Below are 57,671 nucleotides of genomic sequence, written 5' to 3' on the forward strand. Positions count from 1 at the left end.
TGGGGGATTGTTATCCATGAACGATGGACATTAACACCAGTAAGCTTTTTAATTTTATTAAGAGGCTTGGTTTCAATCTCACCAAACTGAGTAAAATCAATTGTTGGATTAGGTGGAATACCGAAAGATCCTTGACGAGGTTGCTCACTTAAACGAGCTTTCACATAAGCTTGTACGTCTTCTTTAGTAATACGATCTTTGCGACCTGTACCTTTCACTTCTGTCAAATTTACACCAAACTCTCGAGCCATGCGTCTTACAGCAGGACCTGCAGCAATAACCGTTGAGGACTCAGCAAAATCAGGTTTCGGTGAAATCTCTTCGTCTTTTTTTGTTGGTGCTTCTGAACTTGATATTTCAGGAGCGCTTACAGGCTCTTGCTCTGCAGGAGTTGTTGCGCTTTTTTCAGCTTTTGCCCCACTTTCTGCAGCAGCGAGAAGGATCAAATCTCCTTCAGATACCTTATCACCTACTTTAAGACTCAACTGAGTGATTTTACCTGCAATGGGAGAAGGAATCTCCATGCTGGCCTTGTCTGATTCCAAAGTAATAAGCGGTGTATCAATTTCGATTTGGTCGCCTACCTGAACCATAACTTCAATCACGTCAACTTGCGCTGCACCGCCAATATCAGGAATCTTAACCTCTTTGATACTTTCTGATTTATTTTCTTGCGCAACTTTAGTCTTATTTTCCTGTTTATTTTCAGATTCTTTTTTAGCTGCTTGAGATTTATTTTCTTTTTCGGTGTCTGACTTTTTTTCAACCGTGGCAAAAAGAATCACATCGCCTTCGGATACTTTATCCCCTACTTTAATATTCAGTTTTGTGACCTTCCCTGCAACTGGCGAGGGAATCTCCATACTGGCTTTATCTGACTCCAAAGTAATAAGTGGTGTATCGATTTCGATCTGGTCTCCTACCTTGACCATTATTTCAATCACATCAACCTGAGTCGCTCCACCAATATCAGGAATCTTAACTTCTATTTCGTTTGACATGTCTTTCCTCAAAAGATTACTCAGTATATTCAAGTTATGACTGTAATGGAAACACATTTAAATCCGTGTTGCTTGCTCCACTACAATCACAGCTGGAATTACTCAGCCTACTATATACTTTCTAATGATTAACTGGATTCAGTTTATCGGGATCAATGTTATATCGCTTTATTGCATCCACGACTTTGGACTTATCAATACTGCCTTCTGCAACTAAAGCATTTAATGCCGCCAAAACTATAAATTTAGCATCTACTTCAAAGAAATGGCGTAACCGTTCACGGGTGTCACTTCGTCCATAACCATCAGTACCCAAAGTTACAAAATGATTAGGCACGAAAGGTCTAATTTGATCTGCGTATATTCGTAAATAATCTGTTGCAGCAACTACAGGACCAGGTCTGCCTTCTAGTTGGGTAGCGACATAGCTTTTTTGTTCTTTTTCTTGAGGATGCATTGCATTATAACGTTCTACAGCCAATCCATCCCTTCTTAATTCATTAAAGCTTGTTACACTCCAAATATCTGAGGTCACAGAATAATCATCTTTTAGCATTTGAGCTGCTTTGATTACTTCACGCAGTATGGTTCCACTTCCCATTAACTGGATATGCTGCTTGGATTTTTTCTTACTTTCTTGCAATAAATACATTCCTTTTATGATGCCTTCTTCAACTCCTTTTGGCATATCCGGATGCATGTAGTTTTCATTCATTACGGTAATGTAATAAAAAACATTTTCCTGTTTCTCATACATACGGTACAAACCATTTTGAATGATCACAGCAAGCTCATAAGCATAGGTAGGATCATAAGAGATGCAATTTGGAATTGTTGAAGCATATAAATGGCTATGTCCATCTTGGTGTTGTAATCCTTCTCCAGCAAGGGTTGTGCGCCCAGCAGTTCCGCCTAACAGAAAACCTCTGGCCTGCATATCCCCTGCAGCCCATGCCAAATCACCAATACGCTGAAATCCAAACATCGAATAGTAAATGTAAAATGGGATCATGGCCAATTTATTTGAACTGTATGAGGTCGCTGCTGCAATCCACGAACAAAAAGCCCCTGCTTCATTAATTCCTTCCTCAAGGATTTGCCCATCTTTAGCTTCGCGATAAAACATAATTTGCTCGTGATCTACAGGTGTATAAAGCTGTCCTACTGGAGAATATATACCGATTTGTCTAAATAAGCCTTCCATTCCAAACGTCCTGCACTCATCAGGAACAATTGGAACGATACGTGAACTGATCTCCTTATTTTTCAGTAACACTGAAAGGATACGGACGAAAGCCATTGTAGTTGAAATTTCGCGATCGCCTAGTCCTTTAGTGACAGATGAGAAATCGGCCAAGGCAGGAACATTAAGAGGTTCTGTTTCAGTTGAACGCGCAGGTAAATAGCCACCCAACATTTCCCTTTGCTTTTTAATGTAGTTTATCTCAGGACTATCATCTGCAGGTTTATAAAACGGGACCTCTGCAATTTGCTCGTCACTGATAGGGATACTGAACCGGTCTCTGAATGCCTTTAATTGCTCCACAGTCATTTTCTTTTGCTGGTGTGTAATATTTTGCCCCTCACCCGCAGCCCCCATTCCATAGCCTTTAATTGTTTTTGCCAAAATAACAGTTGGAGAACCCTTATGCTCTACGGCCTTAGCATAAGCTGCATACACTTTTTGAGGGTCATGACCGCCTCTATTCAATCTCCAGATTTCTTCGTCTGTATAGTTTTCAACCATTTTCTTTAACTCTGGATATTGGTTAAAGAAATGTTGTCTCACATAGGCGCCATCGTTTGCTTTATAAGCTTGATAGTCGCCATCAACACACTCTTCCATCCGCTTTTGTAACCAACCATCCTTATCACGCGCAAGCAATGGATCCCAACGACCACCCCAAATAACTTTTATGACATTCCAACCGGCACCACGGAATAAGCCTTCGAGTTCTTGAATAATTTTACCATTACCACGAACAGGACCATCGAGTCTCTGTAAATTACAATTCACAACAAAAATAAGATTATCAAGCTTCTCTCGCGCAGCAATGCTTAAAGCACCGACTGACTCAACCTCATCCATCTCACCATCGCCAAGAAAAGCCCATACTTTTCTATCATCTACTTTGATGAGTTCCCTGTTTTCCAAATATTTTAAAAACCGTGCTTGATAAATAGCTTGTAAGGGTCCCAATCCCATAGATACTGTAGGAAATTGCCAAAACTCACTCATTAACCATGGATGGGGGTATGAAGATAGACCATCCACCTCTACTTCTTGCCGAAATTTATTTAATTGCTCTTCAGTAAGTCGTCCCTCAAGAAAAGCTCGTGCATAAATACCTGGAGAAGAATGGCCTTGAATGTAGATTAAATCCCCACCATGTTCACCATTGGGCCCTTTAAAAAAGTAATTAAATCCTGTTTCGTATAAAGTAGATGAAGAGGCATAAGATGCGATATGACCACCAAGTTCAGGAGCATATTTACCTGCCCGCAACACCATTGCCACCGCATTCCAGCGAATCAAGGCACTAATACGCTTACCAATGCCTTCATCAGGTGGCATTTGCTTTTCTTCGTGAAGCTTAATTGTATTTCTATATGGCGTATTAATTGAACTGGTTAAATTAACTCCCTCTGCATTTGCTTTATTAAGAAGCTGCTTTAAAAGAAAAGCGCCTCGGTTCGGACCATCATTGATTAATACAGCTTGCAGGGCATCCAGCCATTCACGCGTTTCTATAGGATCCAAATCTAAATTAGTTTCATTTGCCATGAAAGTGTTCCCCGAAATCTATTAAACACAGTAAGGTACAGCCTGTAATTTTTTTGGAATTACACCCGTGCAACCTTTCTTACAAATTGCGAAATCTGATAAGCAATCGCATGTTACTTTGCGGCATTGTAGTGGATCGCGGTAAGAATTCAACTCACGCATCACCTTTTTACCCTCAACTCTTTTTCCATGCACATATTTTGCAAAGTTTTTTTCTGCAACCCTTTGTGATATATAAGAACAATTGGGGCAATTATTAACGCAATTTTGTCTACAAAAATCAAAATGCTGCACACACGTCATATTGCATTGCGCCAATGAATGCTCTCTAAACGCATTTTGTTGTAATCCCTGACAACCACAAAGTCCTAGTATTATAGTGCAACAAATCAGCCGCAAAAAAGAATTCATATAGGTCGTATCCGCAATAAATGATTGTGTAGATTAAGTGCTTCAGTTCAAACACCAGGGTCTAGAGACAATTCCAGTATCTTGGAATGGTACGATTTTATGTGCTCCGATACACACATACTTAATGTTAGATGCGTTTCGGCGCTCTAAAATCACACCATTTTGGATAATCTAGCGAATTGACAAAAAGGCCCTAACTCATAAATCAAAACTACAGCCAAGTAATTAATGTAAATAAAGCAATAAAAACCAGCATAACAACAATTGCATGTTCAACCAAACTTTCTGCTTCAGGCATAGGAATTTCTTCCGTTTCATTTGTTCTAACTGCTAACAAGCCACCTATGCGTAACATATCATTATTCATATCAGGTTTTGCAAAAAAGTAACTGGTAAACGAGGAAAAACCGCGTTGAAAATTTCCTACAAGTAAAAAAAGTAACACGGTCAATCGAGCAGGTATCCATTCAAGCAAATCGGCTATTTCATTTGCCTGAACACTAGTGTAATTAAAATCACGGCATAAAGTGATTAAACGATAAGCTAAGGCTCCAATGGGGCCAGCAATGATATACCAAAATACAAGAGAAAATAATTGTCTATTGACTAAAATAAAATAGTCTCCCACAAGTTCCTGATTCGTCTTAATATCTGATTGTACGATAGGATAAAAGACATTTTGAGGGCCTAGGCAATAAAAGAAAATTATGAGGCTTAGAAGAAACCCTATCAAGCCAAATACGAGGTGATCCAACAATAGGTAAATTATCGATACAAGCAATACAATAGGAACTATTATTAAAGTCAACAGGACCCAGGGGTTAGAACCGTGTTTATTGGTGATCATTTTTATTTTTTGGCAGTAATCAGGAAACCAATAAAAACGTTGGTACGAAACAGAGTGAATCAAAAAGCGTTCACTCAATAAACACAATAATATAACTAATAATTTCATTATTTAATCCTTACGCATTTTATCAGAGAGTGCTATCGGGGTTGGGTATTTCAGTACAACAAAATATGATGAAACAATAAATGTTAAAATGGTAGTTGCTTGAATTAAATTAGACGCTTTATCCGAAATAAGCCCAGTACTCAAAGCAATGCTGGCAACAAGTAAGGAAAATTCACTCGCTTGTCCCAAACGAATGCCCACCTCTTTTGCCACATGTTTTTTTTCACCGGATTTACCAAGAAGCAAATAAAATAGAACCGGTTTAAATAGTAAAACTAAAAGAGACAAAATAAGCGCAGGAATAATCACTTGCTGCGCTAGACCAAAATTAAAAGTCGCTCCGATTGAAAAGAAAAACATCACCAGAAAAAAATCTCTTAGGGGTTTTAGGCTCTCAGCAATAAAAAGAGAAATAGGACTTGCTGCCAGAGCTACCCCAGCTAGGAAAGCACCAATATCTTCAGAAAGACCTATTTTTTGTGCAAGAACAGACATCCCCAAACACCAACCAATTGATAAAAGAAATACATATTCCTGAGTTCTATCAAAACGTGCCAGTAATCGGATCAAAACATATTTTTCAACGGTAAAAGCAAAAAGAATTAATGCTGGTAAATCTATACCCACTAAAATGATATCATCTATCGAGAAGCCACCTGTTTGTTGCGCTCCATGAATTAAGATCAGCACGATAATTGCAATAACGTCCTGCATTAATAACACGCTAATCATTACTTCACCAGTATGCTGATGGTGCAAGATAGTCGTTGGTAATAATTTCAAGCCAATAATTGTGCTTGAAAACATCATTGCACAACCCACAATCCATGATTCAGTCACACTTAAACCAAAAAGCCTGCTAATCCAATATGAAGTTACAGCAAAAAGAACTGAACTAACCAAAGCAATCCATGTAACCTTCTTTAACATGTGGACGAGATTTTGGGGTTGTAAGTGCAGTCCGAGTAGAAATAATAAGAAGACTATTCCAATATCACCAATTTGTTTGACAATAGTCACATCAGATACAAGCTTTAATCCCCATGGTCCAAAAACTGCTCCAAGAAGAATATAAGCAACCAACAATGATTGTTTGGTATAAAGAACCAAGGTTGAAAGAAATGCAGCGCCTGCGAAGATTAAGAATATTGTATAAAATACAGAGCTTTCATGCATTGATTAAGTACCTCAAAATTAAATATAACCAACCTTATTTTGAAAATTGTAGCTCTGATAAAGCGCAATAAAATAAGAAAATTGAATTCAAAAAATAGGCATATTGTGCTTCATAAAGCTATATTTTTATAGGATCCAGTTACAACTATTTTCCTAGCCAAAAATAGCGAATTGTAGACAGGCCCTAATAATTCTAATGTTTTGGAAATTTGCCTCGATAATTTTATCCATTAATCCACGAATAAGCTATTAATAATTCCATAACAACCTAAATTAAAACGGAAAAAGAGCCTCTCACTCCATTAAGCGCTAATTTGTGTTTCAAACTATCAGCCATATTTTTTGAACCAAATGGTCCTACTCGCACAATATAATGTTGCTTATAGTGCTCGATATACACCGGGGATGGAGTAATATGAGTTAATTTTTCTTTTAAACGTGTTGCCAGGGCTTCCGTTGTAAAAGCACCGGCCTGAAGATAATAATGTGCTTTTCCAGCGGGTCCCATTAACGTTTCAATTTCAACAGGAGCTGTTCCTTTGGGAAATACTCCGAGTTTTAAAGCTGCGGCATAGGACAAATCGATAATCCTATTAGAATGAAATGGGCCACGATCGTTTACTTTAACGATTGCAACCTTTCCATTATTCAAATTTTTAACTTTTACATAAGTTGGTAAAGGTAACGTTTTATGTGCGGCAGACATTACATACATGTTATAAGGTTCGCCACTGGAAGTTCTTTGTTTGTGAAATTTTGTTCCATACCAGGAAGCAATACCTCTTGCTTTATATCCTGTTGAGCTTTTCATCACTTGATAGGAGCGTCCATCAACAGAATATTCAGATATATTACCATATCGACTTAAAGGTTCTTTGGAAGGAACAGGCTCTTTAAAACTAATGTTTTTCAATTTAGCGGGTGCCCCATCTTGACGTTGGGTATATCTATTTGTTTTATTTTTGTAACGATTATATATTGAATTATTCGTACTTTGAGTTACTTGTCGTGTAGACTTTTTTGTTCCCGATGTTGAAGAATCAACGGGTTGATTTGTAGTTTGGCATCCTGCCAATAAAATTGTCACAGCAATAAGTATCTTTCGCATATTTTCCAATTTTGAATAATTGTTTTCTGGCTAATATACAGAAATATCACATAATTTCGAAGATTTATTTTAACTTGAAAAAAATTTCATTATTTTTCATCTGCTATTTTGTTGCTGGCAAAAGGCTGTGATACTATATTCACATTTTTTGCAATTGGACTAGGTAACAACATGACAAGAATAACGTCTATTTTATTAACTACGCTGTTTCTCATTACTTTATTTGTACAGTCAACTAATTCTATGGCAGATGAAGGTTCGTTACCTAATAAACCTATTGCAGACCTAGGAAGACCTTCCCCAACAGTTACAAATAAGCCTTTAGTTACTCCTTCACCTCCAATTCTTAATGCAAAAGCGTACATATTGATTGATGTGAACAGCGGCAAAATCATTGCAGAAAAGAACAGTGAAGAGCGTCTTCCTCCTGCCAGTTTAACTAAAATGATGACTTTATATGTTATATCGAATGCACTTCATCATGAGCAAATCCATCTTACCGATAATGTACGAGTGAGCCGTGATGCATGGAAAATAGGTGGTTCACGCATGTTCATCAAAGAAGGCCAACAAGTTCTTGTAGAAGACTTGCTTAAGGGGATCATTGTTGACTCAGGGAATGATGCCTGTGTTGCCATGGCAGAACATGTTGGGGGAACTGAAAACTCATTCACTGATCTTATGAATCAACAAGCTCAAAACCTTGGAATGAAAAACAGCCATTTTACTGATAGCACTGGTTTACCCGACCCTAATTTATATACTACAGCGAAAGACTTAGCGATTCTTGGTAGAGCATTAATTATTGACTTCCCACAATACTATGAGTGGTATAAACAAAAATGGTTTACCTACAATGGTATCCGTCAACCTAACAGAAATCGCTTGTTGTGGCGTGATAATCAAGTAGATGGCATAAAAACTGGTCATACAAACGAAGCAGGATTCTGTCTGGTATCTTCTGCAAAACGTGACAATATGCGCTTACTGGCGGTAGTCCTTGGCGAACCAAGTGATTCTTCCCGTGCAGATGATAGTGAAAAATTACTAAATTATGGCTTCAGATTTTTTGAAACGCACCAACTCTACAAGTCAGGCCAGTCAATCTCAGAGCTTCCTCTTTATAAAGGACAAGTTGATAAAGTAAGTGTGGGCTTAAATGAAGACCAATACATCACTATTCCCACTGGTCAATATCAACGCCTTAATATTTCCACTAAAATTCCGTCCTTCCTTGAAGCACCCATTAAGAAAGGTGATAAGATAGGTGATTTAGTGGTTCAATTTGATAATAATATCGTATCAACTCGACCATTATATGCCCTGCAAGGTGTCGAGTCAGGTGGTTTTTATACACGAAGCAAAGACTCTATACGTTTGGCCTTTAAGCGCTGGTTTGGCTCCTAAGACTTGATAGGATTTAAGGATGACAAAAACGACTTTAATCGAATTTCCCTGTTACTTTCCTATAAAAATAATAGGGAATAATTCGCCCGTTTTTCTTGAAGAAATCAGACAAATTGCCGTCACTCACTTTCCTCATATTAAGGAAGATGCACTGACTCATAAAATGAGTAAAGACTCTAATTATTTAGCAATCACAGTCACCGTTTTTGCTGAAAATCAAGACATGCTTGACGTATTTTATAGAGCCATTACTCAGCATCCAGAAGTAAAAATGGTTCTATAATGAAAATACGACAGCTAGGTATTCAAAACTACAATGATGTTTGGCTGCTAATGAAGGAATTTACACAAAAGCGCGAAGAAACTACTCAAGATGAGCTTTGGCTTTTAGAACATTTTCCAGTTTATACTCAAGGACAGGCGGGAAAGCCCGAACATATACTAAATCCTGCGTCCATACCTGTGGTACAATCTGATCGCGGAGGGCAAGTAACCTATCATGGACCAGGCCAGCTCGTTGCCTATGTTTTAATGGATATTAGAAGAAAAAATTTAGGAATAAGATCCTTGGTTGGTAAATTGGAACAGGTATTAATATCCGTTCTTGCACTTTATCAAATAGAAGCTTCTATTCGTTGCGGCGCACCTGGGGTCTACGTAAATGAGCAAAAAATAGCTTCAATAGGCTTAAGAGTAAAAAACGGCTGTACTTATCATGGAATTGCTCTCAATGTCGATATGGACTTAAAACCTTTCTCAGGAATAAATCCTTGTGGATTTGAAAAAATGGAAATGACTCAAATAAGCCATTTTGTTCCTGCGGTACAAATGGATACAGTCAATCGGCATTTTGTGCAATATTTTCTGCAACAATTTTATCCCTGAAAAAATATGAACTTGTTCGTAGACTATGTACAGCCACTGACTAACTGGTTGCAACAAAACCCTCACTGGTCTTTATTCATCACATTTCTTATTTCCTTAACTGAGTCTTTGGCAATTGTAGGTAGTATTGTACCTGGTAGTGTCACAATGACTGCCATAGGAATACTTGCTGGCTCAGGAATTATGCGTATTGATCTTACATTATTAGCAGCGATTTTAGGTGCGGTTGCCGGCGATAGTCTAAGTTACCTACTGGGTTATTATTATAGTGATCGATTGCTTGAAATTTGGCCGTTTAGTAAGTACCCCAAATGGATACAATATGGCAAAGATTTTTTTGAAACCCATGGTGGAAAAAGCGTATTAATTGGTCGTTTTGTTGGCCCCTTACGCTCAATTATTCCAGTTATTGCTGGAATAATGCATATGAAGCAATGGCGTTTTTTTGTAGCAAATGTTATATCTGCAATTGGTTGGTCTATTTTGTATATAATGCCGGGGGTTGTAATAGGAGCAGCCAGTCACGAGTTATCCACAGAAAGTGCGACGCGTTTATTTTTATTAATCCTTATTTTGCTCGCTGGAATTTGGTTATTTAGCATATTTATAAAATGGTTGATTAGGTTAGTAAGCTCTTTTTTAAAAGTCTATTTACATAATTTCTGGCTAAAACTAAAAAATAATTCACTTTTGGTTTATGTATATGATGCGTTTACGCCACAAGATGAAGCGAATCATTATCATACTGCTTCTATTGTACTAATAACTCTGTTGTGCCTGCTTTTGTTCCTTATTCTTTTAGGATTAACCGTTACGACACAGTTCCTTGCTTTTATTAATCTTCCGACTCATTTGCTTTTACAAAGTTTTAATACCCCAATACTAAGAATATTTTTTATCTGTTGCACTCAATTAACATCTACACTAACGCTACTCACTCTTTTTATTATATGTTGTTGCTGGTTTATTTATAATAAAAATAGAGTGGCAGTTATTCATTTATGCAGTTTGATTTTTTTTAGTAGCTTTATAGCTCTAGCACTTACTTACCTTGTTAATAGTCCCAGGCCCCCGGGCCTGTTAGTTGTTATGCCAGGCTCTTCTTTTCCTGCGATTAACCTACTGATTGCTACTGCGTTGTACGGATTTATTTTGTTTTATATAAATAAAACCTATACCTTATTTACGGGTATGCTTAAGTCCATTGTATTTACAATTCTTAGCTTTAGTGGTTTAGGAACTCTTTATTTAGGGGATCATTGGTTCACAGATATTTTAGCCTCCTACCTTCTAGGTACAACAATTTGTTTAATTCATTGCTTAAGTTATAGAAAATCAAATATTTCTTTGAAAAAAATGGCACATTCATCATTAATGATTCTTCCACTTTTTATCAGTATCTTTTTATCTTCATTAATAGCCACATTTATTAATTTTAAAACTTTATCTTATAATCATACCCCCTATTATAAAAAATTTACTTTGACCGAAAGAATATGGTGGGAACAGGAAAAACCTATTCTTCCAATTTATCAATTTAGCAGAATAGGAAAAAGAATCAGTTTTTTAAATCTTCAATTCGCAGGAGATTTGGATATATTACAAAATATCCTGGAAGAAAGTGGATGGCATTCCCACGAAGATTCATTTTTTACCAACTTGCTTATGCGAATGAGTCAACAACCAAACAGTGTTAAGCTTCCATTATTTACCCAATTATATGAAAATAAAGCGCCCATGCTGATTATGACGTATAAAGATCAACAAACTAAGTTAGGACTTGAATTAAGAGTCTGGGAGTCAAATTATAATTTGTCAAACGTAAACAAGCCATTATGGATAGGCAGCATTCATCCATCGAGTCGCGCGAACAAGCTAAAGAATAATTTGGGCTATTTTCCCAATTTAATTAATCCATTGGATTATATGTTTAAAGGGATACATCCTTTTGAAATCAAACAGATCAAACTTCCAGACACTATGATTAAGACAACAATATATCCAACACAGCCTTACCTGACCCTTATCAAAGAAAAATAAGCGTCCCTTGCAACTTTTACCCAGTAATAACCCGCCTTTTATTGAGCCTGTATATATTAAATCAATTATCTACAGATATTTTTAATGCAATTTAAAATCACTTTGCTTTTCAATTTCCTCATATGCTTTTGTCGTTGACTGATAACGCTCCCTAAAGCTACTAAATAATTTAGGTTTATCCTGAAGCGCTTCTTGGGAAATCGTATGTATTTCATCTAACATCCTCAGGGCTGCTTCTGGATGATTTTCTGCATACACGACTTTATCGTATATTTGCTTCATATGACTAGGTATTTGTTTGTCCACTCCATCAACCTTAATCTTTGCTTTGCTTCCCCATATGCCCAGCTCCCATGGAACAGTTTCTATTAATGATTTGATTTCTCCTAATGCAATAGATGCGTGATTTTGAGACTCTTCCTGTTTACATTTTTTATACTCTTCACTAATTCCTGGATTTTTTTCCAATAAGGCTTTGGAACATCTCAAATATTCATTTAAATCCTTTTTTACAGTCTTATCGATAATGTCCGGTGGAATATCATCTTGCGTGACCCCTGCCTCTTTTGATAATCTAGTTAGCACACTTTGTTCAACTCTCTCTTCAAATTTCTTATAAATATTCCGAATCCTTGACATAACAAGATACGTAAACTCTGCTGAGAGTAAATTTTCGGGCGTCTGAGCAAATTTTTTTTCTATATATTTTCCTGCATACCAATGTGCCGATTCTGTTTCTACTGCAGTTGGATTGTGCTTTGGGATAATAGAAACGGTATCCGTTCCATATAATTTGGCGAGCAAAGGTCTCATTTTGGAACTGAGCCCATAGGCTTCTGGTTCTCTCATAACTTCCGTCAAGACACCTCGTGCTGCTTGAATATCTTCATTTTCTGAATTAGCGGTGCTTTTTATCATAGACATTAAGTTTTCAGCTATTTGCTTCTCTTTATTACGTATTATTTTTGTCCTTTCTTTGGACTCAATTGAGGCCTTCTCTTCTTCTGTTAATTCAGATGTGTCACCCGATGCCTGTTTCCTGGCAATTGCATCCGCTGTAGCCGTTGTAACTGCTTTATCTACTTCTGATTGGATTGCTGTGCTCAACTCTTTTTGATAGGTTTCGTTCGATTCTTTTTTTGTGGCTTCATTGAGTTCATAGAGTGCGGACAGTAAAAGATCCATGCGTTTATCTCTATTCATTTGGCTTTTAGGGTCAAATGCGTCCGCAATTCGATTATATAAACCTTCTCTACGCTCTATCATGATTTACCTCTTGGACTACAACCAACTTAAAACGTTACATTCATGAGCACATGTGTTTAAATAACAAGCACGCCTGTTTTAATATTAGCTAATAAAAATTAAGAAATTATTATGTCTTCGTAAAATTGGTATTCTGACCGGAATTATCTGAGGAGTAGCGCTGTTAGAAATAAGACTTTGATTCTGGCCTTTATCAAACCATATTCAGGTTAACCATTATATATACATATATAAAAATACTGTTATAACTACTTAGCTTTAAACTAAAGACCATTTAATTTTGAGAGTATGACTCCAATGTATGCACTGGGAAAATTAATCCAATGTCTTTTTCCATTAATTGCTCTAGTACTCTTTATTATTGGAACTAAAAAAAAGGCTATTGAGCACATCATTTCAGCGCTTTGGCTTAGCCTTATTGCTGCGCTCATTCATTTCCAATTCTCGGGAAATCAAATTTTTGGAACGTATTTTGGCTATCTTAATGCAGGAGTATATTCATTTAATTTACTCATATTGGTCCTATCCTTGATACATGTCATGTCACATTTGAGTATTAACGGTCCAGCTTTCAAATACACCAGCACATTTATTAACTCACTTTTAGTCGTAGGTGCATGTGTGGTTATTAGCAATCTTTGGATTAATGCCTTTTTTATAGAGAATAAGATGGAAGGGACACCCATAATACAAGTAGCTCTCTTTGACAAACCTGAGTATTGTGAGAGTAAGTATATTTTTTATAAAATTGATCAAGACAGTTCAGTAAACTATCTCTGTCCTAATCATTATGGTCTAGTACCGTCTGTAGGACATTTAGCTGCAAGCCCAGATTTCATTACAACACAATTATCCTTACCTGTAAAAAAACAAATTCTATTGAAACAAAAAAATAAAAGTTAAATCATTGATACGGTCCTTAAGACGGAATGTATAAGGATATGTAAGCGCATAATCCGGGTTTATTTTTACTCTTAGGTTAAATTGTTCTTTGAATTAATATTTGATAAGATTTCAACAACCCACCACTTTACTATTTATATGAAACAGTTATTTGCTTTTGTCATAATGATTTTCAGTTTCAATTGCTATGCTATGGCTCCTAAACTGGATTGGGATCAAGCAGTTGATAAAGCAATAAAACGTTATGGCTTACGCGTTGAGCCCCGACTTAAATCATATTTCTCCAAAGCAGGAGTAAGTTATCCTCCACGTGATATCGCGTTGCTCGCATTTAAATCAGAAAGAAAGGTGGAACTCTGGGCTAAAAATTCTAATCAAATCTGGAAACATATCCACGATTATCCTTTAACTGGATTTAGTGGCCGGTTAGGGCCTAAGTTGCGTGAAAATGACAAGCAAATTCCTGAGGGTGTTTATAGACTGGTTAACTTTAATCCTTTTAGCAGCATGCATTTATCAATGATGATTAATTATCCCAACAACTTCGATAGACAAAAAGGTTATCAGGATGGGAGAACCAATCTAGGTAATAATATTTTTATTCATGGAAAGGACTTATCCGTAGGCTGTTTAGCTGTAGGCGATCTTGCTATAGATCAACTTTTTATTTTAGCGCGCCGTGTTGGTCTGAGTCATATTCAGGTAATTATCGCACCCAATGATCTGCGTAAGAGCAAACCGTCTACCTCTACTTTTGCTCAACCTAGATGGCTTCCTGAATTGTATAAGCAGATTGCAGAATCACTGAAACCATTCGGCAAGAAAAAATATACAGCCTAATAATCAGTATTGTAGCCTGAACGCAGCGCATTAGAGCCAGGTTTTTAATCATTCCAAGACCACCGGGTTTATTTCGCTGCACCTTGGCTACGGTTTTTTTAATATCAATTATTCTTTAGGCAACGAAGCTAAAAACTCAGTTACTTCTTTAGGAGTTAATTCGTAACACTGTCCACGTGATAAATATCTTGGCATTGCTAATACGCCATAGCGAATTCGAATTAATCGACTAACCTCTAAACCTTGTGATTCCCATAAGCGTCGTACTTCTCTATTACGGCCCTCATTTAAAGTTACATGATACCAAGAGTTCGCTCCCTCTCCACCACGAAACTCCACACGAGTAAACTTAGCCACTCCATCTTCTAACTCAACACCCTTTTGAAGATTATTTAAAGCATCAGGACTAATTTGGCCGTGAACTCTAACCGCATACTCTCTTTCTAATCCATATTTTGGATGCATTAATTGATTGGCTAAATCACCATTATTGGTAAAGATAAGTAACCCTGATGTATTCAAATCCAGACGCCCTACCTGAACCCAACGCCCCTGTCGTAAATGAGGCAGATGATCAAAAACTGTTTTTTCAAATTTAGGATCATGGCGGCTTGAGATTTCACCTACAGGTTTATGATAAAGCAGAATACGAATATTTTGTCTTATTTTAAGTGGATTAGGGATTAGTTTTCCTTTTACCGTAATTTTATCCTCAGCCCCTGCCGAATCACCTATTTTTGCTGGTTTTCCATTAACTTGAACCCAACCATTTTCTATCCAACGCTCCATTTCACGTCGGGAACCAAGGCCAGCCTGGCTTAATATTTTTTGTAACCTTTCGCTGCTCATTCAGTAATATACTCTTCATTAGGATTATGTAAGTTCAATGTTTCCATAACCTGGGGTAAGGTTGGAAGTTCATTTAAGTATTTTAAATTAAAATAATTTAAAAATTCTCGTGTAGTTGTATATACAGCGGGCTTACCCGCAACATTTTTATAACCAGAAACACGAATCCATTCTCTTTCCAACAATGTCTTTATTATTTGACTGCTTACTGCAACACCACGTATCTCTTCTATATCTGCTCGAGTAACTGGTTGCTTATAAGCAATAATAGCTAAAGTTTCAAGTAAAGCCCGAGAATATTTAGCTGGTTTTTCAATTTGCATGCGTGCAATCCAGTTACTATATTCTTTTTTGGTCTGTATGATAAACCCAGTCGCTACTTGAACAACTTCAAATGATCGAGATAGAAAGTCCTCTTTTAAGTCATTAATAATAATACCCAAATGTTCTTTAGTAGGTCTTTGCCATTCATCAAAAACCTCTAATAGCCCATCCAAAGAGATCGGTTCATTAGCACTTAATAGTATTGCCTCAACTATGTTTTTTAGTTCTTTTTCGTCCATCTTATGCTGCTCGTAAATGTATTGGCGAAAATGCTTCATTTTGGGTAATTACAATGAGCGATTGTCTTGCTAATTCTAAAATAGCTAATAGGGAAACAACTAACCCAACGCGTCCCTCTTTAATAGAAAATAATTGATTAAATTCTAAAACATTGTGTTCCTGGAGTAGTAACAAAATGTTACTCATGCGCTCACGCACAGAGAGCGCCTCCCTCGAGACCTGATGATGGCTTGTGTGCTCTTCTCGTTGTAATAATGATTTCATGGCTTCAACTAAATCCTCAAGAGTCACTTCAGGATGAATTATTATTTGCTCAAATTCAGAGGGATTTACTTGAATAATAAAATGATCTCGTTCTTGTCGCGGAAGAGCATCAAGCAATTCCGCTGCAATTTTAATTTGTTCATACGCTTGAAGTTTCCGTACGAGGCTCATACGAGGATCCTCTTCCTCATCTTCCTCATTTACAGCAGGGGACGGTAATAACAGACGCGATTTGATTTCTGCAAGCATTGCCGCCATCAATAAATAATCAGCAGCTAACTCCAAGCGCCTACATTCCATTAATTGAATGTAGTGCAAATATTGCTTAGTAATACTTACAATCGGAATATCCAATATATCAATATTCTGTTTGCGAATGAGATATAAAAGCAAATCGAGTGGACCGCTAAAGGAGTCTAGCAATACCTCAAGTGCATCGGGGGGAATGAATAAATCATCCGGAAACTCTGTAAGCTCCTTACCATCAACTACTGCTTTTACTTCCGATTGACTTGATAATTCAATATCCATGCTAATAACTCATTCTTATTAGATTCTTCATAGATATACCTTTAAAGATCGAACACGCATTTATAAACCTAATGGGAAATAAACCAAAACCCGGACGATACAATATTTAGTCCAGGCTTGCTTTTAAAAATAATCATAGAACAATCGAGCATTAATAATCGAGTCCCATAACTTCCCGAACTGTACTCAAATTTTTACAAGCCACTTCTCGCGCCGACTCGCTGCCTTCAGAAACAATTCGTTTTACTGAACTTAAATCAGATTCATATTCAGCAATTGATTCCTGAATGGGTTGTAATTCTTTGTTGATCGCGTCCACAACCGGTCTTTTACATTCGATGCAACCAATTCCAGCAGTGCGACATCCTTTTTGTACCCAATCTTTCACTTCATTATTTGAGTAAATTTTATGGAATTGCCAAACTGGACATTTTTCAGGCTCACCAGGATCAGTTCGTTTGACTCGAGCAGGATCAGTTGGCATAGTCAATACCTTTTTCTCAACCTGAGCAGGCGGCTCTCTGAGCATAATTGTATTGTGGTAGGACTTAGACATTTTTTGTCCGTCAAGACCAGGCATTTTTGCAGTTTCTGTAAGTAATGGATAAGGTTCGGGTAGAATAATTTTACCACTACCCTCTAAATAACCTAATAGACGCTCTTTATCACCAATAGACAAGTTAGATTGATCTTCTAAAAGAGCTTGTGCTGTTTTAATCGCTTCATGATTTCCATGCTCCTGAAACTGTCGACGTAACTCACTATAATATTTACTGTTCTTTTTTCCCATTTTTTTAATTGCTTCAGATGCTAATTCTTCAAAATTAGGTTCCTTGCCATAGATATGATTAAACCTTCGCGCAATTTCTCTGGTAAGTTCAATATGAGATACCTGATCTTCACCAACAGGAACGTAATCGGCATGGTAAATCAGAACATCAGCGCTTTGTAACAAGGGATAGCCTAAAAAACCATACGTTGATAAGTCCTTTTCTTTTAGTTTTTCTTGCTGATCTTTGAAACTAGGCACCCTCTCTAACCATCCCAAAGGAGTAATCATAGATAAAAGTAAATGCAGTTCAGCATGCTCAGGGACCCAGGACTGAATAAATATTCGTGATAAGCCGGGATTCACTCCACAAGCCAGCCAATCCACAATCATATCCCATAGATGTTCCTCTATAAAACCAGGCTCATCATATTGTGTTGTTAAACCATGCCAATCCGCTGCAAAAAAAAAGCAATCATATTGATGTTGTAATTTAATCCAATTTTTTATTACACCATGGTAGTGTCCAAGATGTAATCTGCCACTGACTCTCATTCCAGAAACAACTCGTTTATTGGAACTAAATAATGCTGACATCAATATCCTCTTTATAAATAAATTAACTTACCTGAAGGGTTCAGGATCACCTTTACCTTCTCTTACTATCACTGGATAATCACCAGTCAAATCAACTACTGTTGTGGGCTCTTGACCACAATGCCCCCCATCAATAACCAAATCGATTTGCTCTCCCAAAATATCGCGGATCGCTTCAGGTTCACTCAGTGGGGCCTTAGCACCAGGAAGAATTAAAGTAGTACTCATTAAAGGAGCCTCAAGACACTCCAACAATGCAAGGGTAATCGTATTATCTGGAATACGTAATCCTAGAGTTTTTCTTTTTGGATGCAACATTAAACGAGGCACTTCATGGGTTGCATTAAGAATAAAAGTATAAGAACCTGGGGTGAATGCTTTCAATAATCGGAATATTGGATTAGATACTCTGGCATAAGTACCAAGCTGAGATAAATCACGGCAAACAAGAGTCATATTATGATTTTTATCCAATTGGCGCAATCTTCTAATACGTTCAAGTGCTGCTTTATTACCTAATCCACAACCCAAGGCATAACCTGAGTCTGTAGGATAAACAATTAACCCGCCGTCCTCAATAATATTCACCGCCTTCCTCAACAAACGAGCTTGCGGATTATCGGGATGTAATGCAAAAAACTGACTCATAAAGTCCCCTGTTAGATGTTCCATTCATGCCAAATAGGTGTACAGTTAACCGGTAGCTGTTTTTGACTTCCAAGGTTCACGCGCGAAGACGTATCACCATGATAATCTGAACCAGAAGAAGCCAACAAATGGAATCTTAGGCATGTAGCGGCCAATTCATTCACTTCAGTTACTGTCATTTCACCTGAAACCACTTCTATTCCTACTCCACCAGTTGCTTTAAATTCGTTAATTAACTCATGCAATTTGGAACGCGTCAATCCGTATTTAAGCGGATGAGCGATAACTGCCTGGCCATTTGCAGCAATAATACCCTCTATTGCTTCCTGAATGCTAATCCAGGGAGTAGGAACATAGGCTAATTTACCTCTACCTAGAAACCGTTTAAATGCAGTACTAAGATCAGGAGCTTTACCTTCATTAACAAGAAGCCTCGCAAAATGAGGCCTTCCCACTCGATCATGGCCCGCTAATTCGCATGCTTTTAAATAAGCATCTGAAATACCGAGTGACGCTAATACTGCTCCAATTTGTTGGGCCCGTACTACCCTGCTTTGATTTTGTCGTTCGATTAGTTCAAGAAGATCTACAGTATGATCAATGTGATAACCTAAAATGTGTAATTCATGCTTTTTCCATCGGACACTAAGCTCGATACCATTAATTATTTTTATTGATGTTGAAGAGGCAGCCTGCAATAATTCAGAATAGCCTGCGACAGTGTCATGGTCTGTAAGCGACAGACATCTGATTTTTTGATTTTGGGCTTTTTGTATTAATTCTGCGGGACTTAAAGCTCCGTCAGAAAAATTGCTATGGCAGTGAAGATCGATCATGAATTAGTGTTATATCAAAAAAATTGATTGTAGCATAAATCTTGCAGAAGATGAGCTTTCTGCACTATTCTTGTGTGCCTATACATCATTGCACGGTCAAAAGTATAATAAATACTATACTCATAATATATATTACTTTGTTGAGGAAAACCAAAAAATAATGATTCATAATGTTCATCATGTTAAATTATGTCGAAAATCAATTGCGGCGCGAAATAACAAACAAGCTGATTTTCTCGATGCAATTGACCGATCTGACATAACCTTTGCTGTTGGTCCTGCTGGAACTGGAAAAACTTATTTGGCTGTTTCTAAAGCCATACAATGTTTTGAAAAGGGTGAAGTTCAAAGATTGATTTTTGTAAGACCAGCAGTTGAAGCTGGAGAAAAACTAGGGTTTCTTCCAGGAGATTTAGTAGAAAAAGTACTTCCCTATTTGAGACCCATTTATGATGCATTATATGAAATGATAGGTTTTAAAGAAACACAAAAACTGATTCAAACAGATATTATCGAAGTTTTACCATTGGCGTTCATGCGTGGTAGAACTTTAAATGAGTCATTTATTATTCTTGATGAAGCACAAAATACAACCATTATGCAAATGAAAATGTTTTTAACTCGTATAGGTTTTGGCTCAAAAGCTGTAATAACCGGGGATATGACCCAGGTTGATTTGCCAAAAGGTATTGATTCGGGACTCGCCCATGCAGTAGGATTATTCAAAAAAATACCGGAAATTAGTATTCATACTTTCACAAGCCGTGAAGTAGTAAGACATCCGTTAGTATCTAAAATTGTTGATTGCTATGATAACGCATCAACAGGAAAAAAATAATGAGTTATTATATCGATATTCAAAATGCCACTGATGAACCCCTACCTTTCAGTGAAGAAGAATTAACACGTTTGGCATCACTGGCTTTACGGGATTATCAAAAAGAAGCTGAACTCACTGTTCGTTTGGTTACACCAGACGAAATGATCCACTTAAACGGTACATACAGAAAGCAAAATAAAACGACCAATGTGTTGGCATTTCCGAGTGCTTTACCACCTGAAATTCAATTGGAATGCCCTTTATTAGGTGATGTTATTATTTGTCCGCAAGTCTTGTTAGAAGAAAGCAAGCAACTTAAAAAAACGCTGGAATCACATTGGGCATTGATTTTGATTCATGGAATCTTGCATTTATTGGGCTATGATCATATTAAGGATGATGAATCAGTCATAATGCAAGCTATTGAAATTAAATTATTAGCTGAACTTGGATTTTCTAATCCTTATGACGCAGAGGGTAATGAACTTGAATAAAGAGGAAGATAGTAATACGTGGTTCGCTCGGTTTAAGCAGTTTTTGCAAGGAGAACCACAAAATCAAGAGGAGCTTGTAAGTTTATTAAGAGATGCTCAAATTCGTTCGCTTATTAGTGCTGAGACTTTAGCAATGATCGAAGGGGCTATTTCTTTCTCCAAAATGCGTGTCCGAGACATCATGCTGCCAAAAAATCAAATGGTTTGCATTAAACAAGATGATGAATTCGGCGATATTATCAAAACAGTGACCCAAACTGGTCATTCAAGATTCCCCGTGATCGCTGGAGATTCAGATGAAATCATTGGGATATTGCATGCAAAAGATTTATTACGCTATCAATCTACTAACCTTGGCACCTTTGATTTGCTGGATATTTGTCGTCAGGTTACTTTTGTTCCTGAAAGTAGGCGCTTAGACAGCTTACTCAGTGAGTTCCGCAGTAATAAAAATCACATGGCTATTGTTGTAGACGAATATGGCGAAGTTTCAGGCTTTGTAACCATTGAAGACATTATCGAACAGATAATTGGCGATATCGAAGATGAATTTGATATCGATGAAGATGCCTACATTAAAGTACATGAAGACGGACACTATATTGTTAAAGCCCATATGCCTATTGATGAATTTAATGAGCAACTTCAAGCAGATTTTAGTGATGAATTTTATGATACAATAGGTGGCATTGTAATGAATAGTTTTGGTCGTTTACCTTCACGAGGGGAAACCATTACAATTGATTCTTTTGAGTTTAGGATTATCAATGCAGATGCCAGAAGAATCAAGTTGATGGAATGTATTGATAAACGCAAGGCATAATGAATCATGAATGGTAATATTCTCATAATTGATGACGATATAGAGTTGACCGATTTATTAACCCAATATCTGGAACCTGAGGGTTTCCATGCTGTTTGTGTTCATGATGGTGAAAGCGGGGTAAAAAAAGCCTTAAATCAGTCTTTTGATGCAATAATTCTTGATGTTATGTTACCTAAGCTAAACGGCTTTGAGGTATTAAAGGCTATTCGTGAACATTTGGAAACTCCTGTCCTCATGTTAACCGCTCGGGGTGATGATATAGATCGTATTGTAGGTCTGGAAATAGGCGCAGATGATTATTTACCCAAACCATGTAATCCACGGGAACTGGTAGCGCGTTTACGAGCAATTTTAAGACGTACACAAAAAATTCCTACTTCAAGACCTATCATCGAACAACATAATATTGTAGTTGACTGTTCCAAGCGTCATGTAACTATGGCTGGAAATTATCTTGAACTCACAAACGCTGAGTTTAATATTTTAGAGATGCTTATTAAATCACCAGGACAAGCATTTTCAAAAGAAGAACTTACTGAATATGCTCTTGGCAGAAAATACACTGCCTATGATCGTAGCATCGATGTTCACATCAGTAACTTAAGAAATAAATTAGGTGATAACCCACAAGGTGAGCCTATAGTTAAGACCGTTCGTGGATTTGGATATATGTTTAATGCGTAGTTTGTATTGGAAAATTTTTATTTCATTTTGGCTAGCCACAATACTTATTATTTTCACTACCGCCTGGATAATCAGTTACATTGTACACAAATCATCATTACCCGCCCAAGAACAATTATTTATGGATAGCTATGCAAATGCGGCGGTTGCAACCTATGAATCAGGAAGACAAACTGCATTATTAAAATGGTTGAATAAAATTGGTATTTCACGCCATATGTCAATTTATTTGTTAACCAGTACTGGTGAAATTATTGGCACACAAGCTGCACCAGAAAATGTAAAAAAAGTTGCAGAAAATCTACTCCAGGATCAGCTGAGTGAAGGTATTTTAAAATCAGAGAAACTTATTGTTAGTCATGAAATCTTATCAACTTCAGGAAAATTTTACCGGCTTGCTGCAGTAAGTGAAAAACCCATCTATCATTTTGTCAGTGTTCCTTGGGCTGGCCTTGCTATTCGCCTCACCTTAGCAACGTTTATTAGCGGTCTTATTTGTTATTTATTATCACGATATTTAACTCAACCGTTACGATCTTTGGGGCTGGCAGCTAAATCAATTGCTACTGGAAAGTTAAATACACGTGTTGGTCATTTAAGAGGGCATCATAATGATGAAATAGCTCAATTAAGCCATGAATTTGATCGTATGGCAGAGCAACTGGAAACACTAGTTAGCTCAAAAGAAAGATTGTTACAAGATATTTCACATGAATTGCGCTCCCCTCTTGCTCGCCTACAAATTGCTATTGAATTAGGACGAAATAAAACACTCCATTTGGCAGATACTGAATTTAAGCGCATGGAACTTGAATGTTCCAGATTAAATGCTTTAATTACAGAAATACTGGAATTTGCTCGCTTGGAAAAATCAACAACTGATCTCAATTTAAACGAAATTGATCTTTCTACTCTTTTATTTAATGTCATTAACGATGCCAATTATGAAGTTGGAGAAGAAACACATCGCGTCAAAGCAGGAATAATTGAGCCCTGTTGTATATTAATCGATGAACGTCTGATTCACAGAGCAATAGAAAATGTAGTTCGCAATGCACTACATTACTCGCCTGCCAGCGAACAAGTTATTGTTTCATTAAAATACGATAAAACTAAAGAACATGTATATATTGATATTAGTGATAAAGGTCCGGGCGTACCTGAAGACCAGCTAGAGAGAATATTTAATCCATTTTATCGTGTGGACACGTCAAGAACAAAAAAAACAGGTGGATATGGCTTAGGATTAGCCATCGCTTTTCGCGCAATTCAATTACACCAGGGTGAAATTATGGCTTTAAATAATCCTGATGGGGGATTACTCGTACGAATTATTCTTCATTCAACACCCAAAATCAAAAATGAAACATCTGAATTGAATTCAGTTATGGATACGTAAATCATATAATATCTCATATGAACTAGAACTGTTTTTCTCTGTCTAATTAAGGTACAATATGCCGGGTAATAGGAGCATTAGGATTACTTTTATATGACCGTAGCCCAGAAATTAGACAAAGCAAGTGGCATCTTTTTCTTCACTGGCTTTTTGCTTTCAAAGCTCCAGTATATTCCTTTCCCGCTCGCATCAGCTATTTTCAGATTTGTTTCATTGGGAATCTATTCACTTGCTTATCTCGCTTGGCTTACAGCATCTCTTCTCCACCCAGATCATCCAGTGAATTACCGAAAATGGTACGGTTTTGCGCAAATTAAAGAACAATTTCTTTTGTCCTCATTTGTAGGGTTAACCGCAACGGTAATCAGTGTCGCGGCCGTTTTCGTACCTGTCCTATTTCCTCCAGCGGCATGGCTTTTCCTTATTGGTAATGCAATATGGGCAATTGGAGAATATCATAGATTTAAAAATCCACCGAAAAATGATGCCAACTACTCTTCGGACCGACAAAAAAATTATGTGTCTTATGCGGCAACATCAACCGCTATAAGTCTGGTTGCAGCGATTGCTGCTACCCTTATATTTTTCTTTCCACCCATGGCAATACCCATTACTATTTTTTCTCTGATTATTTGTGCAGGACTCGGTGCATTGGCATTTGAATTCTGGTTAAATTGCACTTTTGGAAATCATAAACCAGACCAAATTCCAGAAAGTTACACAGACATAGGCGATAGCTTAGGTCCTTCAATTTCTGAAGAACTTTCTAACTCACCAGAACCAGGTTTCTTCAATTGTTTATTTCCTAAGCCCAAAAAATCTTCTAGTTCTAATACTGTTGAATTGCTTGATATTAAAGAAAATCATGTGGAGCATAGTCTTCAGGGTAAGACTCTTCTATAATTGACTTCTTTCAGTTCTACTTAAGTTTTATTATGGATCAAACAATTGCGAAAATGATTTCAAATGCACATAAGGCGCTTGCTCACTCTTACTCACCCTACTCCAAATTTAGCGTGGCCTGCTGTATTTGTACTGATAAAGATAATTTATATACAGGTGTTAATGTAGAAAATAGCTCTTATGGTTTGGCTGTGTGTGCAGAAACCTCAGCAATTTCTGCTATGGTTTCTGCAGGCGAGCAATGTATCAAAAGTATGGTTGTTTTGGCAGGAACAAATTTATTATGTTCACCTTGTGGGGCGTGTAGGCAAAGAATTTATGAATTTTCAACGCCTGATACCCTGATCCATCTATGTGATAAAAATTCAATATTACATAGCTTAAAGATTGATGAACTCCTGCCATTGGCTTTTAAATTTGATTTTAACCCTTAGGCTCTGCTTACATTTTGCAAGATAGTAGAAATGAAAACAGACTCTAATTAATAGGAAGATTTTTATGACAGATTCAGAACCAAAGCAGAGCTATGCCCATTTAGCGGCAAATTATATTAAAAAATTATATCCTTCATTTAAACCAACTATAGGTGTGGTATTGGGATCGGGTTTAGGTAAATTTGCTGAGGAATTGCACGATTCAATTTGTATCAGTTACGAAGAATTACCTGGATTCCCCAAGATTACTGTACAAGGCCATGGTGGTAATTTAATTTTTGGATATTGGAATAATGTGGGTGTTATATGCTTACAAGGTCGAGCTCATACGTATGAAGGTTTGGAAAACTATGAAACAGTTAAAACCTATATTCGTACCTTAAAGCTCTTAGGGTGTAATTATTTCATAGCCACTAACGCCTCTGGCTCATTAAGAGAGGATGTTGGCCCAGGTGAATTAATGCTTATTTCCGATCATATCAATTTACAGCCTAGTAATCCCTTAATTGGTCCAAATGATGATGAGTTTGGCCCAAGATTTTATCCTTTAGATAATGCTTATGATAAAGAAATGCGTTTTAATTTATTATCCATCGCGGCAAAAAACTCAATCCAGCTTACAGAAGGAGTTTACATTTCTGTACTAGGCCCACACTACGAAACTGCTGCTGAAATCAGAGCATTTAAACTTTGGGGAGCAGATGCTGTAGGAATGTCGACGGTTCCAGAAGTATTGGTAGCAAATCATTGTGGTATGCATGTAGCAGTTATTGCAATGATTACCAACTTTGCAACAGGTCTTTCGAAAACAGCCCACAGCCATGAATCGGTAATTGCGATGGCAGAAAGTGCCGCACAAAAGCTTAATTTCATTCTAAAACAGTATATTGCGAGTTTAAAATGAGTTTAGAAGCCCATTTTAATGAGGTTATGCACACATTGCTTGGCGGTTACACTCAGAGTGCCGTGACTACCAAGCAATTGATCCAGTCCATTGATCTTACCTTATTGGATGAAAATGCGACTATTGAATCACTAAATCAATTAAAATACAGTGCAAATCAAAACCATGTTGCTGCACTATGTGTTTATATACAGCATCTAGGTCAATTCTCTTCGCATAATACCATTGACTTAGCTACAGTAGTTAATTTCCCACAAGGAATTGAAGAGTTGTCTGATTCAATTGCAACTATAGAAAAAGGGTTTCAATTAGGTGCTGCAGAAATTGACTATGTTTTTCCTTATCGTATTTATCTACAGGGTCAAAAGCAAAAGGCTTTAAATCAATGTCAAGCTATTGCGCAATTATGCAAAGAACAAAAACTTGTTTTAAAAATTATTTTAGAAACGGGTTCTTTCCCTGATAGAGAAACCATTTATAACGCAAGTAAAGAGTTAATTGAATTAGAATGTGATTTTATTAAAACCTCAACAGGTAAAAATCAAACAGGAGCATCTTTATCGGCAGTATTTGCAATTTTAAGCGCTATTCGAGATACAAATACAGGTTGTGGGATTAAGATTTCTGGAGGCATTAGAAAACCGCAGCACGCTTACAATTATGCAAGACTCGCAGAGCTAATGCTTGACAAGCAAATTAATAAGAGTTGGTTTCGAATTGGAGCCAGCAGTTTATTGGAAGAACTGTTAAAAATAAATTAATTCTCGGTTATACTGCGCGTGACCGCAAAATTAATGTTAATGTGACCTGGATAATTCCCATTTACTGAAGATAGTCCTATTTAATGGGTATATTATTTCGGTCATGTTCCTAACTGGAGTTTAAGTCCTATGATTCGAAAAAACTTATTTAAGTCCGTTTTAGTATTACTTTTTGGTTTCATTTTACTTAGTTGTAACAAAACATTACCTCCTGGTGAGTATGATTCAGCTGAGGTAGGTAAAGTTAAAAAAGTAATTCCAGGCACGATTATTTCAAAGCGACCTGTAAATTTACGTCGAAATATGAGCAATATTACTAAAAAAACAAGCAATAGTTTTGAAGATAATGGTTACAGTCAATCGCGTGGCGTTGAGTATGTGATTCGATTAAATTCAGGCGGAATTATTTCTGTAGTTCAGGCTGAAGATCTCAAGCTAAAAACGAAACAAAAAATTCTTGTAATCTATGGAAAAAACACACGTGTTGTTGCAGATAATGGTAGCGAAGCTTATTAAAACCTGAGCTCTATAGAGTGTGCTAATAATTCCTCTACTACTCCTCCGTACCGCGACGTGTTCGCGGTATCCAGGAATCCTAGTCATCTAGAGGATTTCTTCATAAAATAACTCCATCCTGAACTTAATTTTTATATATTAGTCTCTTAATCCCAACATAATAGGACCGATTATCCCAGCATTATCAGAACACTTATCTATAGATTTGACCAATTTGGTGTCCGTGGTTTAGGAGGTATTAGTTATATTTTTTAAACATTAAGTTTTTTTTGCTCATAGATAAGGCATTCAACCACATCAAACTCACAAGCTGGGTGCACATTGACTAGTTTTGCAAGGAGTAAACCAATGCGATCGCTTTGCTCGTTTCTGAACGCTGCTCCTTCCCCCAACCCCGTATTTTTCCCGTGATTTCATTTTTTTGAACGCTTAATTGAATTTTAACGTGATTGATTAACTTAAAAGAAGCCCATGCATATATATTTAGCCTGAAATCACTAAGATTCAACTTTGTTGTCTCTTTTTTGCACCATCCCCCACAACCTGTATGAGGACGAAAAAATCGAGATCTATTAGGAATCATATTCGCATTAATATTAATAATGCCTCCACCAATCTGCCCTCTTTTATAATCTACTGTGAATAGTGCATCTGTTGTGTAGCCCATTCCATAATAATATCCAAAATTTCTTAAAACAGAAAATTCATTTTGGACATCATGATCTATTTTGTATCGCTGAAAAGCGTAAGCGTTCATCATTGTAAAGTCACCATAAATATCAAGAACGCTTCTAATTTTGAAATTATTTAGATAAGTGGTCATGTCAATCGTTAATCCCAATAAGTGAAGTGCCGAATAAAAATCATTCAATACATCATCCATTTTAATTTGAACAGCAACGCTTGGCCCGATAAATAAATTATGCCCTTTAAGATAACCTCTCTTATCGTAAGAAAGCTTTTTCGAATAATAAGCACCTAATGTCGTTTTAGCGAAAAAATTTAACGTATTAAATTTTGAATTATAGTAATCTTCAAAAAGCAATTGGCCAAAGACATTGTCAGTTAAGAAATCATTGACCTCACCTACTTGTTCAAACATTGGAATATCAATTAATTGTGTATTTAAACCAAAATAAACTCCTGATAAATTACTTTTACCGTTAGCTGGGGAATGGGAGAATAATTTAGGTAATTCGTATTGGGTAGTGAAGTATCCGGAATAAATATCAAACATGCTCCATGGGGAGTAATTACTATCAAAATAGTTGCGCGGAGCTTCTTTATAAATCTTTACTGAAAACAAATCCAGGAAATATTTGGGTGCTTTGAAAACACATCCTAAAGCATTATTAAGAGGAGTAGAAGGTAAGTACTGAAAGATCTTAATGACTTCATTATATGTCTCTCCAATAACAAAGCCGCCCCAAATTGTATTAATTTGATCATTAATACTGACTACTTCCCTAAATTCAGTTACATACTCCCAAATACTTGAAGCTGCAGCGGTATAAAGTATTGAATAAAATCGATTCAGTCCATTTAATCGGGCAATTGAATAATATCCTGCTCCAGCAAAAAAATGTCCCCTATTAGTGGCAAATAGATTGTCATCAAATCGAACAGCGCTACCGTTCAAACGATTTTTTATTGAAGAATGAAGAGTAAAATCCCAATCAACCGCATTAAATTCGTGATTATTATAATATCTAATAGTATATCCAATCAAAAATGCAACGGTTTCACCTGCAGCAAGCAGATAATTTTTTTGAGTTGTTGTATGGTTTTTTGTGAACATTACCTGAAAAGCAGTTTCCTGAATCGTGTAATTATTTTTTCTTTTACAAAAAGTATTTACTTGTTGATTTTTGGCCTGACAAATGGCAGAGGATGATTTTTTATATTGGGGAAGATGGCATATTTTATTGGGAGCTTCCTTAGCTATTATTGAAGAATTAGGATTTGAAGCATGAGAGTTGTTAGACAAAAAAAATAGGGTAACAAAGGAAGCCATTAGAAATAAATTGAACAACTCCATTTAAAAAAACATCCCTATCGTTTAACAATATACCATTCTATTTTTTTAAAATACTAAAGTAAAATGTATCTTCATAAATAACTCGTTATTTACCGACAACAGCTAGCCACATTAAGGCGCCGTAATACACACTAACAATAAAGGCTTTAAAACATTCTTGCGGGATTCTTTTACTAATCAACTTTTGTTGGTACATCAAAACCATACCTGCTGCAAACCAAAAAATATAAAACCATAAATTTATTTGATTTTCTAATGCCAAGCACAGCCACAAACCATGAAATAATCCTTGCAATAAACCAATAATCATTCGATCGTAACTGGCAAAATAAATTGCAGTAGATTTCACGCCAATTCGCAAGTCGTCTGCTTTATCAGCCATAGCATACATCGTATCATAAACAAGAATCCAGGAAAAATTGATTAAAAATAATAAGAAAAACTCACCATTCAAGGGAAGATCTGAGGCAACATAAGCCATGGGAATTCCCATGGAGAATGCTAAACCCAAAATCAGTTGGGGAGCATCTAGAAAACGTTTGCAAAAAGGATATAAAAAAGAAATGAATAATGCGATCAATCCGAAATAAAAACAATTTCGCGGTAACTGAAGTAGTATAAATAATGCAGCGAAAAGCAAAACTATTAATAAAAAGAAGGCTTCGGGCAAACTCACTTCGCCAGAGGTTAATGGCCTTAATTTAGTACGTGCGACATGTTTATCGATATTTCGATCTGCAATATCATTGATTACACAGCCTGCAGCTCGCATGAATACAGTACCACATAAAAAAAGGATAAAAAGTCTAAGTGGTGGTACTCCTTTATTCGCTAACCATAAAGCCCATGCTGTTGGAAACCAAAGCAATAAAATTCCCACAGGCTTATCAAAACGCATTAACCGCCAATATGCATTCCATTTCATGAGTTAATACTCTCAAGTTCAGGTAACATAATTTCAGCTAAATAAAATGCCTCCTTTTGCTGAAATAAAAATTCTGCAAGCCGCACCCAAAGTACGTCATCGATAGAATCCAAGTTCCTTTTTACCCAATAAAATTCCAAGCATTGCTGATCAATTGGGTAATTGATTGACTGAACACGATGCACCCTATCTTCTTTAAAGATTAAATTTTTTATTGATTCATTTTCCAAACGTCCAAAAAAAGTTGGATCGAGATCATAACATTTTTTAGGAATAATGCTTCGAGCATACCAATAAGCCACATTGTGGCTTTTCATAATGATTTCACGTTGAAAGACCAGCTTATCTTGAATTTGCAGAAAGTTATTATCCCACCAGTCTGTATTCCTCCAATATTGAGAAATCAGTTCAACTTGCGCATCACCTTTAATTTGCTGCAGTTTATCAGTTAATGAATCTTGATAATTGAGCCATTTTGAAAGTTGTTCAGAGCTTTGCGCACTTATTGTAAAAATAGAATGGGTATTAATAGGCATAGATTTTAGTACTATTACAAAATATATTTCAGCAGGATCTTACAAAATTAACGCATCAGGGACAAGTTATTGCTAATTCTTATTCTACCAAGTCGATTTAATATGATAACTACCTGCTCACGGGTATCTTTATTAATTAAAATAAAATGCCCATTACTAATTGCCTGACCTGGATGAGTTGAGAATACAATCTTATTTGTTGTGCTTACTCCTACCCAATTCAAATCCCAATGAGGATGACTCCATTGCCATTGATAAATCAGTTCAATTTTATTTGTTTTTTTATTTAAAAAATTCAAAACCATACCATTTGACCAACTGGATGAAACATCTAGAGGAGCAAGATATACAGAATTGCCAAGGATAATGGCCTGCATCTTGGCATACTGTATTGCAGTTCGCAGTTCATCAATGAATGTTTTCTGTTCATTTTTTTTCATAAAATAAGTGTATGAACCAATTCCTACTATTGATAAACTTAAAAATAAGAACATAGTTATCATTAGTTCAAGCAGCGTAAACCCTTTTACTTTCATATAAAAAACTGATTTCCTATTACTGCCTGTTTGCGAGTTACGAAATACAATATCATAATTTTATGAAAAAACCATGGACTTAAATGCTAAAAGAAAATGACTCATCGGACTCTAAATTATCATAATTGTCTTCAGAAAAAACTCCATCAATAACTATTTGCATAGGTTCACTTCCACGGCTCAAAGAACGAAGCAATCGAGAATGAACTTTAGAGTCCTTATGCAAGAAACCTAATACGCGTAAACTTTGTGCAAAAGATAAATTCCAACGTGCAAAATACTCGTCTTTATATATGTTTTTATTACCGCTATTAAGCAACTCAAGCAATTGAGTAAATGCTTCATAAACTTGCTCAGTGGGGTTTAGTTTCAGTTCTTTTAATAAATTAATTGCAATATGAAAAATTACATGCGTTTCATTGTGAATTTTTGCAAAATGATTCAAACATGCAAAAGGTGCTTTCAACGAAAAGGAATGACGTGCAAAGTCAAAGATTTTTTTATCTGTGGCGTCTTTGAGAAAGTCTTGTGATAATTTTAAAAATACAGGGTAAACAGCAAGTAAAATCTTATGATTATCACTTCCGATGGATGAAGATGAAGTATTTGACATTATTTCATTGCCAAAAAAAGTTAAAGGACTCTCATCTTGTTTAGGACTTTTTTGTGAGGTAGCAGTTGTACTGAAATAAAGGCTCCGCAGCTCTTCAGCTTGTTGCATTAACTCCGTTCGATTAGGTGCAGTAGATTCCTCAATAAGTCGATATACTATTTCAAACCAGTGTTTATCACCTCGATAGCAACAATAAGAGAGCAATTCACCCAAAGAACTAAAAGTCGTATACATAAATTCTTCATTTTCATATTCTTCGGAATCATTTTTTCGATAACGCATGTTCAAATAATTATTTGTCTCCTCAAAACCTGCATCGATCATTTGTTTTCTTGTTTCTTCTCCTACTGTGAATGATGAGCTTGGTACATTGTCGACATTGATCACGATGGATTGACAGGCATATTTCCTCAATTTCAAGCGATCTTTCTCCCAGCCGCTCGCTGGATCACTAACCCCAGTCAGCAATCTATAAATCCAATTTAATACAACATTCTCTCTATAAACCCTATCCATGACCCGATCTATGGCCTTTCGTTCTGGCCCGTCATCAAACTTGACTGCTAACACTTTTAAGTTATTACCATATTCTGATTCAAGTAGGGTTGAATGATCATCAGAAAAAGGCTCAGTAGGAAAATTATTTAATATACCACCATCATTATGTTCCTCCCCGTCAATAAGCGTTGATCTATAGACTATTGGGAAGCTTGCAGATGTTTTAACTGCTTCACTTACTTCAAAATTTGGTGAGTGTAAAAGGGAAAAATATCGAGTTGTACCTTGACGTTTATTTGTCGCTGTAACCACTAACTCTTTGCCAATTCCACAACCGGGACATTTTTGACGAATTGCTTCCAATGTAGCAAAAGTAATTTTCCCTTGTGGGTACGGAATTTGATATTCGGTAACAATTTGGTTCAATTTATAAGCAATTGCATAATCAAGGGCGGTCTTTAATGAGTCTGCTTCAGAAAATCCATTGATATTGATATCAAAATGAACCAAATGTTCATTCTTGAAATGTTTGAATAGTTCTTCAATTTCAGATGCAGAGTAACCCAGGTAACACAATAAAGCCATAATCGCACCTGCTGAACTTCCAGCAAATTTATCAGGGTAAATTTTGGCTTCATTTAACGCTTTCCAGACCCCAACATGTGCAAAAATTTTTGCACCACCACCACAAAACACTATATTTTCAATATTGGGTTTTCTTTCCCTAACCAGAATCTCATGTGATTTTAAAAATCGGAAAATCTCAATTTTTTTTGATTCATAGAGCGATACTACTTGTTTTTCTTTAATTGATTTACTTTTGACTTTTTCATCATTTATCCAAGGGAAAAACCAACTCCAAATTCGAACATACCATGGTTTCAGTGACATAAAACGCTGCATTTTTCGATAATCATGCATTTTATCCAGACGTTCCTGAGGATCAGATACCTCTATAGATTGTGGATGAGGACTTTTGCATACCGATTCAAATTTGATATTTTTTATATTAAGCGCAATGAGCTTATCGACCAATTTATCAGTAATAAAAACTCGTTTGGTATTCCCTAAAGGCTCTTGCTGTGAATCATTAGGATCATTATATTTTGTTCCTATTCCCGGAACTAGAAACTGATTAAAACCAATTAATGTACCATGATTACCATGACACATTTGAATACCAGTCAATTGATAATGAGATATATTTTTAAGAGATAAATCTAAATCAGTTATTCTCCAATGTTCTTGATATAGCCCCTGAAACCAACTGACTATTCTCCCCCACCAGGTTAAGGCGACCTCGGCTGTAAAACCTCGATATTCGTTTACAGTAACGCCACTTAAAAATGCCTTGGTTTTATCTTTTTGATGTGGATCCAAAAACCATTGCTTAAACAGTGCTCTTTTTTCATCACTTACACGGGTAAAATCGAACATTATTTGTTCGTTATCAAATAGATAGTTGCCAAAAGCAATTTTATTATCAGGTGGTAAACCATTAATTTGCAAGCGTCCTAAATAGGCCGTAATAATGATCTTTTTTAATAATTCCAGATTTTGAGGATATTGGTGTGCGTCAGATGCAAGCAACTGACTTATTACGTGTTGTGGTGTCATGACTTATCCTTAAGTTATGATAATCCATTAACATTCAGCAATAATTTAATCACTCCCAGTTGATATATTGCTCAATTGATCTTGCTTTACTTCACTCGATTCTTACTTCCCTCCATGCCACTTGTTCCAATTACACGATGACGATGCTCTTTGTTTTATTATTTTTAACCATCACAAATATAATTAACACAAATTTATCAGAAATTAAATAGAGCCAAAACAATCCAGCTCTTCATTGACTTTGACTCTTTTATTCGACTTTTGATTGGAAACTTTGATATATAAGCCATTATTCAATGAATAATGCACTTCCTACTGCATCATTCGGACAAGCCGCGGGACGTAGTAGGTTGGGTCATTTTGACCCAACAATTTAAATATGCTCACTATATTAAGTTGAGATGTCGATAAATTGGACGTAAGAATGAGATTTTAAAATCATCAATGCAATGAGTTATGTGAGTTGAATTTATTGGGTCGAACGTCCCAACCCACTCGCTTCAGGCTGTTAAGCCAGCATTCATCTCATCTATATTTTCTAATTTTTTGAAGACTCAGTGCTGACTTATGAGGAAATTAAATATTCTGTATACTACTTAAAATTTCATCTACAACGAGTTCTGGGTTAATCGCTTGAGTGATTGGACGCCCTACTACCAGAAAATCGCTGCCTTCTTCAATAGCTTGTCTGGGACTCATAACTCTTGATTGATCATCATTTGAATTACTCGCGAGTCTAATACCCGGAGTAACCGTGATAAATTGGTCGTTACAAGCACTTTTTATTATTTTCACTTCTTGAGCGGAACTGACTACACCGTCCAAACCTGATTCTTTGGTCAAAATTGCCAATTTTTTCACCTGGTCTATTACCGGTGCAGTCACTCCAATAGCAGTAAGTTCATTTTGGTTAAAACTGGTTAAAACAGTTACTGCAATTAATATCGGTCTATTCACGCCATAAGAATCAATTGCTTTTCTTGCGGCCTGCATCATACTCATGCCACCTGAAGCGTGAACGTTCATCATCCAAACGCCTAGATCAGCTCCTGCTTTACACGCTTTTGCAACTGTATTAGGAATATCATGAAATTTTAAATCCAAAAACACATTAAATTGTCTTTTGATCAGTTGTTTCACAAAATTGGTTCCAAGCAGCGTAAAAAGCTCACTGCCTACTTTTAATCCACAGCTTTTCGGATCAAGTTTTTCAACCAGATTTAAAGCGTCGTGCTCATTATCAAAATCCAATGCAACAATTAATTTAGACGTCATTTATGCTACGGCCTCTTCCTCATGAACTTTTAGAGCACTTTTTACTGCAGTGACAATTCTCATTTGTTCTGCTTCTTGCAGATAAGGATGCATGGGTAAGCTAATCACTCGGCTGCTGGCATGCTCTGCATGTGGGAAATCACCCACCTTGTACCCTAAATAGGCCATTGCTATTTGCTGATGTAATGGTACTGGATAATGAACAGCTGTTGGAATCCCGGATTCTTGCATCGCTTTTTGGAACGCATCGCGACTATTTACCTCAATAGTATATTGTGCATAAACACTGGTGTTATAACTATGAACAAACGGTGTTTTCACTAAAGAGGAAAGCATTTGGTCATAAGACTTAGCAACTCGTTGACGCATGATGATTTCATCTGGAAAAAGTTTCAACTTTTCAATTAAAACAGCTGCTTGAATTGTATCCATTCGTCCATTTATCCCTATACGATTATGGCAATAACGTGCATTTTGCCCATGGATTCTTATTTCAATAAGTTTTTGAGCTAACGCATCATCATTAGTAAAACAGGCTCCTGAATCCCCGTAACCACCTAAAGGTTTAGAGGGAAAAAAGCTGGTGCATCCAATCGTTGATAAAGCGCAAGAATACTTACCTTTATAAGTTGCTCCAAAACTTTGTGCTGCATCTTCAATTACAGGGATACCATAGCGAGCGGCAATGGAATTAATTTCATCATGATCAGCACATTGACCATATAATCCAACTGGCATTATTGCCTTGGTTTTACTGGTAATGGCAGCTTCTAACTGGTTAGGATCCATATTATAAGTAAGTGGATCAATATCTACAAAAACAGGCTTGGCTTGACAAAGACTAATCACTTCTGTGGTAGCAAAAAAACTAAAAGGAGTGGTTATTACCTCATCTCCAGGCTGAATTTCCAAAGCCATTAATGCCATTAATAAGGCATCAGTACCACTTGAATTAACAATGGCATGTTTAACCCCTATAAAATCAGCCAATTGCTTTTCAAGTTGCGTAATTTCAGGCCCCATAATGTATTGACCATGATTCAAAACGTTTTTAATACCGGTTAAAATTTCGTTTTCTATTATTGAATATTGTTTTTTTAAATCGATAAATTGCATCATAATCTCTTAAAAATTAGTTAATATCCTTCCAAGCCATGGACAGGTTTCATTCTTCCCCAGTTTTTACAGCCGGGGCAATGCCAATGAAGATGTTTTCCACCAAAACCACAATGAATACATCGATAGACTGGCTTATTGTCTAAAAATTTACTTGTTATATCATAAAGCATTTGTAACTTGTCACGCACTTTTCCGTGAGCAGATTCAAGATGCCAATAGATTAATTGATTTAAACCCCGAATTGATGGATGTTTACTCAAATTATCAGCTACGAAATCTATAGCTGCATCCATATTTTTTTGTTGCCTCAAATATTCTGCGATCACAAAAATTACTGAAGCTCTGGGATTATTCTCCAAGGTCTCTTCCAGATACTTGACACATTCATCCATTGTATTTAATTCTTTATGACATATAACTAAAGGTTCGATAATTTCTGTTAAAAAATCAGCATCTTGTTGAGGTATGCGTTTTAATGAGCGGATTGCTTGTTTGAAGCGCCCTTCTTTCATTTCAAGGCTTGCATTCATTAAACTTGCTCGAACTGATTGATTGTCCACGGATATTGCCTGTTTAATACAATAAGCCGCCTTATCAATTGCATTTGTTTTTAATGCCTGATTGGCCATTTCACAATAGTAATGCGCCGCTTGATTATGAAAACTTGTCCCTGTAGAAATCTCCAGTTTTTTTACTACATCTAAAGCCTTTTCCCACGCTTTTTCTTGTTGATAAATCGCTAATAAGCCATGCAAACTGCTCGTTTCTTTAGAGCCTCCTAGTTCTACAACCTCTAAAAAAATCCGTTCTGCACGATCAAATAAACCAGCGCTCATATAATCCTGGCCTAGGGCCATTAAAGATTCTTTTCTTTGCAAAATGCTTAGCTGAGGTCTTGCGATTAAATTCTGATGTATCCGAATGGCTCTATCTACTTCGCCACGACGTCTGAATAAACTCCCTAACGCAAGATGGGTTTCAACAGTATCGCTGTCAACTTCTAATAATTTAATAAAAATATCAACAGCCTTATCTGGTTGTTCATTTAGGAGATAATTTAATCCGACAACATACTCACGGGATAAGCGATTATAAAAAGTTGGATCTTCCTTGGGTTTACTACGATTAGCCATCCACCAACCAGACCAAGCAGCAGCAGGCAATAGTAATGGCCATAAATCTATCATTATTACCCCTCCTCTGTGCACGTCAAGTTTATAATAATAAAAAAACTAATGCTGATCTTGCAATGGAATTGATCGTAAGTTTTTAATTTCTTTTTCTGTTAATTTTAATTGATTTTTAATTTTGTGACATTCCGCTTTTAAACGCCAATATCGCCAGATAAAAAGTATAAAACCGATTAAAATACCGATGCCCAGCATAATTGTCATAAGAACAGAGATAGGCATTGATATTACTTTAAAATACAAATTAACGTCCACCGAAGTAGCATTTAAAGCTGCAAAACTAACGCCAATAATGATCAAAAATATATAAATAACCAGCATTAATATGCGCATAAATTCTTCCTTTTTTGTTACCCAGGTAGAGCGAAGCTGTCCCGGGCTTTTCCAGGACACATATAACAATAACCTAAGTTATACTTCGCGTCACTCAGGCTATTAAAATATGCAAACAAAAAAAAGCGTAGAAGGATCTACGCTTTCTTAACTAATTGGCAATAAAGAGATTAATCACTCTCTTTGCTTGCCATTTTTTCTTTCAGCAAATCACCTAAGGTTGTTGAAGCACCTTCCGTTCTGGAATATTTCTTAATCGCATCTGCTTCATCTTGAGCATCTTTCGCTTTTACTGAAAGAGTAATTGAGCGATTTTTACGATCAACGTTCATAATTTTTGCTTCAATCTCGTCGCCTTCTTTGACAAGAGTAGTAGCATCATCAACACGTTCATCTGATAGTTCACTCACACGAATAGTGCCAGTAATGTCATCTGCCAATGCTACAGTAACGGTTTTAGGATCTACGGCCACAACAGTACCTTTTACGATAGCGCCTTTGGTGTACTCATCAACAAAACTTGCAAAATTATCACCTTCAAGCTGTTTAATACCCAAAGAAATGCGCTCACGCTCAGGATCTATAGCAAGAATAACAGCTTCCATCTCTTGACCTTTCTTGAACTGTTTTACAGCCTCTTCACCAGGAACAGTCCAGGAAATATCAGACAAATGAACTAAGCCATCAATATCTCCATCCAAGCCGATAAATATTCCAAAATCGGTAATTGAACGAATCTTACCGCTTACTTTTTGACCTTTAGAGTGGCTTGCAGCAAATTGTTGCCATGGGTTACCAACGCATTGCTTCATTCCCAAAGAAATACGGCGTCTTTCTTCGTCAATTTCAAGAACCATCACATCAACCACATCCCCTAGAGATACTACTTTACTTGGATGTACGTTTTTATTGGTCCAATCCATTTCTGACATGTGAACTAAGCCTTCTACGCCCTCTTCTATTTCAACAAAGCAACCATAATCTGTAATGTTCGTTACTTTGCCTTGTAATTTTTTGCCTATAGGATAACGCTCTACTAGATCAACCCAAGGATCGTTACCTAATTGTTTCATACCTAAAGAAACACGATTTCTTTCGCTATCAAAACTTAATACTTTCACTTTTACATCTTGGCCAACGGATAATACTTCGCTTGGATGTTTTACACGTTTCCATGAAATATCAGTTATATGCAATAAGCCATCTATGCCACCCAAGTCAATAAATGCACCATAATCGGTAAGATTTTTAACAATACCATGGAGTTCTTGACCTTCATGCAGGGACTCGAGCAATGCCTGTCTGTCAGCGCTGCTTTCTTCTTCAACGACTGCACGGCGTGATACAACAATGTTATTGCGCTTTAAATCCATTTTAATTACTTTGAATTCAAGCTCTTTGCCTTCCAGATAAGAAGGATCTCTTACAGGTCTGACGTCAACTAATGAACCAGGTAAGAATGCGCGTATAGTACCAATTTCAACAGTAAATCCGCCTTTGACCTTTCCAGAAATAAGACCGGTAACTGTTTCATTGTTTTCATGTGATTTAGATAATTTACGCCAAGCTTCCTGACGTTTCGCTTTTTCTCTCGAAAGGAGCGTTTCACCGTAGCCATCCTCTACAGAATCTAAAGCAACTTCAACGGTATCGCCTAGGTTAACTTCCAACGCACCATCTTTATCATAAAATTCTTCTTTAGGTACAATACCTTCGGATTTTAGACCGGCATTTAAAATGACATAATCATTATCGATACCGATAACCTTGGCATTAATAATGGCACCTGGATAAAATTGAGCACCGGCAATACTTTGCTCAAACAATTCTTTGAAACTTTCAGACATGTTAATAAACTCTTTAGTAAAAAAATGAAAGAATGAGTTCCACTCATCTTTCCCCCAACAAACCATTAAGCATTAAACAAACGTTCATTAATTAATTTTAATACAATATTAAACACTTGTACAATGGATAATCTGGTTGTATCAATTTGCACTGCATCTTCTGCAGGCTTTAATGGCGCATGCGTACGAGCAGTATCCCTTACATCACGTTTAGCCAATTCTTCTACAACCTGCGCGAGGCTAACATTAATTCCTTTTTCTTTCAACTGTAAATAACGTCTATTTGCTCTTTCCTCTTCACTTGCATATAAAAAAACTTTTAAAATTGCCTTAGGAAAGACCACCGTACCCATATCTCGACCATCTGTAACTAAACCCGGAGGTTGGGCAAAATTACGTTGGCGATCGAGTAAAGCTTGTCTTACTTCCTGGATAGCAGCAATCTGAGACGCATCCTGACCACATTGTTCGCTTCGAATTTCTGCACTAATATCTTCATCATCCAAAATTACTTTTGCTCCATTATCATCCGAGGATGCAAAATGTAAATTTAGAGAGCGCGCGAGTACAGTTAATGCATGCACTTCGTTAAAATCGATTTTGTTTTTCCTGACTGCGTACGCAAGAACACGGTAAATTGCACCGCTATCAAGCATATTCCATTTAAGATGTTTTGCAATTAATTGGCAGAGCGTTCCTTTACCAGTTCCGCTCGGTCCGTCTAGGGTTATTACAGGCACAGTGTCATTGTACATTATCAACAGTTTCCTCTATTTGTAATTGAAGTTCCTTTGCAGTTTCTACAAACAAAGGAAACGAGGTAGCTACATTGACACAATTTTTTATAGTAACAGGATCACTAGCTACAGCCCCAGCGATTGCAAAAGACATGGCAATACGATGATCGCCTCTGCTCTCAACAGTACCTCCATGTAACGTTCCTCCTTCAATTATTATTCCATCATCCAATGCTTGCGCATGAATACCTAATTTTTTTAGACCATCAACCATGGCAGCAATGCGATCACTTTCTTTAAAACGCAACTCGCTTGCACCACGCAGCGAAGTTTGTCCTTGGGCACACGCAGCGGCTATAAAAATAACAGGAAACTCATCAATTGCAAGTGGCACCATGTTTGCTTCAATATTAATTCCCTTTAATGGTGCATGTTTAATTCGTAAATCGGCGACCATCTCCTCACCTAACTGTCGCTGCTCTAAAAGAGTAATATTAGCTCCCATTTCTAACAAAATATGAATTATCCCTGTGCGTGTTGGGTTAAGACCTACATTACGAATGAGAATATCGGAACCAGGGATGATAGAAGCTGCAACAATGAAAAATGCCGCAGACGAAATATCTCCAGGAACATATACGTCTGTGCCTAGACATTCATACGCTGAATTAATAATTAATGTATTATTCGAACGATGTACTGGATAAGAAAAGTTTTTAAGCATTAACTCTGTATGATCACGGCTTATACCTATTTCTGTAATTCGCGTTTCACCCTCAGCATAAAGCCCTGCTAATAAAATACAGGACTTTACCTGAGCACTCGCTTCAGGCATTACATAATGGATCCCTGTAAGTTTTTTTCCGCCTTTAATTGTAATCGGAGGCTTACCGTCTACTGTAGTGATATCAGCACCCATTTGTGTTAGTGGCTTACTAACCCGTAGCATGGGTCTCTTCAATAAACTCTCATCCCCGGTTAATTGACTATCAAACGATTGCGCAGCCAATAATCCTGCTAATAAACGCATGCTGGTTCCGGAATTTCCGCAATCTATCATCTTTTCTGGCTTTTTTAATCCATGCTTACCAACACCGTAAATTACCACTTGCTGTTCATCAGGTCCCTCTATTGTAACTCCCATTGCCTGGAACGCTTTTAGGGTCGCAATGCAATCATCGCCATCGAGAAATCCATTGATAATTGTTGTTCCTTTAGCTATAGAACCAAAAATAATGGAACGATGAGAAATTGACTTATCACCAGGCACAGTGATCTCACCTTTTATTGAATGAACAGGTTTACTTATAAAATTATGTATTCTCACCGACTATATTCCTTTGCAAATTCAGACATGAATTCAATAAGTGCATCAACACCAGCCATAGGCATTGCATTATAGAGACTGGCGCGAATTCCACCTACTAATCGATGTCCTTTTAAAGCATATAAACCTCTGAGTTGAGCCAATCGAAGGAATTCATTCTCTAATTTATCATTTTTGAGTGAAAAACAAACATTAACTATAGAGCGTACTTCAGGATTTACATGTGTAGTATAAAAATCTGTATTGTCCAAATATTGATATAATTTGGCAGCTTTTTCACAGTTTAAGCGGTATATTTCTTCAACCCCTCCCTGCGCTTTCATCCAATCAAAAATTTTATCAGCCAAATAGCAATTAAAAACTGGCGAAGTAGCATAAAGCGAGTGATGCTCTGCTTGAATTTTATAACTTAGCATCGTTGGCACAGGGGGAATAGGCATTCTTTCTAATAAATCATCTCTAATAATTACGATGGTTAATCCAGCATTAGCAATATTTTTCTGTGCTCCAGCGAAAATTAAGCCAAAATTTTTGATATCTACTGGCTCGCTAAGCAGGGCTGACGTCATATCAGCGATTAATGTAATTCCCTTAGAGTTAGGAACATAAGGAAAGCGAACCCCATTTACAGTTTCATTTGGCGTATAGTAAATGTAAGATGTATTTTCTTTTATTTTCCAGTTTTTCGGTTCAGGAATCGTTTTATAACCATTTTCTTCATCACTGGCTATACAATATGCTCTTTTCAAGTGCTCTGCTTCAGAGAAAGCCATATGTGACCATACCCCTGTGACCAGATACCCTGCCTGTTCTTCCGGATTTAAAAGATTCATTGGAATCATGGCAAATTGGGTACGGGCTGCTCCTCCCAAAAATAAAACATGATAATTTTGAGGTATAAAAAGCAAATCTCTTAAGGACTGTTCTGCATGATTTAATAGAGCCGAAAATTCCGGACTACGATGTCCCACCTCTAGAATAGAAACACCGAGATTTTGCCAATCAAGAAACTCTTCCTGAGCTTCCTTAAGAACAGCCTCAGGAAGCATGGAAGGGCCTGCCCCAAAATTATAAACTCGAGTTGTCATCGCTGCTTTCTTCAATTTCAATTTCAGTATCTGTTTCATTGTTGGACTCAATGGAGTCCTCACCTAAATCTTCAATCTTTTGCATACCGACTACTTTTTCACCTGGGCTTACATTGATTAAACGAACACCCTGTGTATTTCGACCGATTACAGATAATTCATTGATCTTAAAGCGTACCAATGTACCTTTATCAGTTATTAACATAGCCTCGTCACTATCAGTAACTTGTACTGAGCGAACAACTTTCCCATTACGTTCGGTTACCTGAATGGATATTACACCTTGTCCGCCACGCCCAGAAACCCGATATTCTTCGATTGAAGTACGTTTACCGTATCCATTTTCTGTTGCAGTCAATATGGTTCCATCAGAATGGGCTACTATCAAGGAGATCACTGCTTGTCCCTCTTCGATGCGAATACCTCGGACCCCGCGAGCAGTACGTCCCATAGGCCGCACTTTGCTTTCATCAAAGCGAACTACCTTACCAGCATCAGTAAATAGCATGATATCCTTGCTGCCATCAGTGATATCAACCCCAACTAAACTGTCATCTTCATCCAAGTCAACAGCAATAATTCCATTAGATCTAGGTCTGCTAAACGCATTTAAAGGCACTTTCTTAACTGTTCCCTTTTTCGTGGCCATAAACACATAATAGCCCTCTTGATATTCCCTAACGGGCAACATGGCATTAATTTCCTCACCTTCAGCGAGTGGTAATATGTTAATAATCGGACGGCCACGAGAAATTCGACTGGCTAGGGGAAGTTCATAAGCCTTCAACCAATAAAGCTTTCCATGGTTAGAGAAGCAAAGTAAGGTGTCATGCGTGCTTGCAATAACCAAACGTGAAACAAAGTCCTCATCTTTAACATTTGTTGCGGATTTACCCTTGCCGCCTCGACGTTGCGCTTGATATGCGGTAAGCGGTTGGTATTTTACATACCCTTGATGCGATAGAGTGACCACCACGTTTTCTTCAGTTATGAGGTCTTCCATTGTCAAATCTTCTTGCGATGCTGTGATTTCAGTTCGACGTTCATCACCAAATTGGGTTTTTATTTCAATGAGCTCATCACGAATCACTTGCATGAGTCGCTCTGGAGAAGCTAATATTTCCAACAGTTCGCGAATCAATTTTAATAATTCTTCAAACTCACCTAAAATTTTATCCTGCTCCAAGGCAGTTAAGCGATGAAGTCTTAACTCAAGAATGGCCTGAGCCTGAGCTTCTGATAATTTATATCCATCAACACTTAAACCGAATTCAGGGGCCAAATCATCAGGTCGAGATGCGTTGGAGCCTGCTTTTTCAAGCATCGCCTTAACCATTCCAGGTTGCCACAATTTGGCAAGCAATGCTTCTTTAGCATCCTGAGGTGTTGGTGATTTTTTAATTAAAGCAATCATTTCATCAATATTAGCTAAAGCAATTCCCAACCCTTCTAATAAATGAGCGCGAGCACGGGCTTTTTTCAGTTCAAATAAAGTTCTTCTGGTTACAACTTCACGTCTATGCTTAATAAAATATTCAAGAATTTGTTTTAAATTTAATGTGCGGGGCTGGCCATCAACTAAGGCAACCATATTGATTCCAAATACATTTTGCATTTGAGTATGAGCATACAAATTATTTAAAATAACCTCAGCCACTTCATTACGTTTTAGTTCGATAACGACACGCATACCCTGTTTATCAGACTCATCCCTAAGTCCAGAAATACCTTCAATCTTTTTATCTCGCACCAACTCAGCAATACGCTCAACCAAACGGGCCTTGTTCACCTGGTAAGGAAGCTCCGTGATAATAATGGCTTGTCGCCCTGAATCTTCATCTGTTTCAATTTCTGTTCGCGCTCGAATGATGACACGTCCTTTTCCCGTACGATAGCCTTGAATAATTCCGGCTCGGCCATTAATAATGGACGCTGTGGGAAAATCTGGACCAGGAATAATTTCCATAATGTCATCGAGACTTAATTCAGGATCATCAACCAGAGCAATGCACGCATTGATGACTTCAGTAAGGTTATGCGGTGGGATATTAGTGGCCATACCTACAGCGATACCTGAAGAACCATTAACTAATAAATTAGGTATACGTGATGGCAAAACTACAGGAGCGAATTCTGTTTCGTCGTAGTTAGGGCTAAAATCAACAGTTTCTTTATCAAGATCCGCCAATAAAGCATGGGCCACCTTCGACATTCTTACTTCGGTATATCGCATCGCAGCAGGAGCATCACCATCTACAGAACCGAAGTTACCCTGTCCGTCTACCAAAAGATAGCGCATCGAAAAAGGCTGTGCCATGCGAACTATAGTGTCGTAAACTGCTGTGTCACCATGCGGATGATATTTACCGATTACATCCCCTACCACACGCGCAGATTTTTTATAGGGTTTATTCCAATCATTGCCTAATTCACTCATCGCATAGAGCACGCGTCGATGAACCGGTTTCAATCCATCACGAACATCAGGCAAAGCCCTGCCTACAATGACACTCATCGCATAATCTAAGTAAGATTGCTTTAACTCATCTTCAATATTAACTGGCAAGACTTCTTTAGCTAGATAAACCATAGTTTGGAGGTATCCTTGACGGTAATTTTTTAATAATAAAGGATACCACACAGAGGGATTTAATTAAATCATCTCAACTAAAATGTAGACTTGGAAAATGGCACAATGTCAGGATAAACGATAAAATGCAAGTGAGGTCTTCGCCCTTTCTTGACGCGAGAAATTTATTATATTTTACTGTTATTCTTAGAAATTCTAAACCATAATAAAATTGACTGTAAGTGCTCATTTTGTATATAGTGCCACGCACAATTCAAATGAATCCTTTATCAGGAGAAGCAATGACAAAAAAAACAGCTAAACTTAGCCTAGAAGGCCAAGAGCCGCTTCAATTACCAGTATACACACCTACATTAGGGAATGATGTAATTGATATCACGCAACTGGGTGCGCGTGGCGTCTTTACCTTTGATCAGGGTTTTTTATCGACTGCCTCCTGTGAATCCAAAATCACCTATATCGATGGTGATAAAGGCATATTACTTTACCGTGGTTATCCTATTGAGCAATTGGCTGAGAAAAAGGATTTTCTTGATGTAAGTTATCTTTTACTCAATGGGGAATTGCCCAATGCTGAAGAGAAAAAGAAATTTGTTAATTTAATTAACAACCACACTATGGTACATCAGCAAATGTATCAGTTCTTAAACGGTTTCCGTCGTGATGCTCATCCAATGGCAATTATGGTCGGTATGGTTGGTGCTCTATCTGCATTTTATCATGACACCATGGATTTAAATAATGCTGAAGATCGCTTTATTTCTGCAATTCGTATGGTTGCTAAAATGCCCACTTTTGCAGCAATGAGTTATAAATACTCAATAGGATTACCTTATATATATCCGCAAAATAAAATGTCATACGCCGAAAATTTCTTGCATATGATGTTCAGCGTTCCTACAGAGGAATCCACCCCAGATCCAGTTCTAGTACGTGCTATGGATACGATTTTCATATTGCATGCGGATCATGAGCAAAATGCTTCAACTTCTACTGTTCGCCTTGCTGGATCAACTGGTGCTAATCCTTTTGCATGCATCTCTGCAGGGATCGGTGCATTGTGGGGACCTGCGCATGGTGGGGCAAATGAAGCATGTCTCAATATGCTTAAAGAAATTGGCAGTGTTGATCGCATTCAACATTACATCAAACGAGCAAAAGACAAAGATGATCCATTCCGATTAATGGGATTTGGCCATCGTGTTTATAAAAGCTATGACCCTAGAGCAAAAGTAATGCGCCAAACCTGCTATGATGTTTTGGAAGCTGTGGGAGCAAAAGATGCTCCATTATTCAAACTCGCTATGGAACTTGAACGCATTGCCCTTGAAGATGATTATTTTATTGAGAAAAAACTTTATCCCAATGTTGATTTTTATTCGGGTCTGACTTTAAGTGCTATAGGAATTCCAACCAATATGTTTACGGTAGTTTTTGCTCTAGCCCGTACTGTTGGCTGGATGAGTCATTGGATGGAGATGGTTGCCACCAAATCAAGAATTGGTAGACCTCGTCAGCTTTATACTGGTGAAAAAACCAGAGATGTTCCCTAAAATCAGTGTAGAAACTTTGGAAAAAGTCTGATTTGAGTCCAAGTTGGGTGAAAATGATTCACAAAAACGCCGTATATATGTCTATGTGAGTATTTTGAGAATTATTTTCACCCAATCTGAATAAACTTTATTCTTTTATTTTTTGTAAAGCCTGTCTCCAACCACGATAATCCAGTTCCACTTGTTCTAAAGATCTTTGAGGTATAAACGCTTGCTCTACATCCCAACGTGCATGCAGTTCATCCAAAGAGTTAAAAACGCCACACCCCAAAGCCGCTAATATTGCTGCCCCCTGGGCTGTTGTTTCAATATTTTTGGGTTTTTGGACCTCTAATTGACATTGATCAGCTAAAAATTGTAAAAACCATCCGTTGACAGACATTCCACCATCAACGCGTAATAGTGATAGGTCCAATTGACTATCTTCTCGCATACAAAGGCATACTTCTCGAGTTTGATAGCAAACCCCTTCTAATGCAGCTCTGGCAAAATGCGCCCTATTGCTCGATAAACTTAAACCAACTATGGATGCTCCAGGCGCTGATAGCCAGTGAGGAGCACCTAAACCTGTAAATGCGGAAACGAGATAAACCCCCTCATTTCCACTTAATGAATTCGCCAGTGTCTCAGTTTCATCATCATTGTCAATCAGTTTCATGGAGTCTCTTAACCATTTTACAGCTGTACCAGCATGATAAATGCTTCCTTCCAGTCCATAAGTTGTTTGTCCCTGAATCTTGTAAGCAATAGTTGTTAAAAGTTTATGTTGTGATAATACGGGTTTACCTCCCGTATTGAGTAATAAAAATGCCCCTGTACCAAAAGTTGCTTTTACCATTCCCATTTTGAAGCAACATTGACCAACTAATGCAGCTTGTTGATCACCAGCAACTCCTGTAATTGGTAGTTCAATACCAAGCCACTGTTTATCAATTATTCCAAAATGGCTGTCACTGGCACAAACTTTAGGTAAAACGGATTCAGGGATCTTAAAATAATTAAGTAAATCTAAATCCCATTGTTCTTCGTTAATATTAAATAGCATCGTTCTTGACGCGTTGGTCACATCAGTCAAATGCAAATGTTCTGTGGTTAAACGCCAAATCAGGAAACTATCAATGGTACCAAAAGCTAAGTCACCCTTATCTGCCAATATTTTTGCTTCAGGATTATTTTCTAAAAGCCATTTTAATTTAGTTGCGGAAAAATAAGGATCGGGAATTAAACCAGTTTTCTCTTGAATCATGGATGCATCAGCTACCAAAGTCTGGCAATATTCAGCGGTTCTACGATCCTGCCATACAATAGCTGGGGCAAGACATAAACCAGTTTTTTTATTCCAGATTACCGTAGTTTCTCTTTGATTTGTTAAGCCACAAGATACTATGTGATCTACAGTAACTTGAGATACCACATCCCGCATTGCAGTTAAAGTTTTTTGCCATATTTCTTCCGGATCATGTTCGACCCAACCTGCTTGAGGATAATACTGCATGAGCGGATATTGACTGGAGGCAACTAATTCTCCATGAACAGTGTATATCATGGCACGTGTGCTGCTCGTTCCTTGATCTAGCGCAAGTAAATAATTCATTGTTGCAGAGTTCCTTATCCCATGTGTATATTGTAAGTGTATACTTTTTTTGTGGAGACCAAAATATGAATTCGGTTTTTGATGTTGCAATTATTGGTGGCGGCATCAATGGCTGTGGTTGTGCTGCGGATGCGGCATTAAGAGGATTGTCTGTAGTGCTCCTGGAGCAAGATGATTTAGCCTCTAAAACATCCTCAAGCAGTACAAAGCTCATTCATGGCGGGTTAAGATATTTAGAAAATTATGAATTTGGAATGGTTAAAAAAGCAATAACCGAAAGACAAAGACTCTTAGACCTAGCGCCGCATTTAGTCCATCCTCAAGCCATGGTTCTCCCCTATGAAAAACACATGCGTTCCGCTTGGTTTTTGCGTTTAGGTTTATTTATTTATGATCATTTAAACAGTAAAAATCGCTTGCCTAAATGCAAAGTAATTTATAAAAAAAGTAAAAAGGAATATTTTTCTGCCCTAATCAATAAACTGAATATGGGATTCCTCTTCTATGACGCTGTCACTGATGACGCTCGCCTAACCATTGCTAATGCAATTCAGGCGAAAAATCATGGAGCCAGCATACGAACGTACTCTACAGTAATTCATGCTGAAATTGTAAATAATTTATGGCAATTAACAGTACAACCTAAAACAGGCTCAAACTATATACTCTATGCCAAATCAGTGGTAAACGCAGCGGGACCATGGGTTAAATCAGTCGAACAACTTACTCAAACTCCAGACCGACAAAAAATTAGTTTAATTAAGGGGAGCCATATTATTGTCCCGCAAATTTATGAGGGTAATCACGCATATTTATTACAACATCAGGACAAGCGTATCATCTTCGTTATTCCTTATCACGGATTTAGTATGATAGGTACAACCGATATTCCGTTAACTGATGATAATCCAGGAAATGCAAGTATTAGTAATGAAGAAATTCAGTATTTAATTAAATTAGTTAATTTATATTTTGAATGCAAAATATCCGAAAAAGATATTATCTATACTTGGAGTGGCATTAGGTCTTTACTTGCCGATGAAAACAAGGAAGCAAGCGCTTTAAGTCGTGACTATTCCTACAAAATACATTTTAAACCGACGCCTATTGTTACAATTTATGGTGGTAAAATAACCACTTACCGCCAATTGGCAGAAGATGTCATTAATCAGCTGCTGCAAACATTCCCACAAATGGGCCCCTCGATGACAGCCTCAACTCCCTTGCCGGGGGCTGTTTTTGAAGGAATGAATTTTGAGCAATATACGCAATATGCTAAGGAGAAATACAAATGGATGGATAAAGACCTATTGCAGCGCTATTTATATACTTATGGAAGTCGTATGGAACTATTTCTTGCTCCTTGTAATAGTAGAGAATCCTTAGGGAAAAAGTACTGTACCTACCTTTATCAAGTTGAAGTAGATTATTTGATTTTAGAAGAATGGGCGCAAAGCTGTGATGATATACTCAAGCGACGAACCAAGCTCGATATCATCATTGATGAAGCAGGAAAGAAAGAACTTACAAAATACTTATCGCAAGTTATTTCTCATCCTTTTCTTCAAGCTCCGCTTTTATTGCACTGACATCAACTGCCACTGCTTGCTCAACCAACTCCTTGAGCGTAGAGGCTGGCATACTGCCAGCATTTGAATAAATTACAATCCCTTCTTTGAAAACCATCAGATGAGGAATTGAGCGTATTTCAAAAAAGTCAGATAATTGTTGCTCTGCTTCAATGTTTACTTTTGCAAATTTTATATTAGGAAACTGTTCAGCAACTTGCTCATAAACCTTAGAAAATTGCTTACATGGAGCACACCAGTCAGCCCAAAAATCAATAAACACAATTTCATTTTTATCAATTAAAGATTGGAATTCAGCATTAGTTATATTGAGGCTGGCCATATTTCTTCCTTAGCTTCGATCGAGCTGACAATTTTTTGAAAGACCTCATCTACATCACCCGTACCGCTAATACTATGAAACTCAGGAGCACCATGAGTACCACTCTCAGCCCATGATTTATAGTAATTGACTAAAGGTGCTGTTTGACTGCGATAAACTTCTAAACGTTTTCTTACAGTTTCTTCTTTATCGTCTTCGCGTTGGATTAAAGCTTCACCGGTAATATCATCTACTCCCTCGCGCTTTGGAGGATGGTTATGAATATGGTAAACACGACCAGAAGGTTGATGAATACGTCGCCCACTGATTCGTTTAATGATTTCCTCATCATCGACATCAATTTCAATGACATGATCTAAATAGATTTCTTCCTGCTTCAGAGCATTTGCCTGTACAATTGTTCTAGGGAAGCCATCAAATAGAAAACCATTGGCGCAGTCACTCTTTTTTAATCGTTCTTTAACTAAACCAATAATAATGTCATCGGGTACCAGACCGCCTGTCTCCATAATCTTTTTAGCACTTAGTCCCAAGGGAGTTCCTTGTGCAATAGCCGCACGCAGCATATCACCTGTGGAGATTTGCGGAATTTGATAACGTTCTATCAAACGCAAAGCCTGGGTTCCTTTTCCTGCACCCGGCCCACCCAAAAGCATTAATCGCATTAAAAAAACTCCTTAGTAATCTATATTACTGAATATATTATTACTTATTAAACCATATAAATTCAAATATAACCTAGTTTCCGCCTCGCCACGTCCAGGCTACCACCTTGTTGACCCCCTAAAACCAGGATCGTGATTCAAACCTCTTTTTACACGAATTAAGTTGCGCTGCATAAAGTTGTGAACGCACTTTTACTTTGCGAGCAACAGGGATTAACCATGATTTTCTCAAATAGGTTTTACGCTGATAACCACCTATACCTTCATGGTAGGCTAAATAAAGTGAATAAGCGTCTGTACGCGGAATTCTTGCCTTTTTATAAGCTTCATTTGCATACCAGCCAATGAAATCCACACCATCACTAAAATCACCGCGTGAAGCAAACCATCCTCCACAATTTTGTTTGTAATGATTCCAGGTACCGTCTAATGCTTGGGTATATCCATAAGCTGAAGAAGGTCTTTTCCAGGGAATAAGACAGAAGAGTTTTTTACGTGCAGGTCGTGCTCGGGCATTAAATTTTGATTCCTGATGGATAATAGCCATTTGCACTGGAATTGGAACCCTCCATCGGCGTTCAACATCCTTGGCCTCTTTATACCATTTAGGATATTGTCTAAATATATTGCAAAGGTTATTGACATCCGCAGGAGGATGGCTAACACAAGCAGTAAGAAACAAAGCAAACAACAAAAAGGCTATTCGCAACTTCTTAAAATTTTGTAATAGAGCGTCCATGAGCAGCCAAACAATAAAAACATCATTTTAACAAATTTAAGCACTACAATCCACGAATGATGAACTCAAAATAAGTTGTTATTTTAAAAAATAAATTACTATTTCCCTGAATTACCCCGTGTTAAGATATAGATTCATTCATGATAAATTAAGTTAAGCCAATGACTATTCTTGTATTCGATATAGAGACAATCCCTGATATTGAAACTGGACGTAATTTATATGATCTGCATGGATTGTCTGATAAGGATACTGCAGAGGCGATGTTTGCTTTACGTCGAGCCAAAGTTGGTCATGATTTTTTACCTCATTATTTGCAAAAAATTTGTGCTATTTCTTTAGTTATGAGCCACGGATCTCAAATAAAAGTTTGGTCTTTAGGTGATGAGTCCTCTGATGAAAAAGAACTAATAACTCGTTTTTTTGCTGGAATTGACAAACATACCCCAACTTTAGTCAGTTGGAATGGCAGTGGCTTCGATTTGCCGGTTTTACACTATCGCTCCTTATTCCATGGGATTACAGCACCTACTTATTGGGAAAACGGTGAAAATCAACAAAATTTCCGTTGGAACAATTACTTAAGTCGATTCCATTATCGACATCTTGATCTTATGGATGTTATTGCAGGATATCAAAATAAAGCTTTTGCTCCCTTGGACGAGATATCAAGTATGCTTGGATTCCCTGGAAAAATGGGTATGAGTGGCTCTAAAGTATGGGAACACTATTTATTAGGCCAAATAAAAAGTATTCGCGATTATTGCGAGACAGATGTGCTCAATACCTATTGTGTTTTTCTACGATTTGAGCTGATGCGAGGCATACTTCAATATGATGAATATCATCGTGCATTGGAGTTACTCAAAACATATTTAAGCTCCGAGCAAGAGAAAATACATTTACAAGAATTTTTAAACCATATGGCATAAAACAAATTCTCATCTCTCACCCTGCGGCTTGTCTGCTGGGGCCAGTGGTTTCCGCGAACAAGCCGTGGGGGCGGGATATCGGAGTAAAGCCGAGCTGATCTTTCAACGATGTATATAGATTTAGATGATTCATCCACGCCGCAATTTTAGATTGTAAAAGATCGATGACCAGTAAAAGATGACTCTAATCGATCTGCCTCAATAACTGCAAGGGCATTCTTATACTCTTCGCTTTGTAAAAGATCCAAAGTTTTTGCGAAACGCTCTTTCCCCAAATTTTCATATTCATTCTTCCCCACAGATTTGGCGTCATTTGCCAATTGGGTCCATGACCAAAGAGTTATCCACCACTCCACAACCGGTTTATACGCGTTGAACCATGCCAAGATTGAATCTGTAAGCTTTTCTTTCCCAAAATACGCAGTTAAATAAATTAACTCTTGTTCTTTGCTGAGTTTTGCTTCTCTTGCAAAATAAACAAGATCCCACATAAAGTCGTTATTGCTTGAATATTCCCAATCAATTTGATAAAAAACCTCCTGTTTCTTTAATCCCAAAAGCGACATCAAGTAGTTCAATGGTGTTGAATCATTATGGCATGGACTCATTTCAATTTCATAAGAAGAGAACAAATTCTTCAAATACAACATCTGTTTCACTACAAAATCCATTTCCTTGGGGAAAACAAAATTTTTTATTTTCAAGCGCTCCACTAATCCTTCATTACGTTCAAAAACAGCAGTATCATTATCAAAGCGTTCCGAGGTATGTAACTTTTTTGCCATACCGGCTAGAGTTTGCAATATGTCAACACGTTGTAATGTTTTTTCATCTAAAACTTGAGCATTTTCTATAAACTTAGTTAATAGCAATCCATCTGGAGCAAAATGTCCTATAGGCACATTAAGACCTAAAAGCGATGCCTTACGTGCATTTTCTAATTCGTGTTTACGTGATGCGGAAAATAATGATACTTCTCCAGGGATTCGTAATACCCACCGTTGGGGTTTGCTACGCTCAATAAACTCTGGACTGACAACAGGAGATTTTATGAGCGATTTGGCTATATTGGGCCCCAATTGGACTCGGTATACAGTATTTGTCATTCCTCCCGACATTAATTTTAGTCTTAATACATCAAGGCCTACCTTAGAAAGCAGTGGAATGCGATGAATCGTTGGCAATAAATTTATATATTTTTGGGCTAATTTTACGAGTTCGTTCCATTGATGATTAACAAGGGATGCCTTGAACTGCGAAGCGGGATCAAGTAGACTAAGGATGTAGATCATTAAATGTTCATTAATTCTGGGTTTGCCGCTGTCTTCGCCAAAAAAATACCATTTCATAAGATTGTTTCGCAAAATTGAACATCAACAGAGTATATAAAAATTAGTCATAGAATTACAGAGTAGTACACTTAAAGAAAAAATTAATCAACAAGGGTCTTGTTATGGCTGAACCCCTTATTCCTATATCAAAAAAACAAGCACTTATATTTACCTGCTTTTTTGTCATGTATGAGTTCTTAACTTATATTGCCAACGACATGATTATGCCCGGCATGATTCATGTTGTTCATTCTTTTAACGCGCCTGAATCTGTTGTAGCGACCTCTTTGAGTGTTTATATTCTTGGAGGGGCAAGCCTGCAAATCTTTTTAGGGCCCATATCGGATAGTTATGGGCGCAGGCCTATGATGCTGCTTGGTGCATTCCTATTCTTTATTTTTACTTTATTTATTGCCTGCTCTAATTCAATGAGCCAGTTTTTGATTGCACGCTTTCTTCAAGGTATGGGCTTATGCTTTATTGGGGTAATCGGCTATGCAACAATCCAAGAGATTTTTGAAGAGATGGATGCGATTCGCTTAATAGCGATTATGGCAAATATTGCGATTCTTGCCCCATTATTAGGTCCTCTCATCGGAGCCATAGTCATTCATTATACTTCATGGCGTTACATCTTTGTGACCATTGCGTTTGGAGCTCTTGCTACATTATGGGGATTGTGGCGATACATGCCAGAACCTATAGGACAAATAAAGAAGAATGGAGAACTAATTCCTAAAACCAAATTCTCAGCCCATAAAGTATTTAAAAACTATAAAGATCTCTTTACCAATAAAAGGTTTTGCTTTGGTACTTTAGCTGCCGGGACAGTGGGTATTCCCTGTATTGCCTGGATTGCATTAGCGCCGATCATTTTGATTGTTGAGGCGAAACTTACAGTAATTCAATATGGGCTTTGGCAACTTCCTGTATTTGGTGCAACCATTCTAGGCAATTGGTTTTTACACAAATTAACCTACAAATACAAAATTGAACAAATAGTTTTTTTAGGCTGTTTTATCATGATTTTTGGGGCAGTTTTAACTTCTTTGCTTCCTTTTCTTTATGGGAATGCCTATTATTATTTGCTGCCTGGAATAATTATTTACTTCTTTGCGCTGAGTGTGATTAATGCACCTCTAAATAGATACTGTCTTTTTGTAACGCCGGTAAGCAAAGGCACCGCATCTGCACTAGTTAGTCTATGTGTTATGGTTGTGGGTGCAATAGGAACAGAAATAGCCAATTTATTTTATAAACAACACAATAACCTTCATTTTGCGCTTTATTGTAACGCAATCCAATTCATATTCCTGATATTTATAGGATTAACTTTTTTACCTAAAGATCCAGTCGCAGATGAAAATAAAGAGATATGAGTGACAACAACTAACACGTAGCATATCTTGCTGTTCTTTACTCCTGAGCCGTTTAAGGGCACTATAGATTTAAAAATATTTGCACAAAGGTCTCTCATATAAACTAACTAGGGTGATGACTCTTTTAACAGGCAACTTTAAACTGACTTGAATTTTTATTAAATTCATATTAAATCTATTAAGTTATTCGACGCACTCTATTGCCAACATTCATTCTTAAGGACAAGAAATGCTAAAGAAAATCCAAATGTTCTCTTTATTAATAGCGAGCACATTGTTCTCTACAGTTTCGGCAGAAACATACAAAGTCGCAGCCACAAAAGACACAGTAACTCTTGGCCTATTTACCCTGGATAAAACACCTGTTGTTAAAGTTCACTCTGGAGATTCCGTATCTCTAGAAACTTGGAACAGTTGCTTGCATGAAATGGTCTTTAATAAAACAACACCCGCTGAAGTTGCAAAATTCTATACAAAATATGACATTCAAAAAAGACGTGGCATGCATAGCTTAACCGGCCCTGTTTATATTGAAGAAGCAGAGCCCGGAGACGTACTTGAGATTCGAGTGTTAGATATCAAATTAAATGATTTCGGATATAATTTTTTAAGCCCTACACAAGGGATTTTATCAGAGTTTACTAAACCAAGAATCATGTACTTCAAATATGATAAAGAAAAGAACACCACGGAATTCACCAAGGGCATATGCTTACGCCTAAAACCCTTTCCGGGAGTTATCGCAGTAGCTCCACCTCGAGATTGGCCTGATGGATGGCCAGTGAATTTAGAAACTCATATGGGCCAACCTGTTCCAGGACAGTTCAACTCAGTCCCGCCAGGCCCCTTTGGGGGGAACCTTGACCAACCAAGCCTGCAAGCAGGATCCATTCTTTATCTGCCCGTTTTTCAAAAAGGTGCTTTAGTTTGGACAGGTGATTCACATGCCATGCAGAGTAATGGGGAGATTGATGTCACAGCACTCGAGACCTCCTATGAAGGAATCACGCTCCAATTTATTGTAAGAAAAGATTTAAAAGCTGAAGGGGTATTTGATAAAACCAAACGAAATGGGAACAGTTTATTCACATGGCCTATTGTCGAAAATGCTGAGGAATGGATAATAATGGGTTTACATGAAAACCTGTTTGAAGCGATGCAGCTTGCCTCTAAGAATGCAATTGACTTTTTAGTACGCACCCAGGGGTTCACGCCGCAAGAAAGTTACCAATTTTTAAGCATGGTAGGTGATTTCAAGATTCCAGAAGCAGTCAATGTCATTAAAAACGTAGCTGTTCATATTCCTAAAGAAACGTTCATGCACAATGGGAAGGCGACCACACTTAGTGCTGAAGGCAAGTTCCCTCTCGCAACGCCTAAGATCAATGAAAAGGCAACCTGTGTGCCTCAAGAAGGCAAAATTATTGAATAACCTTTAGGTAAAAAAATGAATAAGATCTCAGTTTACTTATGCTTATACCTCACGGCTTCAATTTCCTTTGCTACTCAAATTGTGCTTGATAATAAAACAGATTACCCTGCAAAAGATAATCGAGGCAAAATAGCAGTGCAATGGGTAACATCCGCTGAGGCCATTAATGAAAGCAATAAAACCATCATTAATGGTTCAAAATTAGATTTAAGTTCTCTTAAGATTCTCTCTCAAAAGGGGAAATCAAGCTTACTCTACCTAATCATGCCAATTACTTTAGAGTAGTGGTT

At 37.2% G+C, this 57,671-nt stretch carries 53 protein-coding genes (1 of these 53 running past the window's edge); 22 read left to right on the forward strand and 31 right to left on the reverse strand.

The features are described from left to right. From aceF to FOLKNPGA_RS09845, 5 genes are all read right to left on the reverse strand, one after another. A protein-coding gene (gene aceF, locus FOLKNPGA_RS09825) for a dihydrolipoyllysine-residue acetyltransferase (RefSeq protein ID WP_182349748.1) crosses the window boundary here: on the reverse strand, positions 1-1,001 show its 5' portion. 613 nt of this gene lie to the left of the window's left edge; the window shows 1,001 of its 1,614 coding nt (coding positions 1-1,001); it begins with the start codon at positions 999-1,001; the stop codon falls past the left edge of the window. Positions 1,002-1,122: 121 nt separating this feature from the next. After that, complete coding sequence (aceE, locus tag FOLKNPGA_RS09830; RefSeq protein WP_182349749.1) at positions 1,123-3,786, reverse strand: pyruvate dehydrogenase (acetyl-transferring), homodimeric type; 2,664 nt, start codon at positions 3,784-3,786, stop codon at positions 1,123-1,125. Positions 3,787-4,408: 622 nt separating this feature from the next. Beyond that, positions 4,409-5,152 carry a regulatory signaling modulator protein AmpE gene (gene ampE / locus FOLKNPGA_RS09835; protein ID WP_182349750.1) on the reverse strand — a complete coding sequence of 248 codons (744 nt, stop codon included), beginning with the start codon at positions 5,150-5,152 and terminating at the stop codon, positions 4,409-4,411. Between the two features lie 3 nt (positions 5,153-5,155). Then, positions 5,156-6,328, reverse strand: a complete 1,173-nt coding sequence (locus FOLKNPGA_RS09840) for a cation:proton antiporter (RefSeq protein ID WP_182349751.1) — start codon at positions 6,326-6,328, stop codon at positions 5,156-5,158. Between the two features lie 268 nt (positions 6,329-6,596). Then, positions 6,597-7,436: a septal ring lytic transglycosylase RlpA family protein gene (locus tag FOLKNPGA_RS09845; RefSeq protein WP_182349752.1), complete on the reverse strand. Its 840-nt coding sequence runs from the start codon at positions 7,434-7,436 to the stop codon at positions 6,597-6,599. A gap of 171 nt (positions 7,437-7,607) precedes the next feature. On the opposite strand from FOLKNPGA_RS09845, the gene FOLKNPGA_RS09850 reads away from it, so the two are divergent. Genes FOLKNPGA_RS09850 through FOLKNPGA_RS09865 form a run of 4 tightly spaced genes read left to right on the forward strand, consistent with a single transcriptional unit; the run spans position 7,608 to position 11,768 of the window. Then, positions 7,608-8,843, forward strand: coding sequence for a D-alanyl-D-alanine carboxypeptidase family protein (locus FOLKNPGA_RS09850; RefSeq protein WP_182349753.1), 1,236 nt, complete (start codon positions 7,608-7,610; stop codon positions 8,841-8,843). Between the two features lie 19 nt (positions 8,844-8,862). After that, a complete protein-coding gene (locus FOLKNPGA_RS09855; RefSeq protein WP_182349754.1) occupies positions 8,863-9,126 on the forward strand; it encodes a YbeD family protein in 264 nt (87 codons plus the stop codon). Beyond that, entirely contained in the window at positions 9,126-9,728 is a 603-nt protein-coding gene (gene lipB / locus FOLKNPGA_RS09860; protein ID WP_182349755.1) for a lipoyl(octanoyl) transferase LipB, read from the forward strand. The genes FOLKNPGA_RS09855 and lipB overlap by 1 nt, the downstream gene beginning before the upstream one ends. Positions 9,729-9,734: 6 nt before the next feature. Then, entirely contained in the window at positions 9,735-11,768 is a 2,034-nt protein-coding gene (locus FOLKNPGA_RS09865) for a VTT domain-containing protein (RefSeq protein ID WP_182349756.1), read from the forward strand. An 81-nt stretch (positions 11,769-11,849) separates the two neighbouring features. On the opposite strand, the gene FOLKNPGA_RS09870 is transcribed toward FOLKNPGA_RS09865, so the two are convergent. After that, positions 11,850-13,034: a hypothetical protein gene (locus FOLKNPGA_RS09870; protein ID WP_182349757.1), complete on the reverse strand. Its 1,185-nt coding sequence runs from the start codon at positions 13,032-13,034 to the stop codon at positions 11,850-11,852. Positions 13,035-13,331: 297 nt separating this feature from the next. Between FOLKNPGA_RS09870 and FOLKNPGA_RS09875 the strand changes: the two genes are divergently transcribed. Both FOLKNPGA_RS09875 and FOLKNPGA_RS09880 read left to right on the forward strand, forming a co-directional pair. Continuing rightward, a complete protein-coding gene (locus tag FOLKNPGA_RS09875; RefSeq protein ID WP_182349758.1) occupies positions 13,332-13,937 on the forward strand; it encodes a type I secretion system protein LssZ in 606 nt (201 codons plus the stop codon). Positions 13,938-14,129: 192 nt separating this feature from the next. After that, the gene (locus FOLKNPGA_RS09880) at positions 14,130-14,777 is read left to right on the forward strand and encodes a murein L,D-transpeptidase family protein (protein ID WP_370529161.1); all 648 of its coding nucleotides are present in this window, start codon (positions 14,130-14,132) and stop codon (positions 14,775-14,777) included. Between the two features lie 108 nt (positions 14,778-14,885). On the opposite strand, the gene rluB is transcribed toward FOLKNPGA_RS09880, so the two are convergent. The 6 genes from rluB to FOLKNPGA_RS09910 form a co-directional block, all read right to left on the reverse strand. Continuing rightward, positions 14,886-15,626 (reverse strand): 23S rRNA pseudouridine(2605) synthase RluB, encoded by a 741-nt coding sequence (gene rluB / locus FOLKNPGA_RS09885; protein WP_182349760.1) that lies wholly within the window; start codon positions 15,624-15,626, stop codon positions 14,886-14,888. Continuing rightward, positions 15,623-16,189, reverse strand: a complete 567-nt coding sequence (gene scpB, locus FOLKNPGA_RS09890) for an SMC-Scp complex subunit ScpB (RefSeq protein WP_182349761.1) — start codon at positions 16,187-16,189, stop codon at positions 15,623-15,625. Before scpB ends, rluB begins: the two co-directional genes overlap by 4 nt. Position 16,190: 1 nt before the next feature. Further along, positions 16,191-16,985, reverse strand: coding sequence for a ScpA family protein (locus tag FOLKNPGA_RS09895; protein WP_182349762.1), 795 nt, complete (start codon positions 16,983-16,985; stop codon positions 16,191-16,193). 151 nt (positions 16,986-17,136) lie between these two features. Continuing rightward, positions 17,137-18,351 (reverse strand): tryptophan--tRNA ligase, encoded by a 1,215-nt coding sequence (locus FOLKNPGA_RS09900; protein ID WP_182349763.1) that lies wholly within the window; start codon positions 18,349-18,351, stop codon positions 17,137-17,139. A gap of 27 nt (positions 18,352-18,378) precedes the next feature. Then, positions 18,379-18,999: an L-threonylcarbamoyladenylate synthase gene (locus FOLKNPGA_RS09905; RefSeq protein WP_182349764.1), complete on the reverse strand. Its 621-nt coding sequence runs from the start codon at positions 18,997-18,999 to the stop codon at positions 18,379-18,381. 11 nt (positions 19,000-19,010) lie between these two features. After that, positions 19,011-19,835 (reverse strand): PHP domain-containing protein, encoded by an 825-nt coding sequence (locus FOLKNPGA_RS09910; protein ID WP_182349765.1) that lies wholly within the window; start codon positions 19,833-19,835, stop codon positions 19,011-19,013. 160 nt (positions 19,836-19,995) lie between these two features. Between FOLKNPGA_RS09910 and FOLKNPGA_RS09915 the strand changes: the two genes are divergently transcribed. The 10 genes from FOLKNPGA_RS09915 to FOLKNPGA_RS09960 all read left to right on the forward strand — a co-directional run bounded on the left by FOLKNPGA_RS09915 (position 19,996) and on the right by FOLKNPGA_RS09960 (position 27,576). After that, positions 19,996-20,673 carry a PhoH family protein gene (locus FOLKNPGA_RS09915; RefSeq protein ID WP_182349766.1) on the forward strand — a complete coding sequence of 226 codons (678 nt, stop codon included), beginning with the start codon at positions 19,996-19,998 and terminating at the stop codon, positions 20,671-20,673. Further along, positions 20,673-21,149 (forward strand): rRNA maturation RNase YbeY, encoded by a 477-nt coding sequence (ybeY, locus tag FOLKNPGA_RS09920; protein ID WP_182349767.1) that lies wholly within the window; start codon positions 20,673-20,675, stop codon positions 21,147-21,149. The genes FOLKNPGA_RS09915 and ybeY overlap by 1 nt, the downstream gene beginning before the upstream one ends. Continuing rightward, the gene (locus FOLKNPGA_RS09925; RefSeq protein ID WP_232891023.1) at positions 21,136-21,972 is read left to right on the forward strand and encodes an HlyC/CorC family transporter; all 837 of its coding nucleotides are present in this window, start codon (positions 21,136-21,138) and stop codon (positions 21,970-21,972) included. The genes ybeY and FOLKNPGA_RS09925 overlap by 14 nt, the downstream gene beginning before the upstream one ends. Before the next feature lie 6 nt (positions 21,973-21,978). Next, complete coding sequence (cpxR, locus tag FOLKNPGA_RS09930) at positions 21,979-22,659, forward strand: two-component system response regulator CpxR (RefSeq protein ID WP_182349769.1); 681 nt, start codon at positions 21,979-21,981, stop codon at positions 22,657-22,659. Continuing rightward, positions 22,652-24,058 (forward strand): two-component system sensor histidine kinase CpxA, encoded by a 1,407-nt coding sequence (gene cpxA / locus FOLKNPGA_RS09935; RefSeq protein ID WP_182349770.1) that lies wholly within the window; start codon positions 22,652-22,654, stop codon positions 24,056-24,058. Before cpxR ends, cpxA begins: the two co-directional genes overlap by 8 nt. Before the next feature lie 93 nt (positions 24,059-24,151). Continuing rightward, positions 24,152-24,961 (forward strand): hypothetical protein, encoded by an 810-nt coding sequence (locus FOLKNPGA_RS09940; RefSeq protein ID WP_182349771.1) that lies wholly within the window; start codon positions 24,152-24,154, stop codon positions 24,959-24,961. A 32-nt stretch (positions 24,962-24,993) separates the two neighbouring features. Further along, the gene (gene cdd, locus FOLKNPGA_RS09945; protein ID WP_182349772.1) at positions 24,994-25,395 is read left to right on the forward strand and encodes a cytidine deaminase; all 402 of its coding nucleotides are present in this window, start codon (positions 24,994-24,996) and stop codon (positions 25,393-25,395) included. Between the two features lie 64 nt (positions 25,396-25,459). Continuing rightward, positions 25,460-26,299, forward strand: coding sequence for a purine-nucleoside phosphorylase (locus tag FOLKNPGA_RS09950; RefSeq protein WP_182349773.1), 840 nt, complete (start codon positions 25,460-25,462; stop codon positions 26,297-26,299). Further along, positions 26,296-27,060 carry a deoxyribose-phosphate aldolase gene (locus tag FOLKNPGA_RS09955; RefSeq protein WP_182349774.1) on the forward strand — a complete coding sequence of 255 codons (765 nt, stop codon included), beginning with the start codon at positions 26,296-26,298 and terminating at the stop codon, positions 27,058-27,060. The genes FOLKNPGA_RS09950 and FOLKNPGA_RS09955 overlap by 4 nt, the downstream gene beginning before the upstream one ends. Before the next feature lie 129 nt (positions 27,061-27,189). Then, the gene (locus FOLKNPGA_RS09960) at positions 27,190-27,576 is read left to right on the forward strand and encodes a hypothetical protein (protein ID WP_182349775.1); all 387 of its coding nucleotides are present in this window, start codon (positions 27,190-27,192) and stop codon (positions 27,574-27,576) included. Between the two features lie 325 nt (positions 27,577-27,901). Here the strand turns inward: FOLKNPGA_RS09960 and FOLKNPGA_RS09965 are convergent, their stop codons facing one another. From FOLKNPGA_RS09965 to gyrA, 14 genes are all read right to left on the reverse strand, one after another. Beyond that, positions 27,902-29,614, reverse strand: coding sequence for a DUF3943 domain-containing protein (locus tag FOLKNPGA_RS09965; RefSeq protein ID WP_182349776.1), 1,713 nt, complete (start codon positions 29,612-29,614; stop codon positions 27,902-27,904). 85 nt (positions 29,615-29,699) lie between these two features. Next, complete coding sequence (gene ubiA / locus FOLKNPGA_RS09970; RefSeq protein ID WP_182349777.1) at positions 29,700-30,539, reverse strand: 4-hydroxybenzoate octaprenyltransferase; 840 nt, start codon at positions 30,537-30,539, stop codon at positions 29,700-29,702. After that, complete coding sequence (locus FOLKNPGA_RS09975) at positions 30,536-31,075, reverse strand: chorismate lyase (RefSeq protein WP_182349778.1); 540 nt, start codon at positions 31,073-31,075, stop codon at positions 30,536-30,538. Before FOLKNPGA_RS09975 ends, ubiA begins: the two co-directional genes overlap by 4 nt. Before the next feature lie 47 nt (positions 31,076-31,122). Then, the gene (locus tag FOLKNPGA_RS09980; protein ID WP_182349779.1) at positions 31,123-31,611 is read right to left on the reverse strand and encodes a GspH/FimT family pseudopilin; all 489 of its coding nucleotides are present in this window, start codon (positions 31,609-31,611) and stop codon (positions 31,123-31,125) included. Between the two features lie 79 nt (positions 31,612-31,690). Continuing rightward, positions 31,691-34,339 carry a Dot/Icm T4SS effector VpdC gene (vpdC, locus tag FOLKNPGA_RS09985; protein WP_182349780.1) on the reverse strand — a complete coding sequence of 883 codons (2,649 nt, stop codon included), beginning with the start codon at positions 34,337-34,339 and terminating at the stop codon, positions 31,691-31,693. A 576-nt stretch (positions 34,340-34,915) separates the two neighbouring features. Beyond that, complete coding sequence (gene pyrF / locus FOLKNPGA_RS09990) at positions 34,916-35,614, reverse strand: orotidine-5'-phosphate decarboxylase (RefSeq protein WP_182349781.1); 699 nt, start codon at positions 35,612-35,614, stop codon at positions 34,916-34,918. After that, positions 35,615-36,730, reverse strand: coding sequence for a DegT/DnrJ/EryC1/StrS aminotransferase family protein (locus tag FOLKNPGA_RS09995; RefSeq protein WP_182352824.1), 1,116 nt, complete (start codon positions 36,728-36,730; stop codon positions 35,615-35,617). Positions 36,731-36,750: 20 nt separating this feature from the next. Then, positions 36,751-37,920, reverse strand: coding sequence for a lipopolysaccharide assembly protein LapB (lapB, locus tag FOLKNPGA_RS10000; RefSeq protein ID WP_182349782.1), 1,170 nt, complete (start codon positions 37,918-37,920; stop codon positions 36,751-36,753). Positions 37,921-37,965: 45 nt separating this feature from the next. Further along, complete coding sequence (locus tag FOLKNPGA_RS10005; RefSeq protein WP_182349783.1) at positions 37,966-38,256, reverse strand: LapA family protein; 291 nt, start codon at positions 38,254-38,256, stop codon at positions 37,966-37,968. Positions 38,257-38,426: 170 nt separating this feature from the next. After that, positions 38,427-40,103: a 30S ribosomal protein S1 gene (rpsA, locus tag FOLKNPGA_RS10010; protein ID WP_182349784.1), complete on the reverse strand. Its 1,677-nt coding sequence runs from the start codon at positions 40,101-40,103 to the stop codon at positions 38,427-38,429. Between the two features lie 65 nt (positions 40,104-40,168). Next, positions 40,169-40,858 (reverse strand): (d)CMP kinase, encoded by a 690-nt coding sequence (gene cmk, locus FOLKNPGA_RS10015; protein ID WP_182349785.1) that lies wholly within the window; start codon positions 40,856-40,858, stop codon positions 40,169-40,171. Further along, the gene (gene aroA, locus FOLKNPGA_RS10020; RefSeq protein WP_370529162.1) at positions 40,848-42,167 is read right to left on the reverse strand and encodes a 3-phosphoshikimate 1-carboxyvinyltransferase; all 1,320 of its coding nucleotides are present in this window, start codon (positions 42,165-42,167) and stop codon (positions 40,848-40,850) included. Before aroA ends, cmk begins: the two co-directional genes overlap by 11 nt. Next, positions 42,164-43,255, reverse strand: a complete 1,092-nt coding sequence (gene serC / locus FOLKNPGA_RS10025; RefSeq protein WP_182352826.1) for a 3-phosphoserine/phosphohydroxythreonine transaminase — start codon at positions 43,253-43,255, stop codon at positions 42,164-42,166. Before serC ends, aroA begins: the two co-directional genes overlap by 4 nt. Next, entirely contained in the window at positions 43,236-45,845 is a 2,610-nt protein-coding gene (gene gyrA, locus FOLKNPGA_RS10030) for a DNA gyrase subunit A (RefSeq protein ID WP_182349786.1), read from the reverse strand. The genes serC and gyrA overlap by 20 nt, the downstream gene beginning before the upstream one ends. Positions 45,846-46,126: 281 nt before the next feature. Between gyrA and gltA the strand changes: the two genes are divergently transcribed. Next, a complete protein-coding gene (gltA, locus tag FOLKNPGA_RS10035; protein WP_182349787.1) occupies positions 46,127-47,398 on the forward strand; it encodes a citrate synthase in 1,272 nt (423 codons plus the stop codon). A gap of 127 nt (positions 47,399-47,525) precedes the next feature. On the opposite strand, the gene glpK is transcribed toward gltA, so the two are convergent. Then, a complete protein-coding gene (gene glpK, locus FOLKNPGA_RS10040) occupies positions 47,526-48,992 on the reverse strand; it encodes a glycerol kinase GlpK (protein ID WP_182349788.1) in 1,467 nt (488 codons plus the stop codon). 65 nt (positions 48,993-49,057) lie between these two features. Here glpK and glpD point away from each other — a divergent pair, with 65 nt between their 5' ends. Beyond that, complete coding sequence (gene glpD, locus FOLKNPGA_RS10045; RefSeq protein WP_182349789.1) at positions 49,058-50,581, forward strand: glycerol-3-phosphate dehydrogenase; 1,524 nt, start codon at positions 49,058-49,060, stop codon at positions 50,579-50,581. Here glpD and FOLKNPGA_RS10050 read toward each other — a convergent pair. The 3 genes from FOLKNPGA_RS10050 to FOLKNPGA_RS10060 all read right to left on the reverse strand — a co-directional run bounded on the left by FOLKNPGA_RS10050 (position 50,538) and on the right by FOLKNPGA_RS10060 (position 52,307). Further along, positions 50,538-50,903: a co-chaperone YbbN gene (locus FOLKNPGA_RS10050; protein WP_182349790.1), complete on the reverse strand. Its 366-nt coding sequence runs from the start codon at positions 50,901-50,903 to the stop codon at positions 50,538-50,540. The genes glpD and FOLKNPGA_RS10050 overlap by 44 nt on opposite strands. Then, a complete protein-coding gene (gene adk / locus FOLKNPGA_RS10055) occupies positions 50,885-51,568 on the reverse strand; it encodes an adenylate kinase (protein ID WP_182349791.1) in 684 nt (227 codons plus the stop codon). Before adk ends, FOLKNPGA_RS10050 begins: the two co-directional genes overlap by 19 nt. A gap of 118 nt (positions 51,569-51,686) precedes the next feature. Further along, entirely contained in the window at positions 51,687-52,307 is a 621-nt protein-coding gene (locus tag FOLKNPGA_RS10060; protein ID WP_182349792.1) for a transglycosylase SLT domain-containing protein, read from the reverse strand. Positions 52,308-52,468: 161 nt separating this feature from the next. Between FOLKNPGA_RS10060 and FOLKNPGA_RS10065 the strand changes: the two genes are divergently transcribed. Next, positions 52,469-53,239, forward strand: coding sequence for a 3'-5' exonuclease (locus tag FOLKNPGA_RS10065; RefSeq protein ID WP_182349793.1), 771 nt, complete (start codon positions 52,469-52,471; stop codon positions 53,237-53,239). A gap of 146 nt (positions 53,240-53,385) precedes the next feature. On the opposite strand, the gene FOLKNPGA_RS10070 is transcribed toward FOLKNPGA_RS10065, so the two are convergent. Then, a complete protein-coding gene (locus FOLKNPGA_RS10070) occupies positions 53,386-54,588 on the reverse strand; it encodes a phosphotransferase (RefSeq protein ID WP_182349794.1) in 1,203 nt (400 codons plus the stop codon). Between the two features lie 104 nt (positions 54,589-54,692). Here FOLKNPGA_RS10070 and FOLKNPGA_RS10075 point away from each other — a divergent pair, with 104 nt between their 5' ends. The 3 genes from FOLKNPGA_RS10075 to FOLKNPGA_RS10085 all read left to right on the forward strand — a co-directional run bounded on the left by FOLKNPGA_RS10075 (position 54,693) and on the right by FOLKNPGA_RS10085 (position 57,666). Next, a complete protein-coding gene (locus tag FOLKNPGA_RS10075; protein ID WP_182349795.1) occupies positions 54,693-55,949 on the forward strand; it encodes an MFS transporter in 1,257 nt (418 codons plus the stop codon). A gap of 229 nt (positions 55,950-56,178) precedes the next feature. Next, on the forward strand, positions 56,179-57,381 hold the full coding sequence (locus tag FOLKNPGA_RS10080; RefSeq protein WP_182349796.1) for an acetamidase/formamidase family protein: 1,203 nt from the start codon (positions 56,179-56,181) through the stop codon (positions 57,379-57,381). A gap of 15 nt (positions 57,382-57,396) precedes the next feature. Further along, the gene (locus FOLKNPGA_RS10085; RefSeq protein WP_255465949.1) at positions 57,397-57,666 is read left to right on the forward strand and encodes a hypothetical protein; all 270 of its coding nucleotides are present in this window, start codon (positions 57,397-57,399) and stop codon (positions 57,664-57,666) included. Positions 57,667-57,671 lie beyond the last annotated feature (5 nt).

Source organism: Legionella sp. PC1000 (assembly GCF_014109805.1).
In the GTDB taxonomy this organism is placed as follows: domain Bacteria; phylum Pseudomonadota; class Gammaproteobacteria; order Legionellales; family Legionellaceae; genus Legionella; species Legionella resiliens.

What these genes read in the sequence shown, in the direction of transcription:
- aceE (WP_182349749.1), bottom strand. Translation starts at nt 3,786, where the DNA reads ATGGCAAATGAAACTAATTTAGATTTGGATCCTATAGAAACGCGTGAA.
- ampE (WP_182349750.1), bottom strand. Translation starts at nt 5,152, where the DNA reads ATGAAATTATTAGTTATATTATTGTGTTTATTGAGTGAACGCTTTTTG.
- FOLKNPGA_RS09840 (WP_182349751.1), bottom strand. Translation starts at nt 6,328, where the DNA reads ATGCATGAAAGCTCTGTATTTTATACAATATTCTTAATCTTCGCAGGC.
- FOLKNPGA_RS09845 (WP_182349752.1), bottom strand. Translation starts at nt 7,436, where the DNA reads ATGCGAAAGATACTTATTGCTGTGACAATTTTATTGGCAGGATGCCAA.
- FOLKNPGA_RS09850 (WP_182349753.1), top strand. Translation starts at nt 7,608, where the DNA reads ATGACAAGAATAACGTCTATTTTATTAACTACGCTGTTTCTCATTACT.
- FOLKNPGA_RS09855 (WP_182349754.1), top strand. Translation starts at nt 8,863, where the DNA reads ATGACAAAAACGACTTTAATCGAATTTCCCTGTTACTTTCCTATAAAA.
- lipB (WP_182349755.1), top strand. Translation starts at nt 9,126, where the DNA reads ATGAAAATACGACAGCTAGGTATTCAAAACTACAATGATGTTTGGCTG.
- FOLKNPGA_RS09865 (WP_182349756.1), top strand. Translation starts at nt 9,735, where the DNA reads ATGAACTTGTTCGTAGACTATGTACAGCCACTGACTAACTGGTTGCAA.
- FOLKNPGA_RS09870 (WP_182349757.1), bottom strand. Translation starts at nt 13,034, where the DNA reads ATGATAGAGCGTAGAGAAGGTTTATATAATCGAATTGCGGACGCATTT.
- FOLKNPGA_RS09875 (WP_182349758.1), top strand. Translation starts at nt 13,332, where the DNA reads ATGTATGCACTGGGAAAATTAATCCAATGTCTTTTTCCATTAATTGCT.
- FOLKNPGA_RS09880 (WP_370529161.1), top strand. Translation starts at nt 14,130, where the DNA reads ATGGCTCCTAAACTGGATTGGGATCAAGCAGTTGATAAAGCAATAAAA.
- rluB (WP_182349760.1), bottom strand. Translation starts at nt 15,626, where the DNA reads ATGAGCAGCGAAAGGTTACAAAAAATATTAAGCCAGGCTGGCCTTGGT.
- scpB (WP_182349761.1), bottom strand. Translation starts at nt 16,189, where the DNA reads ATGGACGAAAAAGAACTAAAAAACATAGTTGAGGCAATACTATTAAGT.
- FOLKNPGA_RS09895 (WP_182349762.1), bottom strand. Translation starts at nt 16,985, where the DNA reads ATGGATATTGAATTATCAAGTCAATCGGAAGTAAAAGCAGTAGTTGAT.
- FOLKNPGA_RS09900 (WP_182349763.1), bottom strand. Translation starts at nt 18,351, where the DNA reads ATGTCAGCATTATTTAGTTCCAATAAACGAGTTGTTTCTGGAATGAGA.
- FOLKNPGA_RS09905 (WP_182349764.1), bottom strand. Translation starts at nt 18,999, where the DNA reads ATGAGTCAGTTTTTTGCATTACATCCCGATAATCCGCAAGCTCGTTTG.
- FOLKNPGA_RS09910 (WP_182349765.1), bottom strand. Translation starts at nt 19,835, where the DNA reads ATGATCGATCTTCACTGCCATAGCAATTTTTCTGACGGAGCTTTAAGT.
- FOLKNPGA_RS09915 (WP_182349766.1), top strand. Translation starts at nt 19,996, where the DNA reads ATGATTCATAATGTTCATCATGTTAAATTATGTCGAAAATCAATTGCG.
- ybeY (WP_182349767.1), top strand. Translation starts at nt 20,673, where the DNA reads ATGAGTTATTATATCGATATTCAAAATGCCACTGATGAACCCCTACCT.
- FOLKNPGA_RS09925 (WP_232891023.1), top strand. Translation starts at nt 21,136, where the DNA reads ATGAACTTGAATAAAGAGGAAGATAGTAATACGTGGTTCGCTCGGTTT.
- cpxR (WP_182349769.1), top strand. Translation starts at nt 21,979, where the DNA reads ATGAATGGTAATATTCTCATAATTGATGACGATATAGAGTTGACCGAT.
- cpxA (WP_182349770.1), top strand. Translation starts at nt 22,652, where the DNA reads ATGCGTAGTTTGTATTGGAAAATTTTTATTTCATTTTGGCTAGCCACA.
- FOLKNPGA_RS09940 (WP_182349771.1), top strand. Translation starts at nt 24,152, where the DNA reads ATGACCGTAGCCCAGAAATTAGACAAAGCAAGTGGCATCTTTTTCTTC.
- cdd (WP_182349772.1), top strand. Translation starts at nt 24,994, where the DNA reads ATGGATCAAACAATTGCGAAAATGATTTCAAATGCACATAAGGCGCTT.
- FOLKNPGA_RS09950 (WP_182349773.1), top strand. Translation starts at nt 25,460, where the DNA reads ATGACAGATTCAGAACCAAAGCAGAGCTATGCCCATTTAGCGGCAAAT.
- FOLKNPGA_RS09955 (WP_182349774.1), top strand. Translation starts at nt 26,296, where the DNA reads ATGAGTTTAGAAGCCCATTTTAATGAGGTTATGCACACATTGCTTGGC.
- FOLKNPGA_RS09960 (WP_182349775.1), top strand. Translation starts at nt 27,190, where the DNA reads ATGATTCGAAAAAACTTATTTAAGTCCGTTTTAGTATTACTTTTTGGT.
- FOLKNPGA_RS09965 (WP_182349776.1), bottom strand. Translation starts at nt 29,614, where the DNA reads ATGGAGTTGTTCAATTTATTTCTAATGGCTTCCTTTGTTACCCTATTT.
- ubiA (WP_182349777.1), bottom strand. Translation starts at nt 30,539, where the DNA reads ATGAAATGGAATGCATATTGGCGGTTAATGCGTTTTGATAAGCCTGTG.
- FOLKNPGA_RS09975 (WP_182349778.1), bottom strand. Translation starts at nt 31,075, where the DNA reads ATGCCTATTAATACCCATTCTATTTTTACAATAAGTGCGCAAAGCTCT.
- FOLKNPGA_RS09980 (WP_182349779.1), bottom strand. Translation starts at nt 31,611, where the DNA reads ATGAAAGTAAAAGGGTTTACGCTGCTTGAACTAATGATAACTATGTTC.
- vpdC (WP_182349780.1), bottom strand. Translation starts at nt 34,339, where the DNA reads ATGACACCACAACACGTAATAAGTCAGTTGCTTGCATCTGACGCACAC.
- pyrF (WP_182349781.1), bottom strand. Translation starts at nt 35,614, where the DNA reads ATGACGTCTAAATTAATTGTTGCATTGGATTTTGATAATGAGCACGAC.
- FOLKNPGA_RS09995 (WP_182352824.1), bottom strand. Translation starts at nt 36,730, where the DNA reads ATGCAATTTATCGATTTAAAAAAACAATATTCAATAATAGAAAACGAA.
- lapB (WP_182349782.1), bottom strand. Translation starts at nt 37,920, where the DNA reads ATGATAGATTTATGGCCATTACTATTGCCTGCTGCTGCTTGGTCTGGT.
- FOLKNPGA_RS10005 (WP_182349783.1), bottom strand. Translation starts at nt 38,256, where the DNA reads ATGCGCATATTAATGCTGGTTATTTATATATTTTTGATCATTATTGGC.
- rpsA (WP_182349784.1), bottom strand. Translation starts at nt 40,103, where the DNA reads ATGTCTGAAAGTTTCAAAGAATTGTTTGAGCAAAGTATTGCCGGTGCT.
- cmk (WP_182349785.1), bottom strand. Translation starts at nt 40,858, where the DNA reads ATGTACAATGACACTGTGCCTGTAATAACCCTAGACGGACCGAGCGGA.
- serC (WP_182352826.1), bottom strand. Translation starts at nt 43,255, where the DNA reads ATGACAACTCGAGTTTATAATTTTGGGGCAGGCCCTTCCATGCTTCCT.
- gyrA (WP_182349786.1), bottom strand. Translation starts at nt 45,845, where the DNA reads ATGGTTTATCTAGCTAAAGAAGTCTTGCCAGTTAATATTGAAGATGAG.
- gltA (WP_182349787.1), top strand. Translation starts at nt 46,127, where the DNA reads ATGACAAAAAAAACAGCTAAACTTAGCCTAGAAGGCCAAGAGCCGCTT.
- glpK (WP_182349788.1), bottom strand. Translation starts at nt 48,992, where the DNA reads ATGAATTATTTACTTGCGCTAGATCAAGGAACGAGCAGCACACGTGCC.
- glpD (WP_182349789.1), top strand. Translation starts at nt 49,058, where the DNA reads ATGAATTCGGTTTTTGATGTTGCAATTATTGGTGGCGGCATCAATGGC.
- FOLKNPGA_RS10050 (WP_182349790.1), bottom strand. Translation starts at nt 50,903, where the DNA reads ATGGCCAGCCTCAATATAACTAATGCTGAATTCCAATCTTTAATTGAT.
- adk (WP_182349791.1), bottom strand. Translation starts at nt 51,568, where the DNA reads ATGCGATTAATGCTTTTGGGTGGGCCGGGTGCAGGAAAAGGAACCCAG.
- FOLKNPGA_RS10060 (WP_182349792.1), bottom strand. Translation starts at nt 52,307, where the DNA reads ATGGACGCTCTATTACAAAATTTTAAGAAGTTGCGAATAGCCTTTTTG.
- FOLKNPGA_RS10065 (WP_182349793.1), top strand. Translation starts at nt 52,469, where the DNA reads ATGACTATTCTTGTATTCGATATAGAGACAATCCCTGATATTGAAACT.
- FOLKNPGA_RS10070 (WP_182349794.1), bottom strand. Translation starts at nt 54,588, where the DNA reads ATGAAATGGTATTTTTTTGGCGAAGACAGCGGCAAACCCAGAATTAAT.
- FOLKNPGA_RS10075 (WP_182349795.1), top strand. Translation starts at nt 54,693, where the DNA reads ATGGCTGAACCCCTTATTCCTATATCAAAAAAACAAGCACTTATATTT.
- FOLKNPGA_RS10080 (WP_182349796.1), top strand. Translation starts at nt 56,179, where the DNA reads ATGCTAAAGAAAATCCAAATGTTCTCTTTATTAATAGCGAGCACATTG.
- FOLKNPGA_RS10085 (WP_255465949.1), top strand. Translation starts at nt 57,397, where the DNA reads ATGAATAAGATCTCAGTTTACTTATGCTTATACCTCACGGCTTCAATT.